Genomic DNA, 57,671 nt, shown 5'->3' with positions numbered 1-57,671 from the left:
GGATCTATATTCATGAAATGAAAATATAGCGCCGTTTCTATTTCTACGGATGAAAGGGAGCCTCCGATATGCCCCGATTTTGAAGCATAAATAATTTCAACCAGCCGCTTTCTGACCTTTTCAGACTGTAATTGAAGGTTTTGAATTACAGTCGTTGTTGCATTCAACATTACTTTTCCTATTTTCGTTTATCTTTGTTTGCAAAGGTAACAGAAAACATTCGAAAGTATAAAGAAGACGATATTAAATATTCAAAAAAACACAGTCGAAAAGTCCGAACACGAAAATTTAGATATATATACCTAATAAACAGATCTATATTTAATTTACTTCCAATATACCTAATTCTTATATCGAAAGAAAATTCAAAGAATAATCTCAATTAATTTTATCATTCAAAAAAGAATAGTTTGCTTCCAATAATTTAGTTATTGGGAAAATGAAAATGACGACAGGAACAGATAACATAAGACATATGCCTGAAAGCACAAGTTTAATAAAACAATTTCTCAATAAAGATATAGGTCAGTGATCCACCCAAATATCCTAGCAGTGCAAGCCAGCTTATTTTTTTCACATACCAGAAGAAATCTATTTTTTCCATTCCCATGGCAGCAACGCCTGCCGCTGATCCAATAATTAAAATACTTCCCCCGGTACCGGCACAAAATGCCAGAAATTCCCAGATGAAACTATCTGCGGGATATTGCACCAAATGATACATGCCTTGTGTTGCTGCCACCAACGGCACATTATCGATAACAGCCGATGACAAGCCGATGGACATAACAATAACACTAAGATTGCCAATGGCATTTGAAAGCCATAAAGCCATGGAACTTAAAATACCGGAAGTCTCCAATGCTGCTATTAGCATTAGAATACCCAAAAAGAATAAAATGCTTGGTATATCAATCTTATGCAGGGCATTCACAAGCGTCAGGTGTTTTTTTTCTTCGTGATCTGCGCCTTTATACATAATCTCTGTAACAACCCAAAGTATCCCCAACCCCAGTAGCATTCCCATAAACGGAGGCAACTCGGTATAAGTTTTAAATACCGGAACTAAAATCAAAATAAGCAACCCCAGAGAAAGAATAATCTTTTGTTTGTTTTTTGTAAGAATGCTTGATGCAGCAGATGCTTTTGCAGCCACCCGTTCTACTTTCCCTTTAAGCTGTAATGAAAGAAACAACAATGGAATTATCAGGCAAACCAAGCTCGGTAAAAAGAGTTTTTGCATAATATGAAAAGTTGATATCTGTCCGCCAATCCACAACATGGTGGTGGTTACGTCTCCTATTGGAGTCCATGCACCTCCGGCATTGGCAGCTATGACAACTATCCCGACAAACAACAACCGATCTTCCCGTGTCTTGATGAGTTTTCGTAATAAGGAAACCATTACAATTGTTGTCGTTAAATTATCCAGGATAGAAGACAGGAAAAATGTAAGAAATCCCACGATCCATATGAGTCGACGTTTATTGGTCTGCGAAATAAATTCAGTAATGATCTCAAACCCATTGTGAGCATCAATCAATTCTACGATAGTCATTGCGCCAAGTAAAAAAAATAGAATACTGGAAATATTCCCCAGATGCGATATCAGATCGTTATTCACCTGTAGCTTATCGGGAGAAAATAAAATGTAGGCCGTCCAACATAGGACACCGGCAATCAGCGCAGTTGCTGTTTTATTGATTTTAATCGTATTTTCGAATGCAATTATTGCATATCCCAGTCCAAAAATGGACAGTAACATGATTGTCATATGATCTGTCAGTTTAAGTAATCCTTATTTGTGTGCCGTAAATGTACGTTTTTTTCGGAAAGATTGACAATACTTGCGTGCTATTCATAACCGAAAATTGCCTTTACATAAGAGAAAAATATTCTCTAAAAAAGAACAGACTATCTCTTGCGAAACAGCCTGTTCCAAACAATAAAATTAAAAACACAATCGGTTAACAGTAGCTTGTAAGAACCAATATCGCCTTGGACAAAAAGAAACAATATATCGGTTCATTGAGCATCCTTATTACCGATTTATCGTTAATGCGATAATGGAGTTTCCGCGTTTTTATCCATCTTGATACCTGCATAACCTTCTGTTCCCATTTCGGGGACATCCAGCCCTTCAAGTTCATCTTTGGCATTTACCCTGAGTCCAACAATCACATCAATTAATTTAAATACGACCCAACCCATAGCTCCGATTACGATGAAATTAGTGATACCACCGATTACTTGGGCTACAAATTGACCTCCATCTCCGTAGAAAAGGCCGGTTACAGTCCCTTTTACTCCATTCCATCCGTCTCCATAAGTTCCATCTGCAAAGAGACCAAGGGCCAGGACTCCCCATAGACCATTGACACCATGTACCGATACAGCACCAACAGGGTCGTCAATTTTAAGTCTTTTCTCAATGAAAAATGCAGATTCTATTACTAAGACTCCAGATATCAAACCGATCAATGCAGCAGATTGTACCGTTACGAATGCACAAGGAGCAGTAATAGCTACCAAACCGGCCAGCATCCCGTTAATCATCATGGATGGATCCGGTTTTTTTGTTTTAAACCACCACATGTAAAGCATGGATGCTAAAGCACCAGTTGCAGAAGCAATCATGGTATTTACAGCAATAACACTGATTCTTAAATCACTACCTGCCAATGTTGATCCGGGATTGAACCCAAACCAGCCAAAAGCAAGAATAAAACAACCTATGACAGCCATAGGAATGTTATGTCCCGGAATGGCGTTAGGAGAGCCGTCTTTATTGTATTTCCCAAGACGGGGACCAATCATTTTTGCTCCAACCAAAGCTAAAACGCCACCTGTCATATGAACTACGGAAGATCCGGCAAAATCAACATCACCATGACCTAATCCAAAGTTAGCTCCAAGTTGAGAAAGCCATCCTCCACCCCATACCCAGTTTCCGAAGACAGGGTAAATAACTGCTCCTACGACAATGCCATAAATAGCAAATGCGGAGAATTTCCATCTTTCAGCCATTGAGCCGGTCGGAATAGTAGCAGTTGTATCCATAAATACCATTTCAAACAGGAACAATCCGAATACCCCTACATCATAGACACCATTTAGAAAAAATCCTTTGGTGCCGAACAAACCAAAAGTATGGCCGAATAGTGTAATGGTTACTTCGTTGGCCAAGCCTCCAAAACCACCTAGAGTTCCCAGGGATCCGACACCTCCAAACATGATTGCAAAACCACTGATAAAAAATCCCAACATACCTAAGGCATACACCATCATGTTCATCGACATGGTATGTGCAGCATTTTTTGCCCGTGTTAATCCTGTTTCAACCATGGCAAACCCGGCTTGCATAAACATAACCAGAAATCCTGTTATCAGTAACCATACCATATTGATGGCTATTTTGTTATGTCCTGCCTGGGTTGCAATTTCATCCAAGGTCGGGTGACCTGGATTTGCCGCTGTTACGTCACTTGCAGTTCCTGTTGTTACCCCACTTGGGTCGGGAGTTGTGCCTGCTGCATACACATAGCCGGTTGCAGATAGTGTTACTACCATTAGCAGCACTAATAATATATATTTTTTCATATTCGTAAACTCCTATGTTTATATGTTATATGATTACTCACCCTTGTTGTATAGAGAAGTATCTCCTTTTTCAGCGTTTCTGATGCGGTATGATTCAATTACTTCCGATACGAAGATCTTCCCGTCGCCGATTACTCCTGTCTGTGCTGACTTGAGAATAGCGTCGATTGTTTTCTGTAAATTGATATCACGTACAACAATGGTAAGTAGCTGCCTGGGAATAAAACTTGTGTCATAAACCGTCCCACGATATGAATATTCTCCTTTTGTTATTTCATTCCCAACGCCGGTTACATCCCAGTATGAGAAGAAATCAATACCTGCTTCGCGTAAAGCTTCCTTTACTTCTCCAAATTTGGAGGTGCGAATGATTGCTTCAATTTTTTTCATAAGTAGTTTATTTAGTAATGGAATAAAACTATTGCTCTGTTTTTTTATTGATCAAATGGCTGAGACAAAATGAGTGCCTCTTATGCTCTTATCAAATGGTAAATCCGGCTACGAAGAATGCTTTCCCCATCTGTGGATTACATCCGATAATTCCATAAACAGGCATTGAAAATGAATCGGTGATCTTTACCATCTTTGTAACCCGCAATCCAAGATTAATAACAGCAAAATTTGTATTGCCATATACCATCGGGCTGCTTACCAAAGAAGCTCCCATAAAGGCTTTTACCATAGAAGTAACCGGATAGTCCAATTCTACATATGAAGAATAGGCATTTTTCCCATTTACATTTTTATCATCACCAAAGAACATGGTATTGGCCGAAATGCTCAACGGGAATGATTCAACTCCTGCATAAGACAGCGTAGCTTCGTAAATATGATCTGTTCCATGTGATTGATAATTAAAATAGTTGCGGTTGTTATTCCAATTGTAATCTGTTACCGTGAAAGAAAAATCTTTCGACATAGCCAACGTGGCGGAAAGATCTACTTCTTTCACTTGTCCTGAGAAAGCGGTCGAGCCCCATGCTCCAATTGAGAATATCCCGTTTGTATAAGTAACGGAAGGCTGGATATTGGGTGAACCGCCTTTGCTTCCTTCCTGCGGGACGCCTCGCCATACATATGAACTGACGACATCCGCCCCTACTGAAAAACTACCGCCTTTAGTTGTTTGCGCTTGTACTGTCGAAGCCGGCAAAACAAACAACATGCCTCCAAAAATGGTGGCCAAAACTACATTCTTTGTTTTCATCTTCTTTGCTTTTTTAATTAAACACCTAAAATCCCTTTTTCTCACTCAATCATTTTCACATCGTCTCCGGAAACGGGCAAAAATGATCTCTTTTGTTAAAACTACATTTGTTGTCAGGGGAAATAAACTACACAAATTCTTTTTTGCCTTTCATATACTACAACCTTATCTTTTTTTACCTGAAATTGATTCTAAACTTTACGAAATAACTATTCTTTTTCTCCCCTCTATTGTTTTCAATTGGATGACGCGACAAAAATATGTATTATTTTTGAATACCCCATTATTTTTGATGTTAAAAATGAAAATAATGCATCATTTTGAATCAATACCCCCTTTTTTTAATGCCATAATGATAAAATATCATCGTTTTTCAAATAATACCCCCTATTTTGACATCTCCAGAACATCAACACAAATCTTTCTCTTTTACACTGGCAACATTGTAAAATTTATTCCATATTCATCCCTGAATTTCTCCAATAACATCCCCCTTCAATGCAGATATCTTAAAAAAGGACTATGACACAGGATATAATCAAAGAAAAACCGTATCTTTGATTCATAAAACAAAGGACAACAAATGTCTCATTTCCAACAATCAATCATTTTTTGAAGACAAGAGGAATGCTGACAAAAACGGATACGTTACAGAACAATGGCGCACTTATAAATAATTTAAACTCAACAAAAATGAAACAGACAGATGTTTTGATCATTGGTGGAAGTGCAGCAGGGATGGTTGCTGCTGTAACCGGAAAATTCAGCTGGCCGGAAAAAAAATTTACTTTGGTCAAGAAGCAAAAAGATGTGATGGTTCCCTGTGGTATTCCATACATTTTTGGGACACTGGACAAAAGCGAACAAAATATTATGCCGGTTGATCCTACGCTTGCAAAAAGCGGAGTTGAATCAATTGTAGGTGAAGTAACGAATATTGACATAAAAAACAAAGTCGCAACATTAGCTGATGGAGAAACAATTCAATATGTCAAGCTGGTTGTGGCTACAGGCTCAATGCCGGTAATGCCCCGTTGGTTGAAGGGGGGCGACAAGCAAAATGTGTTTGTTATTCCCAAAGACAAAGTCTATTTGGATGAGATGTTGCAAAAAATCCAGCAATGTAATAAAATCGTTGTGATTGGTGCGGGTTTCATCGGAGTTGAATTCTCGGACGAGCTGAGTAAGCGCGGGAAGGAAGTAACATTGGTGGAAAAATTGCCTCATATTTTAGGAATGGCATTTGACGTGGAGCTTTCAGACAAGATTCAGTCATTGCTGACAGCAAGAGGCGTGAATGTTATTGCAGGAAATGGCATTCTTGAAGTTCTAGGGGATGATCATGTCGAAGGAGTGAAACTGGAAAACGGGGAAACTATTGCAGCCGATGCTGTAATCCTCTCCATGGGTTATCGTCCGAACACGGAGCTCGCTAAAAAATCAGGGATATTTATCGATGAAGATAATTTCATTGCTGTTGACGAATATATGCGTACACACGAACCGGATGTATTTGCGATCGGCGACTGTGCACAGAAACGTGATTTTATCACCCGGAAACGTGTCTCTACCATGTTAGCCTCAACTGCATGTGCTGAAGCCCGCATTGCAGGAATGAATTTATTTAATCTCCATGTGGTTAAAACATTTAGCGGAACCATAGCCATCTACTCAACCGCTATCGGAGAGACCGGGTTTGGAACTGCCGGGGTAACAGAAGCCCGCGCCCGTGAAGAAGGCATCGAAACACTTACAGGATTGTTTGAAGGTATCGACCGTCACCCGGGTAATTTACCTGACACTCACAAACAGACGGTCAAGTTGATCTCGGCTGCTCAGTCCGGAGTGATTATCGGTGGAGAAGTCATTGGAGGACTCAGTGCAGGTGAGCTGACCAATGTCATTGGGTTGATTGTTGAAAATAAAATGACCGTCAATTCATTGCTGACTTCACAAATCGGAACTCATCCTTGCCTGACGGCTTCTCCGGCTGCCTATCCATTGATGAAGGCTGCAGAAATTATAGCCGGAAAGATGCGCAACAGTTGACATTTCAAGACTACCTTATTATAATAATGTACCGCCCGCAGATCTTATCAGAAACTGCGGGCGGCTTTTTTATGATATAGGAGTTGTTTACAAACTGAATTGTTCCCGGAAATCTATCTGGGCTCTTTTATAGTCTTCAGGGATACCGATGTCAATAAAATAGGCATCTTCCACATATCCGCCTATCGTATTCCGGGCAGCTTCAACCTCCAGATACTCCTTTTCAAAAGAGAACTTCCTGGGAAAATCAGCCAGGATATCCCGCTCTAGCAGGTACACTCCCCCATTGATCAATCCTTCACGGCAAAAGCGCTTCTCCTGAAAGGCTGTGATGTGTCCCTTCTCGAAGGTGACACTCCCGTATCGATCAAAATCCTGCATCGGTTTCAAGGCTAATGTTGCCTTATTGTCTCCTTGCCTGTGTTGATGCAACATCTGTTCCAGCCCTACCCGGAACAGGGTATCGCCGTTGACCACATACACCTGATCTGCCCTAGTCTCCTGCAATGCGAGTCTTATCCCTCCCCCGGTTCCCAATGGTTCTTGTTCTACTACAGTTGTAATCTTCAGTTCCCCGTTATAGCTGGCCAACCATTCTTCTACCTTCTCGTGTTTGTATCCCAGGGAGAGAACGGCATGTTGTATGTGTTCTTGTTCCAGATAGGCCAGCAGATATTCCAAAAAGGGACGCCCATTGACAGGAGCCAGGCATTTGGGGCGGTCGTTCACCACGCTTTGCAAGCGGGTACCAAATCCTCCGGCTAAGATGATGCATTCTCTCATAGTTAAAACAGCATTTCTTCTACCAGTTGACAAATGATATGCCCTATCGTGATATGGGCTTCCTGGATACGGGGAGTGTCATTGCTCGGCACTTCAATCCATATATCGGACAATGATTGCATCTTGCCCCCTCCTTTGCCGGTCATCCCTATGGTGGTAACTTTTCTTGCCCGGCATACTTCGAAAGCGCGTACGATATTTGTGGAGTTCCCCGAAGTGGAGAGGCCAACGAGGACATCGTGCGGCGAGAATGAGCTTGCCAGACGGGCATAGACTTCTTCGTACCCGTAGTCATTGCCTACTGCCGTCAGGTAGGAACTGTTGGTATGTAAAGCTTCCGAGGGGAGTACGGCTCGGTCTTTATAAAACTTGCCCGAAAACTCTGCCGCCAGATGTTGCGCATCGGCTGCGCTGCCTCCGTTCCCGCAGAAATAGACGCGCCCTCCATTGCGGAAACTGTGGGCAATGGTTTCGGCTGCTTTCCGTATGGTTTCAACCTGTTGCTGGTCCCGGGCGATGGTTTGTTTTACTTCTGCCGATGCAAGAAGGATGGTTTGTATCTGGTTATTTTCCATAATATGAGGATAATTGTAATTGGCCAAAGGTCGAAAGTCTAATGTTCTTTAACCTTTAACCATTGACCGCTGTATGCTGATTTTCATTATCCATTGTCAACTGTCCATTGTCAATTGAATGCGTCTCCCTTACATGCTCCATGTGTACAACCCTTCTTCCACAAACGAATAGAGGAACAAGCGACCTTCGAACTGGCTGAGGGCTTTGGCCACGGCATATTGTACATTGTCTGGACAATAAAACATCATGAAGCCTCCGCCTCCCGCTCCCGAGATTTTGCCACCCAGCGCCCCGGCTTTTTTTGCTTCTTCATAAATCGTATCCATTTTCGGGGTACTGATGCCCTGTGCCATCTCCCTTTTATGGCTGTAACCATCGTCAAGGATATAGCCGATATCATGCAACCTGCCCGTTAGCAGTGCATTCTTCATATCGGTGGCTTGTTGTTTCAGCCGGTGCATGGCTTCCAGGGAGGCGGCATTCTGGTTACGTACGTTTTTCTGTTGCTCTTTTATTATCTGGGATGAGTCCCGGCTTTGGTCCGTATAGTAAAGCAACAGGTTGTGTTCCAGTTCACGAAGGTATTTCTGACCAATCCGAAGGGGGTTGACGATGACTTTGTCATCGGCGAAGAACTCCATGTAGTTAACTCCTCCGAAGGTAGCGGCGTATTGGTCTTGTTTCCCTCCTGCCATCCCCAGGTCAATGCGTTCGATCTCGTATGCGTAACGGGCTATTTCGTAACTTCCCAACGGCAGTTTCAACCATTCCACAAATGCCCCGATGATGGCAACGGCCAGTGTCGAAGAGGTACCGAGACCTGAGCCTGCCGGTGCATCCACAAAGGTGGTCAGGCGAAAGCCGTGCGGCGTCTTCAGGTAATCCTGCCGGATGCGCTTGTAAATCCCCTTATGTAAAGGTAACAATCCGTCGATCTCTATCGCTTCTTCCAACCCTATCTCTACCCGTTCATTCCTGTCCCATGCCTGCAAAATGACCTTGGGTTGACGTATGGGCTCGATTGTGGCATGCGCATACAAGGATATCGTGGCGTTGAGTATCGTTCCTCCGTATAAATCGGAAAAGGGACTTACATCTGTTCCCCCGCCTGCCAGGCCTAGTCGCAAGGGAGCTTTTGAACGGTGTAACATTTTGTATTACGTTTAATTTTTCGTGCAAATATACCCGTAAAATTTGAAATCACACGGGAATTTTATGGATAACCGGATGATAAATCAAGATTATAGAAACCTATTGAGAGAGAAGAAATAAACAAATTGTCACATGAAAACGTTTGCAAACAGAGCTTCGTTATTTCACAAAAGCGATTCCGTTGTTTTTGGGTGATAAGTTGTACATTTGACAACGCATCTGAATGAATTCAGATAGCGGATTGCAATGATTAAGATAGAACCAACCGGTTTGTAATATCCACAAATTTCAACTCAATATTTTTACCTATGAAACGCTACTATTTACTTTGGATTTTGTTAGGGATTCTGTATCCGAATATGAAAGGGCAGGTACCGGCTAACAGTCCGCTGGGGAATGTGAAAAAGATCGAAGTATCGCATTCCACCTACACCTTTCTGACCACAAACGGCAGGGCACAAGTGACAGTTTATTCTCCGGGTGTCATCCGTATCCGGGTTGCACACCAGGCTTTTGCCCCGGACTTCAGTTATGCCGTTGAAGTGAAGCCCGAAGCCTGCCACGTTCAGGTGACAGACGCCAAAGGGCTCTACACCATTTCAACCGACTCGGTTACATTGCGTATTACCAAAGATCCGCTACGATTCACCTTCCTGACAAAAACAGGAGAAGTGATCAATGCCGATGATCCGGCTTTCGGCACTTCATGGCTCGGAGAAGAAGTCACCACATACAAGACCCTGCAACCGGGAGAACGTTTCATCGGGATGGGAGAACACGGAGGAAACCTCGATCGTGCAGGGACAGCCTGCGTGAATTACAACACGGATAATCCCGAATACGATGATGCCAGCGACAGGATGTACTCCACCATTCCTTTTTATATGGGATTGCACGATCACCTGGCCTATGGCATCTTTATGGACAACTCATCGCGCAGCCTCTTCAGTTTTGGCGCCGGTAGCAATCGTTTTGACTACTTCAGGGCCAGTTGCGGGGAGATGAATTACTATTTTATTTATCATTCTACCGTAAAAGGGATCATCGGTTCCTACACCTGGCTTACGGGACGCACTCCTATTCCTCCCATCTGGTCCTTAGGGTACCAGCAATGCCGCTGGTGTTATTTCCCTGAAGCCGACCTGCTCTCAACGGCTGCCAAGTTCAGGGAACGGCATATCCCCATTGACATGATCTATCTGGACATCAATTATATGGATCATTATAAGATTTTCACCTGGGATCCGAACCGTTTCCCCGATCCGAAAGCCATGACGGGAAAATTGCAGAAGATGGGGATGCATCTGGCCGTGATCATCGATCCGGGGGTCAAGATTGCCAAGAACTATCCTGTTTACCAGCAGGGAGTGGATTCGTCCCTGTTTATCAAATACCCCGATGGAACCAATTATGCAGGACAGGTATGGCCGGGATGGTGTAACTTCCCTGATTTCACCATGCCAAAGACGCGTGCATGGTGGGGCAGATGGGTGAAGACCTATGCCGACGAAGGAGTAACCGGATTCTGGAACGACATGAACGAAATAGCGGTCTGGGGAAAGGAAGTGCCCGACTTGCTTAACCTGAACTGGGATGGATTACACACTACTTACCGGCAGGCAAAGAATGTATATGGATTCCAGATGGCACGAAGCACCTATGAAGGAGCAAAGAAATACATGGATGGCAAGCGTCCCTTTGTACTGAGCCGTTCAGGTTATTCGGGATTACAACGTTATACAGCGATCTGGACAGGAGACAACCAGGCCAAGGAAGACCATATGTTGTTGGGTGTCCGCCTCATCAACAGCCTGGGTTTATCAGGTGTTACTTTTGCAGGAATGGATGTGGGCGGATTCAGCGGCAATCCTACCCAGAGCCTCTACACCCGCTGGATGGAGATCGGGGCTTTCCTTCCGATGTACAGGGCTCATACCACGATCAACTCCAACCGGGAAGAACCCTGGGATTTCGGGGAGACATGTGAAGATATTGCCCGCCGTTATATCGGGTTCCGTTATCAGTTGCTCCCTTATATTTATGCTGGCTTTTATGAATCGTCACAGGACGGGATGCCGCTTAACCGGTCACTGGCCATTAACTATACGAACGATTCTACCATTTATGATCCCGAATTCCAGCAGGAATATCTTTTCGGGCCTTCCATCCTGGTGGCTCCCGTAAAAGGGACGGAATCCCTTTGCAGGGTCTATCTGCCGGAAGGGAACTGGTATGACCTTTTCAATGATAAACCTTATGCCGGCAAGCAAGTGATTGTGGCAAACTCGGAACTGAACCGTTTGCCGTTGTACGTGAAGGCAGGGAGCATCATTCCGATGCAGAAGCTGGTAGAATCGACAGCCGACAACAGTGGCGATACCCTGTTTATCAACCTCTATGAGGGACAACAACCGAATCAATACCGTTATTACGAGGATGACGGGACAACGTACAAATATGAATCGGGACATTATTACAAACGGTTGATCAGCTACGACCCACAACAGGCAATGCTTACCTTTGGCAAGAAGGAAGGGAGTTTTACCTCAAGGTTTCATGTCATCACATTGGTGCTGCATGGCTTCACACCGGAAGAGGTACAACATCTGACGGTCAACGGCGCTGCAAAAACAGTCACGCCGGAAGAGATACGCTTCTTTACAAGTCATTTTGCTTTTGCCGACTATGGGCCATTTGACACAAAGCATGTATTGAGCGTCTCCTTCCCTGACAATGACAACGAAATGCAGGTGCATTGGTAGGAATCAAACGACTGATTCAATTGACAATGGACAGTTGACAATGAAAATCTGGAAGTTAGAGAAGATAACAATCCAGTAGATAGTAGGTGGTAGATGGGAGTATAGTAGAAATCTGATAATCTGAAATCAAGGAAGTTAGAACCTTCAATCCTTGTTTAATTTGCCTCCGGCTTTTATATTTATATGTTGCAGACCTCAAAGGTTTTGAAAACCTTTGAGGTCTCTACGTCAAAAACATCATTCTCAAGTGTTGTCCCCAAAGTGAATAACTGAATAATAGAATGACTGATAAAACAGCACGAAGTTAAATCTCTTGCTCCACGTTAAAGGATTCGCGTAGAAGGAGGGGTGCTAAACAGGGTTTTTATTTATCATTTGTTTACTGTATCCGGATTCAACGCATATCTTATCAATCCAATTTTACTGACTACTTTGTCTGACACTTGAGGATATATGTCGTCTTTCGTATATGGAATTCCATCCTCACCTTTAGAAAATAATCTATACTTATCACCTACTTTTAAATAATAAAATAAACTATTTTTCCCTCTTTGATTTGCTTGAACCGGATCAAATATAAAATCATTACTATTATCTTTTGTGAGTTGTTGTAAACTGTCTGGATATTGCCCATTTTCTAACTTATAAAACTCTATATCTTTTACTAAGTCATTAAGTTCCGTTTGGGATAATGCTCGTAATTCATTTTTAAAAGAATGCTTGTTAGTATAGAAAAGTGTCGAATAAATAATAATCGTAAATGCGATTCCAAATACGCCAATCAGTGTAAACCATTTGTCTTTAAATCTTGTTACTCCCAAAATAATGAATACCAGACCTATAAATGCGCCGATCAATGGAATTAAACAAATAAGACCTAATAAATATGGTGGTTTTTTGTCTGCTGTTGCAAATAAAGGCTTAATTGTCCCTCTTGGTTTAATGACTTTGCTTTGAATGATTCCAAGAAAATTTATAGCTTCGGCATTGGATGGAAATGCTTTTTGCGGAATTAAATAGAATTTCTTATCGGCAAGTATAAGTGCAAGAAACTCATCATTAAATTCAAAAGAAACAATACTTTCCCATCTCCAGATGCCGCTTATTGTGTCAGTTTCACAATATATACCCTCATCGGTTATGCTTAGTTTCCTTTTCTCTAAATACCAAGGGTCTTTCAATATTGCTTTATTTAGATTATGTATTGAGATTAAATACGGCACGACATAAAAACTGCCAACAAAGAGAAGTGCAGAAATAATTACACCATCAATAAACGTTGTCAAGGCAAAAGGTTGTCCAGCAACAATATAGCCAATAGATAAAGGTATTAGGATTAAAATAAAAATGTTTTTCCGAAGTGCATTCTTGTAATAAAATACATAAAAACTTTTGTAGTCTTTTTCTGTATTTTGAAATTCAATGTCCATTGTTCTGTCTGTTTAGAGCTAACTTTCCCCTCATAATTGGGTTTTCTTGTTGTCCAGCTCAAGTTTGAATATTAAAGTGTTTTATAACGGCTAATCATTGTAGTGAATTTCTTACTATCCGGCTTCCTCCACATATAAGGATTCGCGCGGGCGGAGTTATGATTTAATATGTATGTCGCGTTGTGGGAAGGGGATGTTGATGCCCCGTTCTTTCAGTGCATGAAATATTTCAACGCGGATTTCGCTCTTGATGTTTTCGACCCGAAAGAGTTCTTCGGTATAGAAATAAACCGAAAACAGCAGGGATGAATCGCCATAATCTTCAAAACGGACAAATGGCTCGGGATTTTTAAGCACTTTCTCATGACGGGCTGCTATTTCTTTTAACAGTTGCATCAAAAGGGGGACATCCGTGGAATAATCCACCCCAATGGAGATACTGAATCTGGAAGAAATCTTACCGTGCGTCCAGTTTATAATTCGATTGCCCGTCAGTGTCGAATTAGGCAAAATAACATAGTTTTCATCCCTTCCAATGACAGTCGTAGTTCTGAAATTGATTTCCTGAACTTTATAAATAATGCCATTCACCTCTATGACATCGTCCACTTTGAGTGTACCATCCAATAAAAGAATAATGCCTGAAATAAAATCGTTGAACAGGTTTTGCAATCCAAAGCCCAGGCCAACCATAAGGGCAGCAGATCCTGCCAGTAAAACCGAGAGTTTAAATCCTAAAATGCGTACCCCGACAATAAATGCCAAAACGAGAAGGATATACCGGGTTAATTTGTTGATGGCGAACTTTTTGGCTGTGTCTAATGATTTCGATCGGTAGATGATACGTTTAAGAATAATAATAAGAATAAAGATAGCAACCAAGAATAGCAGCAAGCTGATCAGCTTAAAAACATCAAGCGTGTAACCATCCAATTCAAAAAGCTTATATCCAAGAAAATCTTTCATATGTTTATAATTTGGTTCAATAACCCCCTGTTATTTGATCTAAGTATTCCCCACGCTATTCCATGGTCAGCATCAGGATTTATAGAATGGTAGTGCTAAAGGGAGAACAATAAATTTTACTCACTACTTTATCTCTCATCACTGATTTATTGGAAAAATGGCGTGAAATATTTTGAATGATATCAATATAGTTATCTTCATGCGTCTTTTCCCCGGTTGAATCATTTTTCTTAATAATTTCATGATAGTATGGTTTGATCGAAATGCATTTTGGATGATTAAATAATGTGCTTAATAAGGTTCTGTCTGCATTTCCACACGAATGTCCTAAAATGACAACTTGATAATAATCCATATTCATAAAACCAAGAAGACGTTTGTAATTGTCTGTATGAAAATATCTTATTGATTTTATATTTTCCAAATATTCATTGTCATTCAGCTTTTCAATTTCTGAATAGTCAGAATCCATTTCATCTCCATATCCGAATATCATGGGATTCTTAGAGTCATTAACTTTGCCATGTATATGAATTACATCCGAATCATCAGGAAGATAACAAGTCTCCAATGGTGTATAATTGAAGTTTAAAATAACTGTTGATTCTGGCGCTTTTTCTTTATCTATTTTGTCGGTTTGAAATTCCGTATTCAACGCAAAATCATGATCTCCAAAATCTGACTTTATGATCTTGTCTATTGTTGTATCTTTTTTTATTTTGGTTCGCAACAAACTACCCAGATATTCATTCAAAGCTTGTTTTATCTGCTTAAAATCTTCATTTAATTGAGTTACGCCACCAGGATATTTATAAGCTTGGTCGCCATTTTCTATAACAGGATATTTCAGAAATTTATAATATTCTTCTTCTATATCTACCCAATTCTCTAATTTCCCAATTTTATTCGTCAAATGATTAAAGAATCGGTTTTTTATTTTGTATTCGATTTGAAAACTTGTCTCATAATCTTTAATCCATTTCTGAAATGACACATAATCTTTGATAGATATATTGTCGAAAGAATTACTCCTTAATTGATTAGCGCATAATATGTCTCCAGAAATACCCTTTATAGTAAAAGTGAAGAATTGATCATCATATCGACAGTTTATTAAAAGTTTATCAATGATTTTTTTCCACATATTGTCAATGAATTGAGAATATGAGGTATGAAGACCATGGGCAAGATCAAATCCATTTCCAATTAAAACTAATCTATTCATGATTAAATGGCGTGTATAGTTATTAGCAATATAAACTTAAAACTTTTTTCTCCCTCCTCACTTCCTCCATCAAATATATCATCAAATACTGCGTTGTGTGACGGGATTTTTGGAATCCCGTTGCAACTGTATTATTACGATTTTTAATCCGCTTACTTTCAAAGGTTCAAACCAGCGCCACCTTTTATTCATTTAATCATTGACAGATCCAAATGAACAGGGTATCTATCAATAAATCCATCTCGAAGGAATTCCCATCATGGAGGATGCGCATGAACGTGAATATCCTACGGGTATTATATCCGTTTATTCATCGTTCTTCTATTGATATGAATGCCCTACGGGCAAAGACATGTTGCATGTTTACGATCTTTTGCCATGCCCTTCGGGCAAAAGGCTTGCTATGTACTCACAAGCATCGAAACATCCCAAATTCGCTACACATTTAGTCCGTTAGGACTTACATATCAATAGATGAATGTCGTAACAACACCCATCTACCCCGGAGGGATTGCACATTATTCTATCTGTCTGAAAACATATCGTTCATCAAGTTCAATCTCAAAGAGTCGTTGAAATTCGAGATACTCTTCCATGAATGTCTGCTTTTTGTGATGTTGCTCCTGCCTTTCAATATAATTTGCCACATCATGAATCTGAGATTTCCCATAACTAAATGCGCCATATCCCTCTTGCCAAGCAAATTTTCCCATCACAAAGCGATTTTCGTTGATCCATAACGAAGAACTCCGCTTGACATCCGCCATCAAATCGGACGGCGATTGTTTGGGCGACATGCTTACCAGCACATGAACGTGATCGGGCATTCCACCCATAGCAAGTAGCTTGTGTTCTTTGTTTGCTATTGTACCCGACATATATTTATACAAATCGTCACGCCAGCGATTTTGTATCAGACCCAGCCGGTTTTGAACGGCAAAGACGTAATGAATGTAGATTTGGGTGTATGTGTTTGCCATAATAAATGTTTGTTGAATGTTGTGAATGCCCATACGGGCATTATATCTATTTATTGCATCGTTCTTCTATTGATATGAATGCCCTACGGGCAAAGACATGTTGCATGTTTACGATCTTTTGCCATGCCCTTCGGGCAAAAGGTTTGCTATGTACTCACAAGCATCGAAACATCCCACATCTGCCGCACATTTAGTCCGTCAGGACTTGCATATCAATAGAAATATGCTCCACGCAAAACCAACCATACCCCGGAGGGGTTGCATGTGATTATATTGCTCTATCGTATGGCATGGGGAGCCAGCCAAATATTCGCGTTTCTTTTTCGCATTAGCGGCCAGTGTGGTGCGGGCTTTGGCGGAGGTCTGCACGTTGGCTACTCCTGTCGTGGCTGTATTATTAGGATTTTTAATCCACTTACTTTCAAAGATTCAAACCAGCGCCACCTTTTATTCATTTTTTCAATCAACACCCCTCCATCAGGTAGCAAAGCCATACATAAAAAGAGATATGATGAATTGTGCCACTAGCTTCATGATACCTGCCAGTCCGAGATAATGATTCACCTGGTCGATGGTCTGTAGTCCAAGTTCCCGCATCGCCAACCGCCGGTAATTGTACACCGTGGTGACAGATAAAGACAACTCTTTGGCAATCTGCTCCACTGTCAGCCCCTCCCTGGTTAATATCAGCACCTCTAACACGCGCTTTGAGATTATCTTTTTTTTGAAAGCTGACATCCAACCCTTCATAAGCGATTCCATCCTCAGTGTTTTCTTGTCCAACAACCATGCGCTTATGGGATGCTTATCGGTTTTATAACGCATACATCCGAACTGAAGATAGACCAACCAGAGCTTCCCCTCCCTGTCGTATGTAAGAGGCGACATGTTGCGGTGTATGCGGATATAGTCACCCGAAGCCGTCCGTATTCTGAAATCGCAGTTCATGCAGTAGTGATGGCGCTTATCCGCAGCAATTTCATGAAAACGGTCATAAGCCTGTATGTCTGCCTCCTGCAGTTTTGTTACATCATCGGGATGCACCAGGTCATAGAAGGACACATTCGATTCATAGCCTGCCTTAACGGGAAAAGGATGGCCCAGAAGTTTCTGAAACTGAGGATCGATATGCCTGTAGTTGCCCCGGTGCAAGTCAAAGATGGCTGTCATACAGTTTACCGATTCCAAAATAGTCAGTGTTAGGACATCCTGCAGGATCAGCGCATAATCGGATTCCTTTACCTTGCAAACATGGTTGCTGATCATAGCTGCGTGCTCTTCCCGAATGGTTGGCATAGTTAATTAGATGTAATGTAAATCATTATTAGAAATATCAAAGTTACGATATAGTTTTAACATCACAATAACAGACTACAATTTAAACGCACAAAAAGTTTATATAAGAATGTTTTTATATATATGTTGCTGTTGTTCCAAAATCTTAATAATGGGGATATACACTTATGAAATAAGAATATAGCAAGTCCATTATATGTTATGATCTCCATTTTAACTGCCATAAAAATTGATCAAAATTGATCTTATTTTTTTTCATTCCGGTAAAGTAACTTTGCCACGTGCCAAAGATCATTGAAATGTTTGGAGAAAGAATCATTTATTTCTATTTACACAGTTTTTTGGACGGTATCTTGTTCCGTTTTGATGTCAAGCTGGATGCCGACCTATCCGTTGTGTTTTTTATTATCAGCGAATTGATCCGCTGTTTTTTCCTGCTTGAGCCAAATACGTTGCTGGATGTGATGAAACTTTTCAACCGGCAACACCGTGAAATAGAACAGGTATACCGGTTTGTCGGAGATGTTGACATGCTCTGTTCCATTGCCTCTTTGTGGGCAGGATTGCCCTATTATTGCCATCCGTCACCGGCAGAACCCAAATGCATTGAAGCCGTCGATATGTACCATCCGTTGATCGAAGCGTGCATCTCCAACAATTTTTCCAACCGGAGAAAGTCCGTTATCCTTACCGGCTCGAACATGTCGGGAAAAACGGCTTTTATCCGGACGGTAGCCATCAATGTACTGACGGCACAAACCATTCATACCTGTTTTGCTAAAAACTTTCATCTGACACCCATGCAGATCTTTTCCTCTATTCAAATCAGCGACGACCTGATGAATGCCCGGAGCTACTATCTGCAGGAGGTATTGACTGTGAAAGAGATGATCGAAGCAACCGAAAAACTTGCCTCATCTCTTTTCCTGCTGGACGAACTATTTAAGGGAACCAATACAACGGAACGGATTGCGGCAGGTAAAGCTGTGCTTTCTGCGCTGAATACAGGGAACAACCTGGTATTGATTGCCACGCATGACCTTGAACTGGCAGAGCTGCTGCAAAATGAATACGATCTTTATCATTTTAGCGAGCAAATCAATGGGGCAGAGCTTGCATTCGATTATAAACTGAAAAAAGGCGTTATGACCCAACGAAACGCCATTCGTATCCTGGAGCTCTACCATTATCCGCCCGAAACTGTTGCCGAAGCTTATGAGACAACAGTTACATTGGGGAAAGGACAAAGAAACATGGATAAGAACAAGGTGGTTTTTGCTGATGAAAACAAAGAAAGTTAAATCTTTGCTCACTCCACTTTTATTAGAGTGCAGGCCTTTACTTTCGCTCTACAATAAGTTGCAACGCATTGTAGGCAGAAGCTGAAAAGCCTGAAAAAGAGTAAGCAAGAAATATAATTTTTATAACTATGAAAAGTTTTGATTTAAACGCCTGTGGCGTAAGCGAACTGAATGAAATGGAAATGAAAAGTTTTGAAGGAGGGTTTTTGCAAGAAATTAAAACCGCAATTGTAAACGGGTTTGATTATGTAGAAGGATTTTGTAATGGCATTTTTGGAATAAAGTAAGTTCTCTAACAAATAAACATGTGTACTTATGAAAACATTTGAAAATATAGGCATGCCTGAATTGACTCATCAAGAATTGTTTGATGTTAATGGTGGCAGCGTAGCGACCTATGCTGCAGGATACAGTGCCGGAGCAACAGTTCGTCAATGGATTGATAACGTCTGGTTTTTTAGGGCGATAGTAGAATTGTTCTAACTCTATGAATATGTAAAGTGATTGTGTTCGTTGTAATTACTTGGCTTTTAATTGATCTATTTTCGGTAGCGTAAAATAAACTGTGTCAGTTTCAATTCTTATCAAATTTCAGATACTCAATTAATCCGATTTTTTATAATGGATAATGAAGATCCTGAGTTTTGTTGGGCAAAAACGGTTAGGGGTCGACCCCCTAATCGTTTTTTATTACAATGGCACAAAGTTTCACCATCGTTTTGTTGGGTGGAAGCAAAACTAAGAAAAATGCCTGGATATTTATTTGATGTTGTGATTTTATTCAAATAAATTAAACCTTTCAGGAAATTTAATCGCCAGTTGTTGTGCAGTTAACCCCCAGTTTGACAGAGGCATAGTCCATTTTTTCCGGATATTGCGATAGGCCAAATACACCAATTTTTCCAATGCTGTATCATTGGTAAAAACACCTTTGTTTTTGGTAACTTTCCTTATCTGACGGTGATAGCCTTCTACGGTATTGGTGGTATATATGATTCTTCGGATAGCATCAGAAAACTCAAAATAAGCGGTTAGTTTTTCCCAATTATCACGCCATGATTTAATGACAATTGGATAATCCTTTCCCCACTTTGAATCAAGATTATCGAGTTCGATTGCTGCCTGCTCTTTGCTTACTGCTTGATAAACAAGCTTCAAATCTTTCATGAACGTTTTCTGATTTTTACTTGCAACATATTTAATTGAATTGCGGATTTGATGCACCACACAAGTTTGAACTACTGTGTGTGGAAATACGCTTTTTATAGCATCTGAAAAGCCACTAAGATTGTCCGTAGAGGCTATTAGAATGTCATTTACTCCTCTTGATTGAAGATCGGTGAGCACCGATAACCAAAAGTTAGCTCCTTCGCTTTTGGAAATATACATGCCAAGCAAATCTTTGTAACCGTTACGGTCAACACCCAATACGTTGTATATGGCTCGTGTTACAGGGCGATTCTTTTCGTCCATCACTTTGTAGTGAATGGCATCCATCCAAACAATTGGATAAACACTATCCAATGACCTGCTACGCCAGGACTGAATCTCTGGCAGAACCCGGTCTGTTATGGAACTGATTGTGTCAGCAGAAACCCTGTTTCCAAGGTTTTCCTCCATCCAATCGCTTATTTCCCGAGTACTGTTCCCCAAGGCATAAAGACCAATTATACGGTCTGCAACACCTTCTGCAAGTATTGTTTCACGTTTCTTTATAAACTCAGGTTCAAAACTGGAATGGCGGTCACGGGGTGTATGAACGGTGACTTCACCCAATTGGGTTTGAACTTGTTTGGACATACGTCCATTGCGCCGATTGCCTAAACTACGCTCATCTTCATCTAAATGAGCATCCATTTCTCCCTCTAAAGCTGCATTTAGAATATTTTCTAACAAGGGCGCAAAGGCACCATCTTTGCCTAAAAGGGGTTTGCCAGATTTTATCTGTTCTAAAACTTTGGCTTGAAAAGCCTTGTAATCAAATTCTTCCATAAAAATAAACTGTATTGTAAAGTTATAAAATTATTTTATTCTTTACTGACACAGTTTAATTTACAGTCTCCTATTTTCGCTATTCAATAGGGGAATGGACATTTCAACGAGCATAGTATTTGTAACGAACACATCATAATTATTTTTGTAATAACCTCAAAATATAGTATGATAATAGCAAAATTACTTTTGCAATTCCTTAAAGCTCCGTATGCTGATCCTCATCCCTTGGAAATATCATTACTCCGAAAAATAGGATTATTATTGAAACTGGCATTGACTTACCTAGTATTAACGATATTCCTGTTGATTATTTGTGCCATTTCATATGCAATCATTCATTCATTGGGCATTCATTTTCATATTCATGGGAAAAATGAAGTGAATCCTGATAATGTATATGCTGCACTCGGAAAATATACTTTATTGATTACAGGTGTGTTTGGACCATTGATTGAAGAATCCATATTCAGGCTACCGTTATCATTTCGAAAAAGAGATGTCAGTATTTCATTTTTTGTTATAATGGGTATAATGATCTGGCATTTTAGCAAAACCCATCATTGGGTTATTGCAGCATTGGCTTTGATGATAAGTTGTCTGTTTTATTTTCTTGTCCTTGGAAGAAAAAACATTGTGGTAACAATGAAAATAACCACCAGAACCGGTAATTATCTGGTATATATCAGTATGGTTACTTTTGCTCTTTTCCATTTAACGAATTTCAGTCATTTTGATTTTCACGATATTTTGTTTTATCTGATATTCATTACTCCTGTATTTATTGGAACAGTCTTAATTACTTTCTGCCGGATGAAATTGGGGTTTTTCTACGGTATCTTTTTTCATTCCATGGTCAATGTATTTGTATATGGCATTATGATTCGGCATTAAATGGCTTTTGTTGGCATTCTTTTGACTGTCAGGTTATACAATAATACTTACTTAAAAAATCATATCTTATGAGATCTCCTTTCCCTTTCAATCTTAATTCAGTAGTGCCTTATCGTCAGGATCCAAACAGAAAGAAATGGACGTTTGAATTGGGAAGATTGCTCAAAGCAATTGTTTTTCTTATAATCATATATTTCATTCTGGTAATTATTTCCTCCTTAATACTTAATCACGCTATCATGTTAGATGTTAAGCGCATATATGACGTACATATGGAAAAGTTTCATCATTTTTTTGGGGATGCCCGTTTTAGTTTAATAGCCTTGCTTCTTGCCCCAATACTGGAAGAGTTGGCATTTCGATTCGGACTCACCTTTGAAAAACGAAAAATTATCCTTGCCATCCCATTAATGCTACTTATTACAAGCGTATCTGAGATTTATATGATTCATTTTACTTTGGTCAACATAATCAAAATTAGTCTGTTAATTGTTTTTTATCTTGTCATGTGGAAAAAAACAAATGAGGCATTCTGGCTTAAAGTGAAAGATCGATATGGAAATCTCATTATTTATATGTTTATCCTTATTTTTACCATAGGACATCTGAATCATCTTACTCCACTAGTAATAAGTCAGGCACCTTACTATGGCCTGTTTATCCTTCCTCTTTTCATATTTGGATTAATACTCACATATATCCGTCTGCGCTTTGGCATTCTTTATTCCATGGCAGCGCATATATTATGGAATTTAGTTATGATCTCTTTTTTGATAAAATAAAAAGCAATTTGTGAAGTCTTTTTTAATATGCTTTTTTCTATTGTTCTTTGTTGTTTTGTCTTCTGCACAAAAACTATGGACATTGCAAGCTTGCCTTGACCGGGCAAAAACGGCTAATATCACTATCCGTCAAAAGCAGATAGCCGCTGAACAGGCAAAGATTTCCGTTGCAAATGCGACATGCCAATGGTTACCTTCCCTTTCTGCTTCAGCAAGCCAGAATTATGATTTAGGTATTTCACCTACAGCTACCGGAAGTTACACTCAAAATAATGCTTGTATAACTACATTCTCCGCTTCATTTTCCTTGCCTCTTTTTGATGGATTCCTCATTCAGAATAATATCAAAGCGGCTAAACTGGATTTGAAAGCCGGAATAGCCGACCGGAACCAGGCGCAACTGGAAGCTGTTACGAACGTAATTGCCGGATATTTACAGATACTTCTTGATAAAGAATTGGTCAAAGCGGCGAAAGACCAGGTATCCCTTTCCGAACAACAATACAGACGCACTTGGTTAATGATTCATGCCGGGGAATTGTCCAAATCCGAATTATATGAAGGGACTGCACAGATAGCCAAAGATTCTGCATCGCTGGTCAAAACGGAGAGCGACTTACGGCTTGCCCTGGTTGATCTGGCGCAGCAGCTTCAGTTGAAAAGCATATCAGGATTTGACATCGATTCTTCGGATATCAATAGCATGCCATCATATACCCTGCTTTCTTCGTCGAATATCGATTCACTCTATCAGTTGGCTTTGCAACACTATCCGGCGGTTCAAGCAGCACAATACCGCATTAACAAAGGGAAATCGGGAATAGCCATTGCCCGCTCGGGCTATTTCCCTACGATTAATCTAGATGCTGGATATTCTAATGGATACTACTATTATTATAATCTACCTCAAGGAGTTAGTAACAGTTCGTTTATAAATCAGTTTCATCAAAATCAACAAGAGATGATTTCGCTAAATTTACACATCCCTATTTTTGACCATTTCGATGTTTCTCATAAAATAAAAACAGCCAAATTTGATTTGCAACAACAACTGTTGACGTTGGAGGATGAAAAACAGCAACTATTCAAGACGCTCCAACAAATCTATTACCGGGCTATAGCAGACAAAGCAAAATACGGTTCCCTCCAAAAAGAAAGATCCGCCTTGCAAGTAGCTTATCAATATACATTAAAAAAATTTGAAGTGGGAAAAGCCACTGCTTTTGAAGTAAACGAGAAGCAAACCGCTTTATCGCAAGCTATTTCCGAACAACTGGAAGCCAGGTACGATTATTTGTTCAGTTGCTTAACAATCAATTTTTATTTGGGCAGATGACAACCCTCCTGTTGTCTAGTCGCTAAAATCCCCAGCATAGCCTCCTTAAAAAAAAATTTCATTTTCTTGGGAGAATACATACCTTTGCGATCGATACCAAATGATAAGCAGATGAAAGCGAAGAAACTTATCTGGAAGCAATTTTTATTCCCGATCATCGGGCTGATTGTTATTTTAATCATCGGCTTCGTAGGATATATGGTAATTGATGGATATACTCCGCTCGAATCGCTCTACATGCTGGTGATTATGTTTAGCACCATTGGGTTTCAGGAGGTGCATCCCTTATCGCCGGAAGGAAGAATCTTTACCATTATCCTGATTGTGTCGGGATTTACTTTAGGTTTTTATTTTATCGGGAAACTCTCGTCTTTCTTTCTGGAAGGCGAATTAGCAAAACTCTTAAAAATCAAACGTATGAATAAGGCATTGGATCAATTTTCAGATCATTACATCGTGTGTGGTTATGGGAAAACCGGGAAACGGGTTATCGAAGAGCTATTGCATAAAGGGCGTAAGGTGGTGTTGATCGAAAGTGACCCCGAACGTAATGATAAACTAAAGGATTTCTTCCATAAAAACCTGGTTCATTTGGTGGGAGATGCCACCAGTGATGAAGTGTTGAAACAGGCGGGCATCGACCGTGCCCGAATCTTAATCGCAGTGTTGGCAACAGATGCTGAAAACCTGTTTGTTACTCTAAGTGCAAAAGACTTAAACAAAAAAGTGAAGGTCATTGCCCGGGTTGAAGATTCCAACTCAATCTCAAAATTCAAAAAAGCAGGAGCCGACTATGTCATCTCCCAAATTGACATTGCTACAGACCGAATTATTTCGCTGGCCACTTCGAGCATTGACTTTTTCAGTTTTGTCGAATTTGCAGACGGGAAAGAAGAACTAAGAAACCATCATTTCAAGCTGGTCGAAATCAGGGAAGGCAGCGAACTCATCGGCAAAACCTACCGCGAAGCCAATATCCCGCAACAAACCAATTTAATCGTGATTGGATGTTACCTCACCACAAGCGAGCTACAGGTAAATCCCAAAGCAGACGATATCATTCATCTTGGAGACAAACTACTTGTTTTTGGAACACAGGACGAGATACAGTCCCTTCGCAAAATCGGTAAAAAATCATCTACCCAGGAAATTGTGGAGATGTGACATGATAAGGAGAGCGTAGAGACCTCAAAGGTTTTGAAAACCTTTGAGGTCTGTAACATATAAATATAAAAGCCTGAGGCAATTGAAATAATTTTTCTTTCTGTTCCTTCGAATTAGTTCTACGAAAGATGTCAGCACTACGCTTCTCTGTTGTGTTGTTTGGCATTTCTTTCTACTAAGATCACAGGACTACGTCCATTAAGAGATTGATGGGTTCGGGTTATAACTTTAACTTCCTGCTATTCTCTAACTTCTGAACTTCCTTTAACTTCCGATATTCCTGTAACTTCATTTCTTCATATTTTCATTGTCAATTGCATCTGATAGTATGCCGTTTTGTCTTGCCACTCATCTCAAAAAGTCATTTTGGCATATCTGCTCCCATGGCATTTTTTTTGATAGTGCTTCTGCGTAGTTAATCCTGATCCTTTATTTGTTTTATAAAGGGAGGGAACGTATGGCTTGCGGTGGATACAGACATAAGTATGACGTCAGCTGTTTCTATGGAAAATAACTTGTTGAGCACAACATCAATAACAAACAAATTATTATTTATCAATAACATATAAATTTTTGACGAATGAAAGGGAACATTGGAGTAACGTCGGATAATATTTTTCCGATCATCAAAAAATTCTTATACAGCGATCATGAGATCTTTTTGCGCGAATTAGTATCAAATGCAGTAGATGCCACCCAAAAGCTGAAAACATTGGCTTCCGTGGGTGAATTTAAAGGCGAGCTGGGCGATTTAACCGTTCGTGTCAGCGTAGATAAAAAAAAGAAGACTATCACCGTTGCCGACCGTGGTATTGGGATGACAGCCGATGAAATCGAAAAGTATATCAATCAGATTGCTTTTTCGGGCGCCGAAGAATTTCTGGATAAATACAAGGATGATGCCAATGCCATTATCGGGCATTTCGGTTTGGGTTTCTATTCTGCCTTCATGGTTTCAAAGGAGGTCGAAATACAAACCCTATCCTATAAGGAAGGATCGAAAGCCGCACGATGGATTTGCGATGGGAACCCTGAGTATCAACTGGACGAAATGGATAAACCCGATCGCGGGACTTCCATTGTATTACATATTGATGACGACAACAAAGACTTCCTGGAAGAATCGAAAATCAGTGAGCTACTGACCAAATATTGTAAGTTCCTGCCTGTCTCCATTGCATTCGGAAAAAAGAAAGAGTGGAAGGACGGGAAAGATGTTGAAACCGACGAAGACAACATCATTAACGACACCACGCCGGCATGGACGCGCAAACCTTCGGATCTGAAAGAAGAAGACTATACGAAATTCTATCGCGACCTCTACCCTATGGGTGAAGATCCCCTCTTCTGGATTCATTTAAATGTGGACTACCCGTTCAATCTGACCGGAATCCTCTATTTCCCAAAAGTAAAGAATAACATCGAACTGCAACGTAACAAAATCCAGTTGTACTGCAACCAGGTATTTGTCACGGATGCCGTGGAAGGTATTGTGCCCGACTTCCTGACTTTGTTGCATGGCGTGATTGACTCTCCGGATATTCCGTTGAATGTTTCACGAAGTTATCTGCAAAGCGATTCGAATGTCAAAAAGATATCAAGCCACATCACAAAGAAGGTGGCCGACAGGCTTCAGGAAATCTTCAAAAACGATCGTACACAATTCGAAGAAAAATGGGATAACCTGCGCTTATTCATCATTTACGGCATGCTGACCGATGAAAAATTCTATGAACGCGCCGAAAAATTTGCTTTGTTGAAAAACACGGAGAAAAAATGCTTCACCTTCGACGAATACAAAGAGTTAATCAAAGACAACCAAACCGACAAAGAAGGTTCTTTAATCTATCTGTATGCCAATGATGCCGAAAGCCAGCACAGCTATATTGAAGCAGCACGCAATAAAGGATATGATGTGTTGCTGATGGATGGCCAGCTGGATATCCATTGGGTTAGCCAATTGGAACAAAAGTTTGACAAGAGCCGTTTTGTACGCGTTGACAGCGACATCATAGAACGCCTGATTCGCAAAGCTGATGATCCAAAGCATGCATTGACCGAAACACAAAAGAATGCGCTAGCCTCCCTGTTCGAAACACAACTTCCTTCGATAGAAAAAATGGAATTTTCGATCAGCCTGGAACAAATGGCGCCCGATGGACAACCTTTGGTCGTAACACAGAACGAATTTATGCGACGCATGAAGGAAATGTCGGCTATGCAAGGAAATGGCATGATGAATTTCTATGGAGAATTGCCCGACAATTATACGCTTGCTGTAAACACTGCACACCCATTAATTGAAAAACTGCTGCAGGAAGAAGAAAAAGCATGTGCGGAAAAGATAGCTCCGGTTGAAGCCGAGATAAAAACGTTGGATGAACGTATCGAAGCCATCAGGGCCGGACAAAAAGGGAAGAAAGACGAAGAGATTCCCCAGACTGAAAAAGAAGAACTCTCCGGATTGGAAAAACAACAAACCGAGGCCAAACAAAAAGTCAAGGATATCATTGCCCAGTTTGCTTCGACACAACCTTCTGTCAGACAATTGATCGATCTGGCACTATTGTCAACAAATTTATTAAAAGGAGAGGCATTAAGCCGCTTTGTAAAACGAAGTGTCGATATTATGCTTTGAAATTAAAAATGCCTATTCGTTTTTTACTTCATTATTTCAATACATCTTCTAAAAACGATGGGGGGTATTCATGAAATAAATCAATAAATAGCCGATTTGGTTCAAAAAACAGAGGGACATTTCAATATTAACATTATTTATGTTGAATATAGCGGCAAAATCGATTTTACTTCGATTTTGCCGTTTTTTTATGCCACAAAGAAAAGTATTATATCGAATTTCTCTAAGCAAAATTGTTAATTAACAATTTAATAAAGCAGAGATTAGATTCAATAAAAACCTGACGAAAAACCTGAATCTTACTGCATTGGTAGGAGGAAACATCCGGAGAAATAACCAAAATTCTATTTATGCCTCTACCAATGGAGGTTTGGTAATTCCGGGATTATATGCAATCTCTAATTCAGTAAGCCAACCCCTCGCTCCGGTAGAAACCCAGTCTTCAATTGGGGTAAACGGCATCTTCGGAAGCGCTTCTTTAGGATTGGATAACACATACTATTTGGATGCTACCATACGGAGAGACCAATCTTCTACATTACCTATCGGTAATGATACTTATTATTATCCATCTATTTCAGGAAGTTTTATTTTCTCCAACCTGTTAAAATGGAATTGGCTGACTTTTGGTAAATTCAGACTAAACTATGCAGAAGTAGGGAATGATGCTCCGTTTGGTAGTCTTTATGATACATATACTAATAACGGATGGTATGGATCAAATCTAATGTACTCTGTCAATACAACAGAAAATAACCCAAATCTGAAACCAGAGAAAACAAAAAGTAGTGAAGCCGGATTGGAAATGGCATTCTTAAACAAAAGGATCGGATTTGACGGTGATGTATATTTAACCAACACTGTCGACCAAATCATGCCGGTAGCTGTTTCACCAGCAACAGGATATTCATACAAATATGTCAATTCAGGTGAAGTCCGTAACCAGGGGATTGAATTAAATGTTTATGGAACGCCCGTAAAAACGAAGGATTTCAGTTGGAATGTCAACTTAAACTGGTCAATCAACGCCAATAAAGTAGTTTCGCTATATGAAGGCGTTAGTAACTTACAATTAGGATCTTTTCAGGGAGGTGTTACAATTGATGCCCAAGTTGGGAAACCGTACGGATTACTTGAAGGGACTGATTTTGTTTACAAAAACGGACAAAAGGTGGTTGGCTCTGATGGATATTATGAAATTACATCCACAACAAACAATGTGATTGGGAACTCCAATCCAAAATGGAGAGGCGGCATCACCAACAGTTTTACGTATAAAAACTGGACAGCCAGCTTCCTCGTTGATGTACAAGCTGGAGGAAGTGTATTCTCATTAGACCAATATTATGGGCAAAGCGATGGTATCTATCCGATGACGGTAGGAAATAACGATTTAGGCAATCCTATGCGGAATACGCTTGCCAATGGAGGTGGAATTATTCTTCCGGGTGTTTATGAAAATGGACAACCAAACACCACCCGCATTACTGCCAACGATTACACAGCATTCGGATATCCTTACCGTCCTAACTCTGCTTTTGTGTACGATGCGTCTTATGTGAAGCTGAGAGAAGCCGAAATATCTTACAATTTCGAAAGTCAAAAACTCGAAGAGCTGGGCATCCATGCTCTTTCATTAGGAGTTGTAGGATCCAATCTATGGATTATCTATAAGAACCTTCCTTATGCCGATCCTGAAGCAGGATTAGGAGCAGGAAACATGCAAGGTTGGCAAAGTGGCGTTATGCCAACTACCCGTAATTTCGGATTCAACCTGAAAGTTCAATTTTAAACATTATTCACGATGAAAAATATATTATTTATACTTCTTGGCTTTTTGGCTGTCTCTTGCTCCAAGCAATCACTAGCCGATTTAAACAAGGATGTGAAAAATCCATCTGACGTCCCGGGGAATACATTGTTCTCTAATGCAGAAAAAAATCTATCCGATCAGGATGTCAGCTTGAATGTGAATCATAATGATTTTGACCTGTGGTCTCAATACCTGACTGAGACTACTTATACGGATGAGGCTAATTATAATATTTTCACCCGGAATGTGCCTGATTATGCATGGACAACCTATTATCGGGATATTCTCGAAAATCTACAAAGAGCAGATTCTTTAATACGGTCAGAGAACACTACGCCTCCAGTCACAGATGCATTCCTCGCCGCTCAGAAAAACAGACTTGCTATTATTGACATTCTGGCTTGCTATGCATGGGATCAGATGGAAACAACTTGGGGTAATATTCCATATTCAGAAGCTTTAAACATTCAAAATGTACTTCCTAAATATGATGATGCATTAACTATCCACAAAGATTTAATATCAAGGGTAACAACTGATATTGCTGCTTTAGATCCTTCAAACGCTAGTTTTGGAGATGCAGATTTGATCTACAGCGGGGATGTTTCACTCTGGAAAGAGTTTGGGAATGGGCTATTGATAAAAATGGCTATCGAAATAGCAAATGTAAGTTCGGAAAGCACATTGGTAAAAACGACCATTCAAAACGCTATGGCAGGAACTTTTGCCAGCTCAAATGATGATGCTATCTTCGATTACTTAAGCAGTACGCCTAATACGAATCCATTGTATGTTGACTTAGTATTGAGTGGACGGTCAGACTATGTCGCTGCCAATACAATCATCAACAAAATGGATAGCCTCAATGATCCACGCTTATCGTTTTATTTTGATCAGAATCTGGGAACAAATACATATCTGGGAGGTACATACGGAAATAGTTCGGCATTCCCTAACTATACCCATATCAATACCGCTATCAGCAATACCCCTAGTTTTCCTCATGCGATGATGACTTATTCTGAAATTCAATTCTACCTGGCAGAAGCTGCTGCACGTGGAATTATTTCAGGCGATGCCTCCACCTACTTTAATGATGCAGTAACAGCCTCCATTGTTTCCTGGGGAGGCACAACGGCTCAGGCAGCTACATACCTGGCTCAACCCACTGTTGCCTACAACGCATCCAATTGGGCTGAAAGCATTGGAACACAGGCTTGGATTTCATTCTATCTGCGGGGTTATCTGGGATGGACAGAATGGCGGAGATTAGGATATCCGGCAATGAATGAACCGCCACATCCAGCTACAGGTGTTGTAACATTCCCTTATCGTTATCCATATCCGAGTGGAGAACAGACACTCAACCCTGATAACTACACATCTGCCGCTAAAGCTATCGGCGGAGACCTGATGTCAACAAAACTGTACTGGGAAAAATAATAATCACAATAAGCTCACCGGAACAATTTCCGGTGAGCTTTATTTGTTGATATGACGAACTATATACATAGGTATATAGGACATTGATTTTTAATTTCCTTCATCAAAAGGTTGTTCCCTGAGACTGGAAACAACCTTTTTCATTTTACCCCTTTCATATAAAAAAAGGGACTTCTTAGCCTGATCTCCCAGGAACAACAATACTTTAATTGTTAATTAACACTTGATTTTAACAATAAGATAAGCTATTCCAGGGCAAGACATCCTTTAATTCATTGAATTTAGTATCATCCCCATTCCGTTTTTAACAATTAGGCAAAGGATATGAGAGTTGAGACAAACGAAAATAAAACAGTATATCCGGAGATTATTATTTATGGATATTTATTCGATTATCAGTACATTAAAAGAGGAAAGATATATATAAATAATAAGATTTTCTCTCTATTTTTGTTGATCTTATCCAACTGATTAATATATATTTTTGCTTTCAAAGGGAATAATTGCATGAAATATCATATTTTAATCCACTCTCGAATCAAAGTTTCACTTTAACAACTTACAAAATGAGAGCGTTTGTCTAATGAAAAGCCATTTTAGGCTCCATTTTAAGAATTAAGATACGAATACGGTATCATTTTGAGATAAAATTGGAAATATTTTTTTCATTCCGAAAGAAAAGATTTGCATAAGAGGAAAATCATATCTATCTTTGCCTTGTTTTTACGAAAAAACAGAGATGAAGGAAAGTGAAATTTAACTAAATGTCAAATTTATGAGAAAAGTAATGACTCTATTATGCCTTTTGATTGGCATAAGTTGGGCCTCGGCTCAAACAAAGGTGACGGGAGTAGTGATTTCAGCTGATGACGGTCAGCCCGTAATCGGGGCATCCGTAGTAGTGAAAGGAACTACCCAGGGAACGATTACAGACGCAAACGGAAAGTTTAGTCTTACTGTTCCTGCCGACAATAAGACACTGGTGTTTTCGTATGTCGGCATGCTGAAACAAGAACTGGAAGCTAAACCGAGCATGCGGGTAACCATGCATTCGAACACACAACAAATGAATGAAGTGGTTGTTACCGCTTTTGGCATAAAAAAAGAGCAAAGAGCTTTGGGATATGCCGCCTCCGATGTTAGTGGAAAAGCGTTGGAACAAGCAGGAAGCACAGGATTATCAAGTGCCCTGGACGGTAAGGTAACCGGTGTCACCGTAACTCCTTCCAGTGGTATGCCAGGTGCTTCTTCACAGATTGTTATCCGTGGCGTCCGTTCATTTACAGGAGACAACACTCCATTGTATGTTGTAGATGGAATGCCAATTGCCTCAACACCAGACGTATCAACTGCAGCCAGCAATGGGGTTACCGGATCTGACTATTCGGATCGTGGCGTTGATATTGACCCGAGTGATATTGCCAGCATTACGGTTTTGAAAGGACAGGCTGCTGCAGCACTTTATGGAATCCGCGCTTCAAACGGTGTGATTGTTATAACCACGAAAAGCGGACAGGGACTTGCTAAAGGGAAGCCTCAAATTACCTTCTCAACTAACAATGCAGTCTCCACCATCTCACGCTACCCTGATTTGCAGACCATGTATGCACAAGGAAGTTATGGAGCATACGTTCCAACCTCATCCCAATCATGGGGGCCTCTGATTTCAAAATTGCCACAAGATGCTAAATATGGTGGAGAAACATCCAATAGCTATACCAGTAAATATGGGATGCATCCGGGAATGTATTACGTTCCGCAACGTGCAAATGCTGGACTTGACCCATGGACAACTCCACATGTTTACAATAACGTAAAAGACTTCTTCCGTACCGGATTTACCACAAGTAATATGTTCAATGTAGCTCAGGCATTGAATAATACCACCTATGCGTTTACGCTTTCAACCATGAACCAGACAGGTATTGTTCCTTCAACAGGGATGAATCGTTATACAGCAAAAGGAACTATGGAAACAAAGCTTGATGATCATTGGAAAACAGGGGTTAATGCCAACTATGTACAGGACCGTATCCTGAAAACCACCAGTGCAAATGATGGTATTGTAGCTTTGATTTATCCGGCTCCTCCTTCCTATGATTTAAAAGGAATCCCATCCTCATATGCAACTAACCCATATAAAGAAAATGCATATCGTTCGACTGCAAGTTTTGATGATCCGTACTGGTCTGTAAAGAACAATTTGTTTGCTGAAACAACCAATCGTTTCTTTGGGAATGCTTATGCTACCTATTCGACGAAATGGAATAACAATCAAACCCTGGATGTAAAATACCAACTGGGAACGGATACCTATTCCACTTTATACGAAACTATCTGGGGTTACGGCCATCAGGGAGGAATGGGATCTGCAGAAGATTATATGTTTAAACGCACTACTATAAACTCGTTATTAACAGCAAATTACGATTGGAAGATCAATCAGGATTGGGATTTTACGGCTTTAGCAGGAAATGAAATTAATGATGAAACTACAAAATCAGTAGACGCTTACGGACAAACATTCAACTGGCCTGGATGGAATAATCTGAATAACACAGTAACAAAGAGCAATACCATCTCTCAATTGGGAAATCGTACAGTAGGATTTTTTGCCAATGTATCAGCATCATGGAAAGACATGCTCTATCTGAATGCCACTGGACGTGAAGATGTTGTTTCTTCCATGCCACCTCATCACCGGAATTTCTTTTATCCATCACTTTCAGCAGGTTTCGTTGTTACTGAGTTGCCAGGCGTAAGAAGCCATACGCTGAGTTACTTGAAACTGCGTGCATCCTATGCGCAGGTTGGACAAGCCGGAACTTATATGGAAAATTATTACTCTGTTCCTGCATATGGAAGTGATTTTTGGAGTGGAACTCCTGTTTTATATCCTATTAATGGTGTCACCGCTTTTACTCCTTATTATGTAATCTACGATCCCAAATTAAAGCCTCAAAACACAAAATCGTATGAAGGAGGATTTGATTTGAAATTGTTTGGAAATCTGATTGGGTTAAACTATACCTTCTCCCGTCAGAATGTAACCGATCAAATCTTTGCAGTACCTCTTGCAGGCTCAACAGGGTCACAACAGTTAATCACTAATGGAGGAGCAATTCATACAAATACACATGAAGTATCTTTGTCCATTAATCCAATCCGGACAACGAATATCGAATGGGACAACCAGTTTAACTGGACAAAAATGGATAATTTCGTAGATAAGCTCGCTCCGGGTGTTGGAAGCATCTTCTTAGGTGGATTCACCACGCCACAGGTTCGTGCACAAGCCGGACAGGAATTCCCTGTTATTTATGGCGTAAGTTATCAACGTGACTCCAAAGGAAATCTGGTTGTAGATGCCAATGGTCTTCCTATGGCAGGTGCTCCAGGCGTGATTGGGAAAGTAGCTCCTAATTTCACTCTGGACTATAACACAACGCTTCGTTTGTGGAAAGTAACCATTAATGCTGTATTAAGCTGGAAAGATGGAGGTCAGATGTACGGAGGGACCAACGGATTGTTGGGATTCTATGGTGTTGGAAAAGAAACATTGAATCGTAGTGGAAATATCGTTGTAAAAGGTGTTCATACAGATGGCACACCAAACACAACTGCAGTCGATTTGCAGGATTACTATACTGCTATCAATAACATTGATGAATCTTCCATATACAACAATTCATTCATCAAATTGCGTGAACTTTCTGTCGCTTATCCATTGTTGAAAAGCGGTGGCGTGACATTAGATCTGTCAGTTTATGCACGTGACATCTTGCTCTGGACCAACTATCCAAACTTTGACCCGGAAGCTTCACAAGGTAATACCACTATGGCCGGCGCCTTCGAACGTTTCTCGTTGCCACAAACCTCAAGCTATGGAATGGGCTTGAATTTCAAATTCTAATTTTTAATCTGACGTAATTATGAAAAAGAGAATATATCTTTCAAAATGGGTTATGATTGGTTTGGGTGTTGCGTTCTTATCGTCTTGTTCACAATCGATCATGGACCGAATCAATACAAATCCTGATAATCCAACCACAGCTGCATCCAAGTTTATTGTAACCGACCTGGAAACATCAACGGCTTTTAATATTGTTGGAGCTGACCTATCATTTTATGCTTCCGTCTATATGGAGTATCAGGTTGGAACGTATGGACAAATGTATGATGCTGAGTTACGCCAAACACAACCGGTTTCAGCTACAACATACGATAATCCATGGATGTCTTTATACCAGAATTTAAAGAACGCTAAGATAGTAATCAAAAACTGTTCTACAGGGGGATCTGAAGCGGGGAATAATATCACCAAAGGGGTGGCAGAAGTATTGGCAGCTTACAACTCTGCTATTCTTGCCGATATGTTTGGGGATGCTCCTTATAGTCAGGCTGCAGATCTAAATATTCCTAATGCAGGGTCTATCCTGACTCCGGCGATCGACTCTCAACAATCCATTTATCAGGCTGTGTTTACTTATTTGGATCAGGCTATTACCGATTTGCAAGGTAGTGATGCTGCTGCAACCGGTCCTTTAGGATCGCAGGATTTAATGTTTGGAGGCGATGCTTCCCGTTGGATCAAATTTGCATATGGTTTGAAAGCACGCTACACCATGCACTTGTTGTATCGTAGCACAAATCAGCAACAGGATTTACAAAACATCATTGCATGGGCGAATAAATCGTTCTCTTCACCTGATGAAGATGCAAAATATGCCGTTTATCAAGGCATAGGATCTTCCGCCGCAAGTCCATTTGCCCAATTCTACAATGATCGCGACTATTTTTCTGTAAGTCAAAGCTTTGTTGATAAACTACTAAAACGAAATGACCCTCGTGCAGGTGTATTATTTATGAATTTAGCTGTAGATAAAAATAACAATTATTACTTCAAGGTTGACGCAGGAACAGATTCAACCATTAGTGCAGCTCCTAACGGAACTCCTGTACAACAAATGGATGTATATGATGTCTCTATTTATGGCGCGGCTGCAATGGATCCAACCGACTTATTGAGCTATCATGAATTACAATTCTTAAAAGCTGAAGCATTCCAACGGTTAGGCAATCAGGATTCAGCATGGGCATGTATGGCTAATGGTGTTAGCAGTGCAATCGCAACCAAAATTCCTACTGTTGTAAAAGATGTAAATAATGAATTGGTTTGGGGAAGCTATCCAGTAAAAGGAGCAACTACGATCGCAGATACCACAGTTGTAAACTATCTAAGCAAGGATGTAAAACCGTTATTCCAAGCTAATCCGTTACGGGAAATCATGGTACAAAAATACCTGGCATTGTATGGTGGCGAAGGGGAAGCACTGGAAACGTATAACGATTATCGCCGGTTGAAAGCATTTGGAGAAGCATCATTCATCACGTTGGAAAATCCATTGGATGCGACCAAATTCCCATTGCGTTATACATACGGGACATCTGATGTAACTGCCAACCCGAATGTAGCAAAAGCTTACGGAAACGGACAGTATGTATATACTGATCCTGTATGGTGGGCAGGTGGTACACACTAAGTAATTTCATAAATCAAATAAAAGCTGTCTCTATTCTATAAAGCGGAGACAGCTTTTTTTATCGGAATATCAAGCCTGAAACGTTTCTTTATCTTTAATATTACAGAGAAAATTGCCTGAACAAATAACATTAACGTTATTACTTCCGCAACTTTGCGTGGCTAAAGAACATCAACAGAAAAGGTTGTTTCGGAGATAAGAGAGAGAAACTCAATGACATAAAGCCTTCTCCGGAAATTCCTATTATGCGTTATTAATCATTAAACATTGCAACATAGTAATCTGACACAAAACAGGATTGTTACCTTTGAAAATTATCTACATAACAGTAGTAAAACAGCAAGAAGTTAAAGAAGATACCAACCTCAAAGTAGGTTGATAGTTGGAAAACAGTAGGTAGTAGGATTCTGTTGAATCTAGCTAACAGATTTGTTGACTTTAGACTTGTTATTTCTATTCCCTATATTATTATAAACAATTTATTTCTTAGACAAACACACTAAATTTTTAATTATGAATCGTCGTTATCGTTTGTTGTACCTTTTTGTAGTAGTACTTCTGGGAACAGCACCCTTTACCGGGAGCTCCCTCTATGCAGGAAACGAAACCTCACTGCTTTGCCGGTTTCCGACCCTTTACAACAATACCATTGTTTTTGAGGCTGCAGGAAATCTCTGGAGTGTAAACAGGGATGGTGGAGTCGCCACACGCCTGACTTCCGATCCGGGATATGATGTAATGCCCCGCTTCTCGCCTGATGGTAAAACTATTGCTTTCACAGGCCAATATGAAGGAAACACCGACGTGTATGTCATGCCTGCCGAAGGAGGAGTTCCCACCCGTTTAACGTATCAATCTGATGTTGTTCCTAAAGCGCCTACACGTTGGGGGCCAAATAACATGGTAGTCAACTGGTCGCCTGACGGGAAAAACATTGTATTCCTTTCAAGAAGCCATACCTGGAATTCGTGGTTTGGAGAATTATTTGAAATAAATAAGGACGGAGGATTACCCGAAAGACTACCTGTGCAACAGGGAGGCATTCTCTCTTTCAGTCCTGATGGTTCTAAAATTGCTTATAACCGTATCTTCCGGAATTTTCGTACATGGAAACGTTATACGGGAGGGTTAGCTCAGGATATCTGGATTTATGATCTGAAAAGCCATGCCATCGAACGTATGACCGACTGGAAAGGCACAGACACCTATCCCATGTGGTATAAAAGCACTATTTATTTTGCTTCAGACAGAGGGGAAGATCATCGCCTGAACATTTGGGCGTATGATTTGACCAACAAAACATTCCGCCAAATTACCCATTTTAAAGATTATGATATTGACTGGCCAAGTCTGGGAAACAACGGCATTGTTTTTCAGAATGGAGGTTCGCTTTATGTTTTGGATTTACCTTCGGAAACATTACACAAAATCAATGTAACCGTTCCTGATGATGGAACCAAAACATCGCCACGCTGGGCAACCGTCAATAAAATGATTCGCAGTTTCGATATTGCACCTAATGGGAAACGTGCATTATTCGGTGCACGGGGAGATATTTATACAGTTCCGGCAAAACACGGGCCTACGAGAAACATTACACAAACATCCGATGCCCAGGAACAATATCCGGCATGGTCCCCTGATGGCAAATGGGTAGCTTACGTAACCGATGCAAGCGGCGAAAACGAAATTGCAATCCGTCCGGCAGACGGATCAGGGAATCAAACATTGGTTACCGATTTCAAGAAAGGGTTCTTTTTTAATCCGCAATGGTCTCCAAACAGCGATATGCTGGCTTTCTCGGACAATAACCATATGCTCTGGTATGTCAACACAAAAGACAAAAAAGCAGTTCAAATCGATCAGGATCCCGTTCATAAAATATTGGATTACCACTGGTCACCTGATGGACAATGGATTGCTTATACGAAAACAAATGCCAGCGGACTCCCTCAAATCTATTTTTATAACCTGACCAAAAATAAAACAACTAAGATCAGTACAGGAATGTTTGCCGATCATGATCCTGTGTTCAGTGCAGATGGAAAATTCCTGTTGTTTGTCTCTGCACGCCATGAAAATCCAACTTTCAGTGAAACGGAATTTAATATTGCACCTGAAAAAATGGATGGCATTTACATGGTGGCCTTACAACAAAATGAGAAATCTCCCTTTGCGCTGACTTCCGACGAAGGGACTCCGGAAGCTCCGAAAAAACCTGCAGAAGCTTCAGCATGGAAACCGGGGAATATACCTGCCATACAAATCGACCTTGACGGATTGATGGAAAGGCTCATTTCTTTACCGATTCCTTATGGCGATTATAACAACATCCAGGTCAGCGGAGATAAAGTGTATTATCAAACGCAGCCATTACAATTGGTTGACGGTCCGTTAAAAGGGAGTGGAGAATCAGCCATTATGAGCTATGACCTGAAGAAAAAAGAAGGTGATGCCGTGGTGGGCTCTGCAGTAGGAGCATTTACCCTGAGTGCGGACGGAAGTACCATTCTCTATACACAAAAAGGTGATTATTTCATAATTCCTGCCACTGCTAAAAATGGTCAGGGCGCCGAAGCGTTAAATACGTCAGACATGAAAAGCCTGATTAATCCACGTGAAGAATGGGACGAAATGTATCATCAATCCTGGCGTTTATTCCGCGATTTCTTCTATAATCCAAAAATGAACGGCGTCAATTGGGAAGAAGTCCGCAACAGTTACGCAAAATTCCTTCCGATGCTCGGATCACGCGAAGACCTGAATTACATCATTGGTGAAATGATCGGGGAATTGAACAATTCTCACTGCTATGTGTGGGGAGGTGATGACAATTATCTTGGACCAAACAATCCTACCGGATCATTGGGAGTTGACTTTGGCTTAAATGAAGCTTCAGGCCGCTACTATTTCAAGACAATATATGCCGGGGATAACTCACGCCCGGGATATGAGTCTCCACTCATGCAACCGGGAAATGATGTAAAAGAAGGCGATTACCTGCTTGCTGTTAACGGGCATGAACTCAAAGCCCCGATGAATCCTTACACCCTTCTGGTCAATACTGTCGGACAACAAACCACCTTAACCATTGCTGAAACACCTGATGGAAAAGGAACACATACCATTACCGTGAAGCCTATTGACAATTCATTGATGTTGCGCCTTAACAATTGGATCAATCATAACCGTGAATATGTCAATAAAGCATCCGACGGCAAAATCGGGTATATCTACCTGTCAGACATGGAAGCGTTGGGAATGGATCAGTTTGTACAACAATTCTACCCTCAAATCAGTAAACAAGGAATCATTATCGACGATCGTTTTAACGGAGGTGGCTTTATCGATCAGATTGTTCTGGAACGTCTTCGCCGGGTATTGGTCGGAATGAGTACCAACAACCAGCATGCAGCCATGCGTTATCCTGAAGAAGTATTGAACGGATATAAAGCAACCCTGATCAATCATTATTCAGCATCCGACGGCGACATGTTCCCGTTCTACTTCCGAAAATATGGATTGGGTCCGCTTATCGGAACAAGAACCTGGGGTGGTGTTCGAGGATATAATGACGACTGGAAACTTCTGGACGGAGGAGATTTGATTGTATCGGAAAATAGTATCTATGGGCTTGACTCGCAATGGGCGATCGAGAATCATGGTGTAAGTCCGGATATCAACGTCGATGACCTGCCGGGAGATCTTCTGAAAGGGAAAGATGCCCAGCTTGACACCGCCATCGAATACATTATGAAACAAATCAAAGAACATCCGATGAATTTACCGAAGCCTCCTACAGATCTGCCTGCTTATCCAAGCGGTAAAGACGAAGGCGGTCTCAACTAAAACTGAATTAGTTGAATATAAGAAAAGAAGGAGAGGCATGTGCTTCTCCTTTTTTCTTTTACGTTCAGGCTTCCCATGCTATTTCCCGGATTGAAGAGAAAGTATCATTCATTGCAAGAATAGTATTAAGAAATAGAGCTATCAATCAATACATTTGCAATGTAGAAGACAAAATCAAAACACTCTTTTACATTGAAAGATAAAAATGTAATTACAGGCGGAGAGTTGTGTGACTTTTTTTAAAGGCGTACGGGTAGCAGGGATTCTTCCTATACGCCTCTCTTTTCTGCCTTTTGCGTTTATATAAAGTTAGAGCCCATACGTCTTTAATGTATATTTATATGCTTCCCCTATTTCTATCTACGAAAGAAATAGTACAGCGAATAAACTTCACCATAGCGTCATATCATGAAAGCATCACAATTTCAGAAGCTCATTTTCTCTATTACATTGACGGGTACAGTGATGACTGGAATGTTTTCATGTTCAAGAAACGACATTGAAAGGATCTCTAATAACAATGATTCTATTATTCAGGCAATAGACCCACCGATTGATTCAACCATAGGATTTTTTCTGGATAATTGGCAATCGAAGACATATGTTGCTCCTACATATATAGAGGGCACCATCTCTTCGGCCTCTCCGACCGACAGTGTAACCGTAGACGCCTCATCGGTGATCACAAAAATCCCATTAACCATTTTCGGACAAAATGCAAACAATTGGATGGGGCCAATGTATAATGTAGCTCAACTAATGACTCCATTAAAGGATTTAAATCCACATGTGATCCGGTTCCCCGCAGGAAGCGGGAGTGATGCTTTTTTCTGGAACTGTAATCAGGATCAACCACCGGCTGATGCTCCTACCCGATTACGAAAAGCAGACGGGACGTATCAAACGACAAATTTGTATACTTACGGCAAAACGACCAACAACTGGCAAGCCAGCGTTGACGATTATTATAACGTTTTACAAGAGACGAACAGTGTTGGATTAATTACGGTAAATTATGCCTATGCCCGCTATGGGACGGGGGCTCATCCCGTGCAAACAGCGGCTCATTTGGCAGCAGATTGGGTGCGGTACGATAATGGCCGTACAAAATATTGGGAAATCGGTAACGAGAATTATGGCGATTGGGAATGGGGATACCGTATCGACACCGCTGCAAATCAAGACGGACAACCGGAATATTTGACGGGAGAAGTTTATGGGGAACAATTCAAAGTATTTGCCGATTCAATGAGGGTAGCCGCAGCCCAAACCGGCAAGCAAATCTATATTGGAGCGGTCATGCAGGAATCTCCCATACAATCGTGGGAAACAATGACTACGCAAACATGGAATGCAACCATGATACCTGCTGTGGGCAATAACGCCGATTTTTACATCGGGCATAATTACATTACTCCATATGGACAAAACAGCGATGCTTCAACCGTACTCTATGATGCCTCAACTGTTCCGGAAGATATGATGACATTCATGAAAAGCGAGATCCTGAAATATGGAGGAACGCTTAAACCGGTTATCTTATCGGAATGGAACATGTGGGCACAGGATTCCATGCAACAAGTATCGAACACCAGTGGGACATTTGCCGTCATTGTACAGGCTGAAGCTATAAAAAATAAATTCGGATTAGCTGCCCGTTGGGATTTGTACAACGGATGGTCAGGAGGGAATGACATGGGGCTCTTCAGTGCGGGAGACGAACCGGGAGTCGCTAAATGGACTCCAAGGCCCTCTTTTTACTATATGTATTATTTTCAGAAATGTATCGGCGACAGGTTGGTCAGTACGACAATAAACGGAAATAACAAAATAAGAGCCTATGCATCGACCTATACCTCAGGACAGGCAAGCGTAGCATTGGTAAACATGTCCGGTACGCCTCAAATTGTCCAGGTAAAACTCAAAAACTTCCGGATGGGATCACGCTTTTATTGGTACGCATTGGCAGGAGGCCAGGATAACGGAGATTTCTCCCGAAAAATATATGCCAATGGTCAAGGGCCGACAGCCGTAGCAGGAGGTCCTTCGAACTACGAAACGCTGGATGCCTATTCGGCTTTAACTGCCAAGGGAATTAAAGTATCGGTACCTCCATGGGGAGCCGTTTTCCTGATGGTCGATAAACCTTAAGTAAGCACAAATAAAGATATTCCACTTATATTTAAACAGATGAACCGGATAACAGAAAAAACAGGCAAATACGCCATTGGGAGTATCCTTTTCTTAAGCTTCTTCCTTTGGGGGAACTTATGGGGCACCGATGCGCAACCGTTATCGCCGAAATATTTTCCTCCGAAAAATTCTCCGGTAACAAGCTACGGGCAACTCTACGTTCATGGACGTTACCTGACTGATCAACATGGAGACACCATTGCGCTTCATGGGCAAAGTTTTGCATGGAGCAGTTGGTGGCCACAGTATTGGAATGCAAAAGTAGTATCATGGCTGGTTTCCGATTGGAAGGTGGACATCGTAAGAGCTTCCATGGGAATTGATGTCCAACCGGGATACCTGAACGACTCTGTACATCAGGTCAATTTACTGGAGGGCGTTGTTGATGCTGCCATCCGGGAAGGAGTTTATGTCATTATCGACTGGCACTGTGAAGCATTTCATCAAGCAGAAGTAATACGGTTTTTCACAAAGATGGCGCAACGATATGGTAAATACCCCAACATCTTGTATGAAATTATCAACGAACCCAATAACACGCAAACATGGCCTGAAGTAAAAGCGTATGCAGAGACGGTCATTCCGGCAATACGACAATACGACAAAAAGAATATTATCATTGTAGGATGCCCGTATTGGGATCAAAAAATTCGAGAGGTAGCCGATTCTCCTTTAACCGGTTATACAAACATCATGTACACGGTTCATTTTTATGCAGCAACTCATGGGCAATGGTTACGCGATGATTGTACTTATGCCTACCATAAGAACATTCCCATCTTTGTTACCGAATGCAATGGTTCCGAAGCCTCCGGCAGTGGCCATATCGACTATATGCAATGGGATGCCTGGTGGAATTATTGCGATAGCCATAAAATTAGTTGGATAAATTGGTCTATATCTGATAAACCTCATGAATTATGCTCGGCACTCATGCCTCATGCCTCGGCCAATGGAGGATGGAACGATTTGCAACTCACGGAAACAGGGAAATATGTTCGTCATAAATTAAGAAGCTACCATAATAATACATCTACTAAACTTATAAAGAAATGAAACCAAAAGCGTTATCTTTACTATGCATTGGATGTATGACAATCGGAATGGCAAGCCATGCAACCCCCATTGACCCACAGGCGACGAAAGAGACAAAAGCGCTCTATGCCAACTTGGAGAAAATCATTCATAAAGGCATCATGTTTGGACATCAGGATGATGCGCTTTATGGCGTTGGCTGGAAATATGACTGGAACCGGTCGGACATCAAAAGCGTATGCGGTGATTATCCGGCTGTCTTTGGATGGGAATTGGGCCATTTGGAACTCGGACATGCTTATTCGCTCGACTCAGTAAACTTTGATACCATTCGTTCCCGCATCCGGGAAGTTTATCGGAGAGGAGCCGTCAACACGATCAGTTGGCACCTCAACAACCCGCTGGGAGGTACAGCCTGGAATGCAAAAACGACAACTGCAGTGGAAAGTATTTTACCTGGTGGAGCTAAAAATGCCATGTTCAATAAATGGCTAACCCGGCTGGCAACATTCCTCTTAAGCCTACGGGATGACCATGGGAAACTAATTCCTGTCATGTTCCGCCCGTTTCACGAATTGACCGGAGGATGGTTCTGGTGGGGAGCCAAACAATGCACACCCAAACAATACATCGAGCTATGGCGGTATACCGTACATTTTTTAGAAGAAAAAGGAGTGCACAACTTGTTATATATTTATTCCCCTGCAACTGTGGCCGATGAAAAGAGCTATTTCGAACGGTACCCAGGCGATAAATATGTTGATATCCTTGGAGTGGATATTTATCAGGATAAAGGAGAAAATGCTTCGGAAAGATTTATTGCTGAGACACGCCATGATTTGACATTCATGGCAAAAACAGCTAAGGAACGCCACAAAATAGCCGTACTCAGTGAAACCGGGTTATACAATGTTTACATGAATGACTGGTGGACAAATGTCCTTTGGAAGGCTATTAAAAATATTCCCATTGCCTATGTATTGGTATGGAGAAATGCTTGCAGCGGCCCGCCCCAATATTTTGCTCCTTATCCGGGACAAGAGAGTGCAAAAGACTTTCAGTTGTTTAAAAGCAACCCAAAAATGATTTTTGAAAATGAGTTACCTCCTATGTACCGTTAACCGGACTTCACCATCTAACTAATAATACACCAACTTATTATTTGATTTTTAATTATGAATCATTACGACAACCGACTTCAGACCCTTATTCAACAATATGAAGATCTGATTACCCGTAAAAATGAGCCCCAATACAAAAATGGGATTTTTGAACGTTACAAATTTCCTGTGTTAACAGCAGCTCACACTCCCCTATTCTGGCGTTACGACCTAAATCCAAAAACCAACTCATACTTAATGGAACGTTTCATGATTAATGGGACCTTCAATGCTGGAGCTATTAAGTTGGATGGAAAATATTGCCTGATCGCACGTGTTGAAGGAGCTGATCGCAAATCATTTTTTGCAGTTGCAGAAAGCCCAAACGGAGTGGATAATTTCCGCTTTTGGGATAATCCGATTGATATGCCTGAAATAGAAGGAGATCCGGATGCCAATATTTATGACATGCGATTAACAAAACATGAAGATGGATGGATCTACGGTATATTTTGCTCCGAACGCAAAGACCCCAATGCGCCAAAAGGCGATTTATCGTCAGCTATTGCCGATGCCGCCGTTGCCCGCACAAAAGATTTAGTCACATGGGAACGACTCCCCAATATCAAATCAAAGAGTCAGCAACGGAATGTTGTACTTCATCCTGAATTTGTCAATGGAAAATACGCGTTGTACACACGACCACAGGATAGCTTTATCGATGCCGGGTCAGGTGGAGGTATCGGTTGGGCATTGATTGACGACATAAAAAATGCGGTCATTACACACGAAGAAATAGTCGATCCACGTTATTATCATACGGTGAAAGAGTTGAAGAACGGAGAAGGGCCACAACCGATCAAAACATCGAAAGGATGGTTGCATTTAGCACATGGAGTACGCCCATGCGCAGCAGGACTCCGATATGTCCTTTACATGTATATGACTGATTTGCATAATCCATCAAAACTCATCGCTTCTCCGGGAGGATATTTCATGGCACCGGAAGGGGAAGAACGTGTAGGCGATGTTTCCAATGTTCTTTTTGCCAATGGATGGATTCCTGACGAAGATGGAACGGTATATATCTATTATGCATCATCCGATACCAGGATGCATGTAGCTGTTTCCTCCATCGACAGACTAATCGATTACTGTTTCAATACCAGTCCAGATGGATTACGGTCGGCAACATCCATAAAAACCATACGAACTCTAATCGACCGAAACAAACCATTTTTGTCTATTTTAAAAACAGATTAAGCGCTACATCCGACAATAAAACCATAACATCATCCATGGCAACAATAAAACTGAAAGAAAAAATAGGGTACGGATTTGGTGATTTTGCATCATCAATGTTTTGGAAGATTTTCACCATGTACCTACTGTTTTTTTATACCGATGTATTCGGATTGCCTGCCGCTGCAGTAGGTACTATGTTCTTAGTCACCCGATTTTGGGATACAATTTTCGATCCTGTGGTCGGGATTATCAGTGACCGCACTGAATCGAAATGGGGAAAATTTAGGCCATATTTATTATGGGGTGCATTGCCATTCGGAATCATTGGAACGTTAATGTTCATAACACCTTCATTTGGAAGCTCAGGAAAATTAATCTATGCTTACATCACTTATACGCTGATGATGATGGTTTATTCGACCATCAATGTTCCATACGCCTCTTTGCTGGGAGTTATATCTTCTAATCCAAAAGAGAGGAATTCACTTTCGTCTTACCGGATGGTTTTTGCATTCATCGGGAGTTTTGTCGCTTTGCTGCTGATTGATCCGCTGGTACAATTCTTTAAACAAATCCATCATGGGAATATCCAATTGGGCTGGACCATGGGCGTTATGACGATTGCCGTATTATGTATCCTCTTTTTCTGGGGATGTTTTGCCCTTACCAAAGAACGGATTCAACCCATCAGTGAAAAAACACGTTCCCTCAAAGCCGACATAAAAGATTTAATTGCCAACAGGCCTTGGTGGATTCTGCTTGGGGCAGGTATTTCCGCATTAATCTTTAACTCTATCCGCGATGGAGCAGCTGTCTATTATTTCAAATACTACGTCAATAAAGACAATATGGTACAAATGCCATTCGTAAATCTGTCTCTTACGCTGACAACGCTCTATCTGGTACTGGGGCAAGCTGCTAACATTCTTGGGATCATTTTGGTAACCCCGCTTTCGACAGTAATAGGCAAAAAAGGAGTGTATCTAAGCTCAATGGCCGTAGCAACCGTTCTCAGCATCTTCTTTTTCTTCTTGAGCCCGCACAGCATCGCATTGATGATGATTTTGCAATTCTTCATCAGTATTTGTGCCGGGAGTATCTTTCCTTTACTTTGGTCAATGTATGCAGATATTGCTGATTTCTCGGAATGGAAAAACAACCGGCGGGCTACAGGGCTTATCTTTTCCTCATCCTCTATGTCGCAAAAATTCGGATGGGCTATCGGAGGAGCGCTTACCGGATGGCTGCTCAGTTTTGTAGGCTTTCATGCCAACGTAATGCAAACTCACGAAACATTGACCGGGATCCGCATGATGCTAAGTGTTTTCCCTGCTATCGGCACGGCTTTATCCGTGTTATTCATTGCATTCTATCCATTGAATGAGAAAAAATTAACAACCATCGTTTCCGAATTGAATGAAAAAAGGAAGCAACATTAAAGCATTTTGAGATCATGACAAACGAAGCATTTAAAACCGATTTGACCAAAGAGCTGAAAGACAATATCATCCCCTACTGGATGACAAAAGCCAAAGACTTGCATCATGGCGGCTTTATCGGGCAAATAGACGGAAATGAAACACCATATCCGGATGCTCCCAAAGGAGCAATTCTGCATGCACGTATCTTATGGACTTTTTCTGCTGCTTACTCTCTTTTACAAGATCCAAAATATCTGGAGATTGCCAATGAAACCCAGGCTTATTTTCTGAACCATTTTATGGATCATTCGTTTGATGGAGTTTATTGGCTCATCGATAGCAACGGGCATCCCCTGGACACAAAGAAACAGATGTATGCGCAAGGCTTTGCCATGTATGGACTGAGTGAACATGCCCGTGTCACAAGGAACCAACAATCTTTGGACGAAGCGATCAAATTATACCATCTGATCGAAGAAAAAAGCTTCGATCGTCAACGAAACGGCTATTTTGAAGCATTTACACAAGACTGGAAGGATATTCCCGATATGCGCCTCAGCCTTAAGGATGCCAACGAAAAAAAGACAATGAATACTCATTTGCATATTCTTGAAGCCTACACAAACCTGTTTCGTGTATGGACTTCCGATGTGCTAAAGACAAGCCTGGATAACCTGATCAACTTATTCCTCGATTATTTTATTGATCCCGAAACAGGGCATTTGAATCTCTTTTTCGATGAGAAGTGGAATAAAAAAGAAGGCGTCATTTCTTATGGACATGAAATTGAAACTTCATGGTTACTTCATGAAGCCGCTATTGTGCTAGGAGATAAAGCACTGCAAACAAAAGTAGAAAAAGCACTCCCAAAAATTATCAAAGCTGCCAGGGAGGGAATACAACCTGACGGAAGTTTGCTTTATGAATTAAACACACAAACAGGTGAAATTGACTCAGAAAGGCATTGGTGGGTTCAGGCAGAAAATGTGGTCGGGTTATGGAAAGCATACAAACTATTCGGCATGGAACAGTACAAGGAAGAAGCATTAGCATGCTGGAATTACATCCAACAACATACGATCGACCACGAACATGGAGAATGGGTATGGAGCACTTTCGCCGATGGATCGGTCAATCGTGCAGGTGATAAAGCCGGATTTTGGAAATGCCCGTATCACAACAGCAGGATGTGCATAGAAATTATTCAGGACATGTAAACTACACAAAAAAGCCTCCTAGATAAGGAAGCCTCCTTCAATGAAACTAAACGGAATTGTAACCTTGATTTCAGGGTAGCGTAAAATAAACTGTGTCAGTTTCAATTCTTATCAAATTTCAGATACTCAATTAATCCGATTTTTTATAATGGATAATGAAGATCCTGAGTTTTGTTGGGCAAAAACGGTTAGGGGTCGACCCCCTAATCGTTTTTTATTACAATGGCACAAAGTTTCACCATCGTTTTGTTGGGTGGAAGCAAAACTAAGAAAAATGCCTGGATATTTATTTGATGTTGTGATTTTATTCAAATAAATTAAACCTTTCAGGAAATTTAATCGCCAGTTGTTGTGCAGTTAACCCCCAGTTTGACAGAGGCATAGTCCATTTTTTCCGGATATTGCGATAGGCCAAATACACCAATTTTTCCAATGCTGTATCATTGGTAAAAACACCTTTGTTTTTGGTAACTTTCCTTATCTGACGGTGATAGCCTTCTACGGTATTGGTGGTATATATGATTCTTCGGATAGCATCAGAAAACTCAAAATAAGCGGTTAGTTTTTCCCAATTATCACGCCATGATTTAATGACAATTGGATAATCCTTTCCCCACTTTGAATCAAGATTATCGAGTTCGATTGCTGCCTGCTCTTTGCTTACTGCTTGATAAACAAGCTTCAAATCTTTCATGAACGTTTTCTGATTTTTACTTGCAACATATTTAATTGAATTGCGGATTTGATGCACCACACAAGTTTGAACTACTGTGTGTGGAAATACGCTTTTTATAGCATCTGAAAAGCCACTAAGATTGTCCGTAGAGGCTATTAGAATGTCATTTACTCCTCTTGATTGAAGATCGGTGAGCACCGATAACCAAAAGTTAGCTCCTTCGCTTTTGGAAATATACATGCCAAGCAAATCTTTGTAACCGTTACGGTCAACACCCAATACGTTGTATATGGCTCGTGTTACAGGGCGATTCTTTTCGTCCATCACTTTGTAGTGAATGGCATCCATCCAAACAATTGGATAAACACTATCCAATGACCTGCTACGCCAGGACTGAATCTCTGGCAGAACCCGGTCTGTTATGGAACTGATTGTGTCAGCAGAAACCCTGTTTCCAAGGTTTTCCTCCATCCAATCGCTTATTTCCCGAGTACTGTTCCCCAAGGCATAAAGACCAATTATACGGTCTGCAACACCTTCTGCAAGTATTGTTTCACGTTTCTTTATAAACTCAGGTTCAAAACTGGAATGGCGGTCACGGGGTGTATGAACGGTGACTTCACCCAATTGGGTTTGAACTTGTTTGGACATACGTCCATTGCGCCGATTGCCTAAACTACGCTCATCTTCATCTAAATGAGCATCCATTTCTCCCTCTAAAGCTGCATTTAGAATATTTTCTAACAAGGGCGCAAAGGCACCATCTTTGCCTAAAAGGGGTTTGCCAGATTTTATCTGTTCTAAAACTTTGGCTTGAAAAGCCTTGTAATCAAATTCTTCCATAAAAATAAACTGTATTGTAAAGTTATAAAATTATTTTATTCTTTACTGACACAGTTTAATTTACAGTCTCGATTTCAGATCAATTTCAGCATCTTGCTGCGCGCCAACATACACGCCCCCATGATCCCAACATCATCCCCCAATCTTGTAGCCCTCACAACCGTATCTTTATTGACCAAATTCAGAGAATATTTACGAATAGCCGAACGGATAGGCAAAACCAAATAATCACCTACAATGGATAAATCGCCCCCAATAACAACCAATTCCGGATTGAATATATTAATCAATCCTGCCAAATGTCGTCCCAAATAGGAACCTACATGCTCCATCGCCTCAATAGACAACACGTCATCATGCAGCGTTGCATGCACAATGTCATCCATTGTTACCGTATTCTGCCTGAATTTATCTTCAATACTTGTGCTTGATCCATTTTCGATTTTTTCCTTCATCATCCTGTAAATCGCTTGTCCAGAGGCTTCCGTTTCCAGACATCCTTTTTTCCCGCAATGACACAGAATCTCATTATCTGCTGCCGGATAATGCCCAAATTCTCCCGAGAATCCCGATTTTCCATAATAAAGCTGGCCATCCAGAATCATACCAATCCCTAGTCCCCAGCTTACATTGATAAATAAAATATTTTTCTCTCCGTTCGTTCCGCACATATATTCGCCATAAGCCATTGCCCTGGAGTCGTTATCTATACTCACCGGAATGTCAATAGCATCTTCAATAGTCTGTGCTACAGGTTTTTCATCAAAATAAAACAAACTGTAACTATACCCTGATTCCGAATTGACACGCCCTGATATATTAATAGCAACATTTTTGATCTTTGATTTTTCAATTGCTATTTTATCAATAAAAGAGGAAATAATCGAACATAAATGATCAAGACAATAAGGTGTATTTTCCAACACAAAGGGGATATTTCTTTTGATCTTAATAATTTCACCTTTAAAGTTTGCCAAAGCAATATGAATGGTAAAATGCCGGATATCAACTCCTATGAAATAACATGCCTCAGGATTTAATCCATAAATATTCGGACGTCTGCCTCCATTGGTTTCCTGTTTCCCAAAATCCAATACATATCCTTCCTCAATCAATCTGCCGATTAATTTCGTAATTGTTGGAACACTCATGTCCATCTCCTTGGAAATATCCGCAATAGACAAATCACCATGCTTAATAAAAAGATGAAGAATGTTTTTCATATAAAGCGCATTCTTAGTCCCGGATTCCAACTCTGAAATGAAATTTTTTATCATATAACCAGTAATATCAACAACAATAATTTATCTCTGCAAATTTAATATAGAAAATTGAATATACATGGATTCTATTATTGATATCTAGGCATAAAATAAATCTCTATGTTTACATCACTCATCTATTCCAGCGTCCTAACTCCTTGAATTGGATAAGCCTTTGTTTGCAATAAATCCAGTACAACAACCTTGTTGAGCCCTTTTTGTAGATAGTTTGCCGGACAGTACAGGTGTTTCTGCGGCCCTATCTCCCAGTAACGTCCCAGGTTATGCCCGTTGACCCACACAAGGCCTTTCCCGTAATGACTCATATCCAGATAGGTATCGGCTACTTTATCCAACGTAAAACTTCCTTCGAAAAATACTCCGTCATGAAAATCTCCCGCGTTATGTTTCAGGCTGGCAATGTAGTTCTTGTCCATCGGTAAATTATAGACTTCCCAGTTCATCAGGGTGATTCCATTAAGCATCACTCTTTCAGTGATCCCTTTGCGGTCGATGATATAGGGGCCATAATTGACTCTTCCCATAGCTTCTACCAGGATGTCCAGCGTTAGTGTACGTGCAGTATCTTGGGGGAGTTTCACTGTCCAATGTCCACCATCCCGGTAAATGGTATCTATTAGTTTCCCGTTTAATAACACCAGGGCAAAATCATGGGGGGCTGTGATGGTCAATGCCCCATAGCGTTCTCCTACCAGTTTTGTCCTGTAATCGATTAATCCTTCCCACTGTCCATACATCTCCATCGGCTTGGGTTGTGCCGAATATTCCGGTGAAGGTAATTGATCCCATATGCTGGTCAAGGGGTGCATCGGGAAGGCAGGAATGGCCATCACCGGTGGGGCTTGCGGAACTGCCGGTACCGGATAGGTGACATACTGGCTGATCAACCTTCTTAATGCGTAATACTTTGCAGTGGGTTGTCCTTGTTCATTAACAGGGGCATTATAGTCATAACTGGTAATTTGTGGCTGGTAGTTTGTTGGGGAGGAGGAATTGGCTCCTGCCGTGAATCCGAAGTTCGTGCCGCCATGTTCCATATAGAGGCTGAAGGATTTCTTGTTCTTCAACAAATAGGTGATTTCTTTCAACAGGCTGGTGGTGTCGGTATGGGCAAAAGGTTCTCCCCACGAAGTTAGCCAACCCGGATAGGTCTCACTGCTGAAGGAGGGTACTCCCGGGTTGATCTTGCTTGCTATGGCAAAATCCCCGTCATTGGTACCGCTGTCCAACCCTATGGCAGCTCCTTTTATGTTCCCGTCTGTTAGCATGGCAATGGAGGGGCCATCGGCTGTGTAAAACGGAACATTGATCCCGTTACTCCGCCAATCTCTTGCCAAGGTTTCCAAATAGGCTTTGTCGTCTCCATAGCTCCCGTATTCATTTTCTATCTGTACCATCACTATAGGGCCTCCATGGGTACACTGCAAGGATTTTATTTGTGCACTTAATGCTTTTATGTAACGGTTCACTGCTGCTATATAACGGGGATCGCTACACCTCACCTTGATATCAGGGATGCTTAACAGGTAGGCTGGAAGGCCTCCAAAGTCTCTCTCCCCGCATACGTATGGCCCGGGACGTAATAATACCAGCATGCCTTCTTCCTGACATAACTGAATGAAGCGACGGATATTGTGATTCCCTGTCGTAAAATCAAATTGTCCGGGACTCTTCTCATGATCGTTCCAAAAAACATACATGGAGATGGCATTGCAGCCCATGGCTTTGGCCATAGCTATCCGGTTCTCCCAATAGGGCGCCGGTACCCGTCCGGGATCAATCTCCCCGCTGATGATTTCTATCGGCTTCCCTTCCAGAAGAAATTGTCCTTTGGAAAAGGTAAAATTTCGAGCCTGGCTGAAAATGCTTAATGGTAGCACTGTTATTAAAATGATAATAAGAAAAATAGTTCTTTTCATAGCAAAATAAATTAATAGTAGTATATTGAAATATCGTTTCCTTCCATAACTATTTTCTGGTGCGGGAGTTCTTCACGGAGATCCCTTCCAGTATCTTTACTTCATAGGGGCGAAGGGTCACATCAAAGGAAGTGACCTTGGCGTAAACTTCCGGCTTCCCTGCTGTTGTGATGCGTGGGGTATGGAAGGTATACTCCACCGGATAGCCCGCAGGTATATCCAGATCTCTGGCTACGTCTACATGGTAGCGTTGTTCTTCCCCTGTGGGATTCCGTAAACTGATGATTCCTTCCTCCGGTGACCATGCGGCACGGCCATACACTGCCCCTGTCTCCGGATCGCCTCCTATCCAGTGTACGTCAACCAGCGTTCCTGCGTTCCGCCTTGCCCATTGAATGGCGTGCGCAAGTAAATCCCAGTCCGGCGTGGTGAGGATATTGGGATCGATGTACAGCTCCTGAAGGCTGGTGCCGCTCGAAAAAAAGTCCCATACGTCATCCCTGATATCCTGTGCATTCATCCCGAATGTTGCCGGCTCTCCCTTCCCACCTATGCAGATGCCGTGATACATCAGCGAATTGAGTGGATACAGACTACCTTTAAGTACAATATTCCGGTAGGCTTCTCCGTCCCGGTAGGTGATCCATTGTTGACGCTTGCTCCCTGTTCCCGAAAAGCCGGTGTCGCCGCCGCTACGCCATATGGCATCTCCGTAGTATAACCAGTAGGGGGAGGCCCATGTGCCTGTTGTCAGACTGAAATAGATTGTCGGGTCTTCCTTCCGGATCATGGTCACCAACCGCAACAGGGCTTCAATGTCGCTTTCATAAAACAGATCTTTCCCTATGGCATTGTCTCCCTGTCCTACTCCGTCTATCTTAAAAATCGATATCCCATATCGCTTCACAAAACTGCTCATGACTTCATGAAACCGATTGAAATAGACCGGCCCGGCTAATGAAAATCCGTTCGCATTGACTTCAAAAGGGGGATGCTGGGCTAATCCATAGCGCATCCGTTGGGCTTTATCTTCCCCGTAGCCTCCAAAGGGTGACATCCATACTCCTATCGTGGAATGGTATTTCCTTGCCAGGGAGTCCATCCGTGTGAAGCCTTCCGGGAAACCTCCGTTAAACTTCCATAGTGTCTGGTTATTGTCCCAACCGTCATCAAAAAGGAAGGCTTGCATCGGGGTATGCCGCTTCTCTATCAGGCTGTCCCCATAGACTTTGATCCAATGCATGCACTCTTGTTCATTTAGCTTGTCCCCGTAGCTTTCAAACCAGGAATTGAAATGTAAGTACTCCCGGTAGGGTACGGCGCGTTCCCGTTCTATATAGTAGAGGAAGGCTCTGCGAAGTTGGCCCCGTGGAGAGACGCCCCATGCTACGCTATAGCTTTCCGGCATTTGGGCTCTTAATGATTCTGTTTTTACCAGGTATGAAACGCATTCTCCTCCTTCTTCGCTATTATGGCTTAACGGGTATTCAAATCCAAAAAACAGGTCTCCTTTCACCCATGGCGAGCCAGCTACTTCCCCATCCGGATGCAGCCCTCCTCCTCCGGGCATCTCCAACAGGATTAACCGTGATACCATCAGGCTATCTGCTGGTTCAAAGGTAAAGTGTTCCCGCAGGTAATTGGAGTGGTTGCGGAATTCCAACTCCCACCGGAGCTTTAACCCGAGCCTTTTACAATAAAGAACTGAATTCACGGAATAACCTCCTTGCTCATGGGAGGCCTTGATGGCTTTTTTTTCTCCCCGTAATGGAATGACCTGCGGAGCGGAAAGGATGCGGAAATCGTTTGAAGTAAGCTTCTCTCCGCTGCCGAGTTGTAGGCTAAACCATGGCGTGGTTCCCCAATGCATGGCGTCTCCCGTGCTTTTATTTTCGAAATCTTCTGCTTGCAAAACTCCGTCCTGAATCGCCCACCGGGCTTTTAATATCTGGTTCTCTGCTAGTATGCCTCCTTTATGTACATAAACATGGGAATCCCCTATGGCAACCCCGGGGTAAACGACCTCTCCCCTTCCTATACTCATACTAAGGATGAGCATCCCTAACATTAGTAATAACTGTTTCATATCTGTTGTTTTGATGATACTTGGATTAAATTCCTTGCAAAAGAGGCTGCTTGTCTTTGCTGTTTTTAATCCTGTTGAATATAATGTTACCTCCTGAAGTATTCTCTGACGATTTTCTGCATCTGGTCTGCCTTTTCCGTGTACTTCTGCAACAGAACCAACTGGTTGGTGCCCCTGACCAGATTGTGACCTTCGTACCTTGAACCGTAGTACACGTCGTTGTTCAGATAGTCCGTGATAAAACGCAACGCCTGCATGTAGATCATGAAGCTTCCCGAATAAACAAACCTCTGCCGCTCTTCGTCCTGCATTAACCTGCCCATCTCCCCCAGGTAGCCCTCCGCAATGGCTTCGAATATCTCCATGCGGATCGCATGCCTTTCATTATCCGGCTCTTCTTCACTTATGGGTGAGAGGTATGTGCGCATCATGTCTCCTGCATCACTGATATAATACCCTGGCATGATGGTGTCCAGATCGATCACACACATGCCTTTCCCTTGTTCATCGAACAGGATGTTGCTGATCTTCGTGTCATGATGGATCACCCGTAACGGCAGGCATCCCAGTTGCTGCGCCTGATCTGAAATGCCGGAATAGCTTTCCAATGCTTCCAGTATCTCCTTACTGCGTAAGATCCGTTCTGGATTGCCTTTCTTTATGGCTTCCCTGTACTGGGCATAGCGCAGGGGCAGGTTGTGAAAGTCTGCCAGGGTGATGCGTAGCTTTCCTGTGTCAAACCCCGCCAGTTGTGCCGTGAACATCCCAAATTGCCGCGAGGCTTCATAGGCCTGGCCTGGGTTTGCTACTACATCCAGGGTGTGTGACCCTTCCACATAACGGTACAACCGGAAGTACTCCCCTGCTTCTTGAACCATCTCTTCTCCTTTAAGGGTGCGAAGCGGAGATTCAAACAAATAACCGGGAGCGTGTGCCTGAAGGTAGGTGGATATCTCCCGTATGTTACCGGCTATTGCCTCGGGCGACTTGAAGACGGCATGATTGATCCGCTGCAATATGTAACGCCACCCGCTTTCCGTTTCCCTTACCATCCATGTCCGGTTGATCAACCCTGTCCCATGGGCTGTCACCTGGCAGCTTTCTCCCCTGAACCCGTAATGTCCCAATATTTTTCGTATCTGTGTTTCCATCTGTTGCTTTATCGTGTGTTTATTGTATTGTATCTTGTCTTATTGTCTGCCTGTATAAATCGTTCCTTCGTGCCTTTGTTACCGTATCTCCACTATCGTGGTATGATCCGTGGAGAGTTTTGCTGTTTTTACATGCAGGATACCTCCCTGGGTATCGGGGTCATCATACCAACCGGAGGTCGCCTGCATAAAGGTTTTGTCATCTTTTTGCCGCTTTAGCAATACTCCGTTCATGTGGATTGTGCGGGGCTTGCATGCTGTATGGATTTCCAACAGGTAGACCCGTTGCTTTTCCCTGCCCTGGTAATCCCCCCTGGCTGCATGGAGCTGGATACTGATCTGCCGTGGATTGACTTTTGAAACGGATACCTCAAAGCGGGTAAACGCATATGCACCTTGCTGGTAGGCCCGCGTTACCCCATCGTCTTCATACATTGTGTAGCTTGTGTGCCCCTGCGGGTAAATGGCCAGGGTCAGGGTGTCTATGGGACGCTCCCAGTTATACATCATTGGCTGGTACATAGGAATGATGGAGCCCCCCCGAACAAACAGCGGTAACTTATCCAAAGGTGCCGGATAGTGCATCAACATCGTGTCTCCTTTGTAGGCTGTCCCACTCCAGTAATCAATCCATTCCCCTGCAGGCAAATAGATGCTGTCCCTGTAGGATTTCGGTTCATATACCGGGGCTACCAGCAACGCTTTCCCAAGAAGGTATTCG

41 protein-coding genes (2 of these 41 cut by a window edge) are annotated in these 57,671 nt (G+C 41.5%); 21 read left to right on the top strand and 20 right to left on the bottom strand.

The annotated features are described in order from the left end of the window. The 5 genes from FHX64_RS14110 to FHX64_RS14090 all read right to left on the bottom strand — a co-directional run. Positions 1-170: the 5' portion of a transketolase gene (locus FHX64_RS14110; protein ID WP_183414473.1), read on the bottom strand. 679 nt of this gene lie to the left of the window's left edge; the window shows 170 of its 849 coding nt (coding positions 1-170); its start codon is at positions 168-170; the stop codon falls past the left edge of the window. A gap of 323 nt (positions 171-493) precedes the next feature. Beyond that, positions 494-1,774 carry a sodium:proton antiporter NhaD gene (nhaD, locus tag FHX64_RS14105; protein WP_183414472.1) on the bottom strand — a complete coding sequence of 427 codons (1,281 nt, stop codon included), beginning with the start codon at positions 1,772-1,774 and terminating at the stop codon, positions 494-496. A gap of 281 nt (positions 1,775-2,055) precedes the next feature. Beyond that, entirely contained in the window at positions 2,056-3,600 is a 1,545-nt protein-coding gene (locus tag FHX64_RS14100) for an ammonium transporter (RefSeq protein WP_183414471.1), read from the bottom strand. A gap of 33 nt (positions 3,601-3,633) precedes the next feature. Next, positions 3,634-3,990: a P-II family nitrogen regulator gene (locus FHX64_RS14095; RefSeq protein ID WP_183414470.1), complete on the bottom strand. Its 357-nt coding sequence runs from the start codon at positions 3,988-3,990 to the stop codon at positions 3,634-3,636. 91 nt (positions 3,991-4,081) lie between these two features. Next, a complete protein-coding gene (locus FHX64_RS14090; protein WP_183414469.1) occupies positions 4,082-4,807 on the bottom strand; it encodes a TorF family putative porin in 726 nt (241 codons plus the stop codon). 693 nt (positions 4,808-5,500) lie between these two features. Between FHX64_RS14090 and FHX64_RS14085 the strand changes: the two genes are divergently transcribed. Next, a complete protein-coding gene (locus tag FHX64_RS14085; RefSeq protein WP_183414468.1) occupies positions 5,501-6,856 on the top strand; it encodes an FAD-dependent oxidoreductase in 1,356 nt (451 codons plus the stop codon). A gap of 87 nt (positions 6,857-6,943) precedes the next feature. On the opposite strand, the gene FHX64_RS14080 is transcribed toward FHX64_RS14085, so the two are convergent. The 3 genes from FHX64_RS14080 to FHX64_RS14070 form a co-directional block, all read right to left on the bottom strand. After that, positions 6,944-7,639 (bottom strand): nucleotidyltransferase family protein, encoded by a 696-nt coding sequence (locus tag FHX64_RS14080; RefSeq protein WP_183414467.1) that lies wholly within the window; start codon positions 7,637-7,639, stop codon positions 6,944-6,946. A 2-nt stretch (positions 7,640-7,641) separates the two neighbouring features. After that, positions 7,642-8,214 (bottom strand): D-sedoheptulose-7-phosphate isomerase, encoded by a 573-nt coding sequence (locus tag FHX64_RS14075; RefSeq protein WP_183414466.1) that lies wholly within the window; start codon positions 8,212-8,214, stop codon positions 7,642-7,644. Between the two features lie 129 nt (positions 8,215-8,343). Then, entirely contained in the window at positions 8,344-9,366 is a 1,023-nt protein-coding gene (locus FHX64_RS14070; protein WP_183414465.1) for a GHMP family kinase ATP-binding protein, read from the bottom strand. Between the two features lie 309 nt (positions 9,367-9,675). On the opposite strand from FHX64_RS14070, the gene FHX64_RS14065 reads away from it, so the two are divergent. Next, a complete protein-coding gene (locus FHX64_RS14065) occupies positions 9,676-12,129 on the top strand; it encodes a glycoside hydrolase family 31 protein (RefSeq protein ID WP_183414464.1) in 2,454 nt (817 codons plus the stop codon). A 371-nt stretch (positions 12,130-12,500) separates the two neighbouring features. Here the strand turns inward: FHX64_RS14065 and FHX64_RS14060 are convergent, their stop codons facing one another. The 5 genes from FHX64_RS14060 to FHX64_RS14040 form a co-directional block, all read right to left on the bottom strand. Next, positions 12,501-13,559 carry a YcxB family protein gene (locus FHX64_RS14060; protein WP_183414463.1) on the bottom strand — a complete coding sequence of 353 codons (1,059 nt, stop codon included), beginning with the start codon at positions 13,557-13,559 and terminating at the stop codon, positions 12,501-12,503. A gap of 156 nt (positions 13,560-13,715) precedes the next feature. Beyond that, complete coding sequence (locus tag FHX64_RS14055) at positions 13,716-14,525, bottom strand: mechanosensitive ion channel family protein (protein WP_183414462.1); 810 nt, start codon at positions 14,523-14,525, stop codon at positions 13,716-13,718. A 79-nt stretch (positions 14,526-14,604) separates the two neighbouring features. Further along, positions 14,605-15,750: an AbiH family protein gene (locus FHX64_RS14050; RefSeq protein WP_183414461.1), complete on the bottom strand. Its 1,146-nt coding sequence runs from the start codon at positions 15,748-15,750 to the stop codon at positions 14,605-14,607. A gap of 518 nt (positions 15,751-16,268) precedes the next feature. After that, positions 16,269-16,730, bottom strand: a complete 462-nt coding sequence (gene tnpA / locus FHX64_RS14045; RefSeq protein WP_183414556.1) for an IS200/IS605 family transposase — start codon at positions 16,728-16,730, stop codon at positions 16,269-16,271. A 477-nt stretch (positions 16,731-17,207) separates the two neighbouring features. After that, positions 17,208-18,026, bottom strand: a complete 819-nt coding sequence (locus FHX64_RS14040; protein ID WP_183414460.1) for a LuxR C-terminal-related transcriptional regulator — start codon at positions 18,024-18,026, stop codon at positions 17,208-17,210. 281 nt (positions 18,027-18,307) lie between these two features. On the opposite strand from FHX64_RS14040, the gene FHX64_RS14365 reads away from it, so the two are divergent. The 3 genes from FHX64_RS14365 to FHX64_RS14025 all read left to right on the top strand — a co-directional run bounded on the left by FHX64_RS14365 (position 18,308) and on the right by FHX64_RS14025 (position 19,810). Further along, positions 18,308-19,327 carry a MutS-related protein gene (locus FHX64_RS14365; RefSeq protein ID WP_183414459.1) on the top strand — a complete coding sequence of 340 codons (1,020 nt, stop codon included), beginning with the start codon at positions 18,308-18,310 and terminating at the stop codon, positions 19,325-19,327. 128 nt (positions 19,328-19,455) lie between these two features. Beyond that, positions 19,456-19,614, top strand: a complete 159-nt coding sequence (locus FHX64_RS14030; RefSeq protein WP_183414458.1) for a hypothetical protein — start codon at positions 19,456-19,458, stop codon at positions 19,612-19,614. A gap of 28 nt (positions 19,615-19,642) precedes the next feature. Beyond that, the gene (locus FHX64_RS14025; protein ID WP_183414457.1) at positions 19,643-19,810 is read left to right on the top strand and encodes a hypothetical protein; all 168 of its coding nucleotides are present in this window, start codon (positions 19,643-19,645) and stop codon (positions 19,808-19,810) included. Between the two features lie 294 nt (positions 19,811-20,104). On the opposite strand, the gene FHX64_RS14020 is transcribed toward FHX64_RS14025, so the two are convergent. Continuing rightward, positions 20,105-21,319, bottom strand: a complete 1,215-nt coding sequence (locus tag FHX64_RS14020) for an IS256 family transposase (protein ID WP_183412745.1) — start codon at positions 21,317-21,319, stop codon at positions 20,105-20,107. A gap of 168 nt (positions 21,320-21,487) precedes the next feature. Between FHX64_RS14020 and FHX64_RS14015 the strand changes: the two genes are divergently transcribed. The 16 genes from FHX64_RS14015 (at position 21,488) to FHX64_RS13940 (ending at position 48,992) form a co-directional block, all read left to right on the top strand. Further along, complete coding sequence (locus FHX64_RS14015; protein ID WP_183414456.1) at positions 21,488-22,213, top strand: hypothetical protein; 726 nt, start codon at positions 21,488-21,490, stop codon at positions 22,211-22,213. A 68-nt stretch (positions 22,214-22,281) separates the two neighbouring features. Continuing rightward, a complete protein-coding gene (locus FHX64_RS14010; protein ID WP_183414455.1) occupies positions 22,282-22,995 on the top strand; it encodes a CPBP family intramembrane glutamic endopeptidase in 714 nt (237 codons plus the stop codon). Between the two features lie 10 nt (positions 22,996-23,005). Beyond that, positions 23,006-24,331: a TolC family protein gene (locus FHX64_RS14005; RefSeq protein ID WP_183414454.1), complete on the top strand. Its 1,326-nt coding sequence runs from the start codon at positions 23,006-23,008 to the stop codon at positions 24,329-24,331. A 111-nt stretch (positions 24,332-24,442) separates the two neighbouring features. Then, a complete protein-coding gene (locus FHX64_RS14000) occupies positions 24,443-25,495 on the top strand; it encodes a potassium channel family protein (protein ID WP_183414453.1) in 1,053 nt (350 codons plus the stop codon). Between the two features lie 580 nt (positions 25,496-26,075). Beyond that, entirely contained in the window at positions 26,076-28,133 is a 2,058-nt protein-coding gene (htpG, locus tag FHX64_RS13995) for a molecular chaperone HtpG (protein ID WP_183414452.1), read from the top strand. A gap of 262 nt (positions 28,134-28,395) precedes the next feature. Next, entirely contained in the window at positions 28,396-29,925 is a 1,530-nt protein-coding gene (locus FHX64_RS13990; protein ID WP_343053524.1) for a TonB-dependent receptor domain-containing protein, read from the top strand. A gap of 12 nt (positions 29,926-29,937) precedes the next feature. Further along, positions 29,938-31,389, top strand: a complete 1,452-nt coding sequence (locus FHX64_RS13985; RefSeq protein WP_183414450.1) for a SusD/RagB family nutrient-binding outer membrane lipoprotein — start codon at positions 29,938-29,940, stop codon at positions 31,387-31,389. Between the two features lie 775 nt (positions 31,390-32,164). After that, on the top strand, positions 32,165-35,302 hold the full coding sequence (locus FHX64_RS13980; RefSeq protein WP_183414449.1) for a SusC/RagA family TonB-linked outer membrane protein: 3,138 nt from the start codon (positions 32,165-32,167) through the stop codon (positions 35,300-35,302). Positions 35,303-35,321: 19 nt separating this feature from the next. Continuing rightward, on the top strand, positions 35,322-36,932 hold the full coding sequence (locus tag FHX64_RS13975; RefSeq protein WP_183414448.1) for a SusD/RagB family nutrient-binding outer membrane lipoprotein: 1,611 nt from the start codon (positions 35,322-35,324) through the stop codon (positions 36,930-36,932). A 513-nt stretch (positions 36,933-37,445) separates the two neighbouring features. After that, a complete protein-coding gene (locus tag FHX64_RS13970) occupies positions 37,446-40,781 on the top strand; it encodes a S41 family peptidase (protein WP_183414447.1) in 3,336 nt (1,111 codons plus the stop codon). A gap of 408 nt (positions 40,782-41,189) precedes the next feature. Next, positions 41,190-42,932, top strand: coding sequence for an alpha-L-arabinofuranosidase (locus FHX64_RS13965; protein ID WP_221202223.1), 1,743 nt, complete (start codon positions 41,190-41,192; stop codon positions 42,930-42,932). Positions 42,933-42,971: 39 nt separating this feature from the next. Then, entirely contained in the window at positions 42,972-44,030 is a 1,059-nt protein-coding gene (locus tag FHX64_RS13960) for a glycoside hydrolase family 5 protein (RefSeq protein ID WP_183414446.1), read from the top strand. After that, positions 44,027-45,130: a glycoside hydrolase family 26 protein gene (locus tag FHX64_RS13955; protein WP_246392499.1), complete on the top strand. Its 1,104-nt coding sequence runs from the start codon at positions 44,027-44,029 to the stop codon at positions 45,128-45,130. The genes FHX64_RS13960 and FHX64_RS13955 overlap by 4 nt, the downstream gene beginning before the upstream one ends. Positions 45,131-45,184: 54 nt before the next feature. Beyond that, positions 45,185-46,372: a glycoside hydrolase family 130 protein gene (locus tag FHX64_RS13950; RefSeq protein WP_183414445.1), complete on the top strand. Its 1,188-nt coding sequence runs from the start codon at positions 45,185-45,187 to the stop codon at positions 46,370-46,372. 35 nt (positions 46,373-46,407) lie between these two features. After that, a complete protein-coding gene (locus FHX64_RS13945) occupies positions 46,408-47,793 on the top strand; it encodes an MFS transporter (RefSeq protein ID WP_183414444.1) in 1,386 nt (461 codons plus the stop codon). 14 nt (positions 47,794-47,807) lie between these two features. Continuing rightward, on the top strand, positions 47,808-48,992 hold the full coding sequence (locus FHX64_RS13940; RefSeq protein ID WP_183414443.1) for an AGE family epimerase/isomerase: 1,185 nt from the start codon (positions 47,808-47,810) through the stop codon (positions 48,990-48,992). Positions 48,993-49,296: 304 nt separating this feature from the next. Here the strand turns inward: FHX64_RS13940 and FHX64_RS13935 are convergent, their stop codons facing one another. From FHX64_RS13935 to FHX64_RS13910, 6 genes are all read right to left on the bottom strand, one after another. Then, positions 49,297-50,511, bottom strand: a complete 1,215-nt coding sequence (locus FHX64_RS13935) for an IS256 family transposase (RefSeq protein WP_183412745.1) — start codon at positions 50,509-50,511, stop codon at positions 49,297-49,299. Positions 50,512-50,585: 74 nt separating this feature from the next. Then, a complete protein-coding gene (locus tag FHX64_RS13930; RefSeq protein WP_183414442.1) occupies positions 50,586-51,788 on the bottom strand; it encodes an ROK family transcriptional regulator in 1,203 nt (400 codons plus the stop codon). A gap of 122 nt (positions 51,789-51,910) precedes the next feature. Beyond that, positions 51,911-53,713, bottom strand: a complete 1,803-nt coding sequence (locus FHX64_RS13925; protein WP_183414441.1) for a glycoside hydrolase family 35 protein — start codon at positions 53,711-53,713, stop codon at positions 51,911-51,913. 49 nt (positions 53,714-53,762) lie between these two features. Next, the gene (locus FHX64_RS13920; protein ID WP_183414440.1) at positions 53,763-55,799 is read right to left on the bottom strand and encodes an enterotoxin; all 2,037 of its coding nucleotides are present in this window, start codon (positions 55,797-55,799) and stop codon (positions 53,763-53,765) included. Positions 55,800-55,885: 86 nt separating this feature from the next. Further along, complete coding sequence (locus FHX64_RS13915) at positions 55,886-56,950, bottom strand: phosphotransferase enzyme family protein (RefSeq protein ID WP_183414439.1); 1,065 nt, start codon at positions 56,948-56,950, stop codon at positions 55,886-55,888. A gap of 78 nt (positions 56,951-57,028) precedes the next feature. Further along, positions 57,029-57,671, bottom strand: partial view of a glycoside hydrolase family 31 protein gene (locus FHX64_RS13910; protein WP_343053523.1) — the final stretch only. It continues 1,418 nt past the right edge of the window; 643 of the gene's 2,061 nt are visible here — the last part of the coding sequence; its start codon lies beyond the right edge, outside the window — the gene reads right to left on this strand; it ends in the stop codon at positions 57,029-57,031.

This window comes from Microbacter margulisiae, from assembly GCF_014192515.1.
GTDB lineage: Bacteria > Bacteroidota > Bacteroidia > Bacteroidales > Paludibacteraceae > Microbacter > Microbacter margulisiae.
Note: the sequence above shows the minus strand (reverse complement) of the source record. Positions and strands in the feature narration are given on the sequence as shown.

What these genes read in the sequence shown, in the direction of transcription:
- FHX64_RS14080 (WP_183414467.1), bottom strand. Translation starts at nt 7,639, where the DNA reads ATGAGAGAATGCATCATCTTAGCCGGAGGATTTGGTACCCGCTTGCAA.
- FHX64_RS14050 (WP_183414461.1), bottom strand. Translation starts at nt 15,750, where the DNA reads ATGAATAGATTAGTTTTAATTGGAAATGGATTTGATCTTGCCCATGGT.
- FHX64_RS14030 (WP_183414458.1), top strand. Translation starts at nt 19,456, where the DNA reads ATGAAAAGTTTTGATTTAAACGCCTGTGGCGTAAGCGAACTGAATGAA.
- nhaD (WP_183414472.1), bottom strand. Translation starts at nt 1,774, where the DNA reads ATGACAATCATGTTACTGTCCATTTTTGGACTGGGATATGCAATAATT.
- FHX64_RS14060 (WP_183414463.1), bottom strand. Translation starts at nt 13,559, where the DNA reads ATGGACATTGAATTTCAAAATACAGAAAAAGACTACAAAAGTTTTTAT.
- FHX64_RS13960 (WP_183414446.1), top strand. Translation starts at nt 42,972, where the DNA reads ATGAACCGGATAACAGAAAAAACAGGCAAATACGCCATTGGGAGTATC.
- FHX64_RS13950 (WP_183414445.1), top strand. Translation starts at nt 45,185, where the DNA reads ATGAATCATTACGACAACCGACTTCAGACCCTTATTCAACAATATGAA.
- FHX64_RS14055 (WP_183414462.1), bottom strand. Translation starts at nt 14,525, where the DNA reads ATGAAAGATTTTCTTGGATATAAGCTTTTTGAATTGGATGGTTACACG.
- FHX64_RS14095 (WP_183414470.1), bottom strand. Translation starts at nt 3,990, where the DNA reads ATGAAAAAAATTGAAGCAATCATTCGCACCTCCAAATTTGGAGAAGTA.
- FHX64_RS14075 (WP_183414466.1), bottom strand. Translation starts at nt 8,214, where the DNA reads ATGGAAAATAACCAGATACAAACCATCCTTCTTGCATCGGCAGAAGTA.
- FHX64_RS13985 (WP_183414450.1), top strand. Translation starts at nt 29,938, where the DNA reads ATGAAAAATATATTATTTATACTTCTTGGCTTTTTGGCTGTCTCTTGC.
- FHX64_RS14085 (WP_183414468.1), top strand. Translation starts at nt 5,501, where the DNA reads ATGAAACAGACAGATGTTTTGATCATTGGTGGAAGTGCAGCAGGGATG.
- FHX64_RS13975 (WP_183414448.1), top strand. Translation starts at nt 35,322, where the DNA reads ATGAAAAAGAGAATATATCTTTCAAAATGGGTTATGATTGGTTTGGGT.
- FHX64_RS13955 (WP_246392499.1), top strand. Translation starts at nt 44,027, where the DNA reads ATGAAACCAAAAGCGTTATCTTTACTATGCATTGGATGTATGACAATC.
- FHX64_RS14010 (WP_183414455.1), top strand. Translation starts at nt 22,282, where the DNA reads ATGAGATCTCCTTTCCCTTTCAATCTTAATTCAGTAGTGCCTTATCGT.
- FHX64_RS14100 (WP_183414471.1), bottom strand. Translation starts at nt 3,600, where the DNA reads ATGAAAAAATATATATTATTAGTGCTGCTAATGGTAGTAACACTATCT.
- FHX64_RS14070 (WP_183414465.1), bottom strand. Translation starts at nt 9,366, where the DNA reads ATGTTACACCGTTCAAAAGCTCCCTTGCGACTAGGCCTGGCAGGCGGG.
- FHX64_RS14015 (WP_183414456.1), top strand. Translation starts at nt 21,488, where the DNA reads ATGATAATAGCAAAATTACTTTTGCAATTCCTTAAAGCTCCGTATGCT.
- FHX64_RS13980 (WP_183414449.1), top strand. Translation starts at nt 32,165, where the DNA reads ATGAGAAAAGTAATGACTCTATTATGCCTTTTGATTGGCATAAGTTGG.
- FHX64_RS14065 (WP_183414464.1), top strand. Translation starts at nt 9,676, where the DNA reads ATGAAACGCTACTATTTACTTTGGATTTTGTTAGGGATTCTGTATCCG.
- FHX64_RS13925 (WP_183414441.1), bottom strand. Translation starts at nt 53,713, where the DNA reads ATGAAAAGAACTATTTTTCTTATTATCATTTTAATAACAGTGCTACCA.
- FHX64_RS13930 (WP_183414442.1), bottom strand. Translation starts at nt 51,788, where the DNA reads ATGATAAAAAATTTCATTTCAGAGTTGGAATCCGGGACTAAGAATGCG.
- tnpA (WP_183414556.1), bottom strand. Translation starts at nt 16,730, where the DNA reads ATGGCAAACACATACACCCAAATCTACATTCATTACGTCTTTGCCGTT.
- FHX64_RS13970 (WP_183414447.1), top strand. Translation starts at nt 37,446, where the DNA reads ATGAATCGTCGTTATCGTTTGTTGTACCTTTTTGTAGTAGTACTTCTG.
- htpG (WP_183414452.1), top strand. Translation starts at nt 26,076, where the DNA reads ATGAAAGGGAACATTGGAGTAACGTCGGATAATATTTTTCCGATCATC.
- FHX64_RS13915 (WP_183414439.1), bottom strand. Translation starts at nt 56,950, where the DNA reads ATGGAAACACAGATACGAAAAATATTGGGACATTACGGGTTCAGGGGA.
- FHX64_RS14090 (WP_183414469.1), bottom strand. Translation starts at nt 4,807, where the DNA reads ATGAAAACAAAGAATGTAGTTTTGGCCACCATTTTTGGAGGCATGTTG.
- FHX64_RS13920 (WP_183414440.1), bottom strand. Translation starts at nt 55,799, where the DNA reads ATGAAACAGTTATTACTAATGTTAGGGATGCTCATCCTTAGTATGAGT.
- FHX64_RS14040 (WP_183414460.1), bottom strand. Translation starts at nt 18,026, where the DNA reads ATGCCAACCATTCGGGAAGAGCACGCAGCTATGATCAGCAACCATGTT.
- FHX64_RS13965 (WP_221202223.1), top strand. Translation starts at nt 41,190, where the DNA reads ATGAAAGCATCACAATTTCAGAAGCTCATTTTCTCTATTACATTGACG.
- FHX64_RS14020 (WP_183412745.1), bottom strand. Translation starts at nt 21,319, where the DNA reads ATGGAAGAATTTGATTACAAGGCTTTTCAAGCCAAAGTTTTAGAACAG.
- FHX64_RS13940 (WP_183414443.1), top strand. Translation starts at nt 47,808, where the DNA reads ATGACAAACGAAGCATTTAAAACCGATTTGACCAAAGAGCTGAAAGAC.
- FHX64_RS14000 (WP_183414453.1), top strand. Translation starts at nt 24,443, where the DNA reads ATGAAAGCGAAGAAACTTATCTGGAAGCAATTTTTATTCCCGATCATC.
- FHX64_RS13945 (WP_183414444.1), top strand. Translation starts at nt 46,408, where the DNA reads ATGGCAACAATAAAACTGAAAGAAAAAATAGGGTACGGATTTGGTGAT.
- FHX64_RS13935 (WP_183412745.1), bottom strand. Translation starts at nt 50,511, where the DNA reads ATGGAAGAATTTGATTACAAGGCTTTTCAAGCCAAAGTTTTAGAACAG.
- FHX64_RS14025 (WP_183414457.1), top strand. Translation starts at nt 19,643, where the DNA reads ATGAAAACATTTGAAAATATAGGCATGCCTGAATTGACTCATCAAGAA.